At 67.0% G+C, this 57,671-nt stretch carries 16 protein-coding genes (1 of these 16 running past the window's edge); 7 read left to right on the top strand and 9 right to left on the bottom strand.

Annotated elements, in window-relative coordinates:
• Both RTI28_RS06225 and RTI28_RS06220 read left to right on the top strand, forming a co-directional pair.
• Positions 1-169, top strand: the 3' portion of a protein-coding gene (locus RTI28_RS06225; RefSeq protein ID WP_316919636.1) for a cyclic peptide export ABC transporter. Its footprint begins 1,496 nt before the window's first position; the window shows 169 of its 1,665 coding nt (coding positions 1,497-1,665); its start codon lies beyond the left edge, outside the window; the stop codon is at positions 167-169.
• Between the two features lie 647 nt (positions 170-816).
• Complete coding sequence (locus RTI28_RS06220; RefSeq protein WP_316919635.1) at positions 817-3,261, top strand: TonB-dependent siderophore receptor; 2,445 nt, start codon at positions 817-819, stop codon at positions 3,259-3,261.
• Positions 3,262-3,740: 479 nt separating this feature from the next.
• Here RTI28_RS06220 and RTI28_RS06215 read toward each other — a convergent pair whose 3' ends face one another.
• Entirely contained in the window at positions 3,741-3,980 is a 240-nt protein-coding gene (locus tag RTI28_RS06215; RefSeq protein ID WP_316919634.1) for a hypothetical protein, read from the bottom strand.
• A 523-nt stretch (positions 3,981-4,503) separates the two neighbouring features.
• On the opposite strand from RTI28_RS06215, the gene RTI28_RS06210 reads away from it, so the two are divergent.
• From RTI28_RS06210 to RTI28_RS06200, 3 genes are all read left to right on the top strand, one after another.
• The gene (locus RTI28_RS06210; RefSeq protein WP_316919633.1) at positions 4,504-5,994 is read left to right on the top strand and encodes an S-type pyocin domain-containing protein; all 1,491 of its coding nucleotides are present in this window, start codon (positions 4,504-4,506) and stop codon (positions 5,992-5,994) included.
• Positions 5,995-6,477 carry a DUF6392 family protein gene (locus RTI28_RS06205; RefSeq protein ID WP_316919632.1) on the top strand — a complete coding sequence of 161 codons (483 nt, stop codon included), beginning with the start codon at positions 5,995-5,997 and terminating at the stop codon, positions 6,475-6,477.
• A gap of 789 nt (positions 6,478-7,266) precedes the next feature.
• Positions 7,267-8,160, top strand: a complete 894-nt coding sequence (locus tag RTI28_RS06200; protein WP_410478960.1) for an NAD(P)-dependent oxidoreductase — start codon at positions 7,267-7,269, stop codon at positions 8,158-8,160.
• 91 nt (positions 8,161-8,251) lie between these two features.
• Here RTI28_RS06200 and RTI28_RS06195 read toward each other — a convergent pair whose 3' ends face one another.
• The 5 genes from RTI28_RS06195 to RTI28_RS06175 all read right to left on the bottom strand — a co-directional run bounded on the left by RTI28_RS06195 (position 8,252) and on the right by RTI28_RS06175 (position 46,693).
• A complete protein-coding gene (locus RTI28_RS06195; RefSeq protein ID WP_316919630.1) occupies positions 8,252-19,981 on the bottom strand; it encodes a non-ribosomal peptide synthetase in 11,730 nt (3,909 codons plus the stop codon).
• A 15-nt stretch (positions 19,982-19,996) separates the two neighbouring features.
• On the bottom strand, positions 19,997-27,910 hold the full coding sequence (locus RTI28_RS06190; RefSeq protein WP_316919629.1) for a non-ribosomal peptide synthetase: 7,914 nt from the start codon (positions 27,908-27,910) through the stop codon (positions 19,997-19,999).
• A 1-nt stretch (position 27,911) separates the two neighbouring features.
• Positions 27,912-41,933, bottom strand: a complete 14,022-nt coding sequence (locus tag RTI28_RS06185; RefSeq protein ID WP_316919628.1) for a non-ribosomal peptide synthase/polyketide synthase — start codon at positions 41,931-41,933, stop codon at positions 27,912-27,914.
• On the bottom strand, positions 41,930-45,304 hold the full coding sequence (locus tag RTI28_RS06180) for an amino acid adenylation domain-containing protein (protein WP_316919627.1): 3,375 nt from the start codon (positions 45,302-45,304) through the stop codon (positions 41,930-41,932). The genes RTI28_RS06185 and RTI28_RS06180 overlap by 4 nt, the downstream gene beginning before the upstream one ends.
• Positions 45,305-45,712: 408 nt before the next feature.
• Positions 45,713-46,693, bottom strand: coding sequence for a TauD/TfdA family dioxygenase (locus RTI28_RS06175; RefSeq protein WP_316919626.1), 981 nt, complete (start codon positions 46,691-46,693; stop codon positions 45,713-45,715).
• Between the two features lie 829 nt (positions 46,694-47,522).
• On the opposite strand from RTI28_RS06175, the gene RTI28_RS06170 reads away from it, so the two are divergent.
• The gene (locus RTI28_RS06170) at positions 47,523-48,737 is read left to right on the top strand and encodes a PepSY domain-containing protein (protein ID WP_316919625.1); all 1,215 of its coding nucleotides are present in this window, start codon (positions 47,523-47,525) and stop codon (positions 48,735-48,737) included.
• Complete coding sequence (locus tag RTI28_RS06165) at positions 48,734-49,273, top strand: thiamine pyrophosphate-binding protein (protein WP_316919624.1); 540 nt, start codon at positions 48,734-48,736, stop codon at positions 49,271-49,273. The genes RTI28_RS06170 and RTI28_RS06165 overlap by 4 nt, the downstream gene beginning before the upstream one ends.
• 271 nt (positions 49,274-49,544) lie before the next feature.
• On the opposite strand, the gene RTI28_RS06160 is transcribed toward RTI28_RS06165, so the two are convergent.
• From RTI28_RS06160 to RTI28_RS06150, 3 genes are all read right to left on the bottom strand, one after another.
• The gene (locus tag RTI28_RS06160) at positions 49,545-49,766 is read right to left on the bottom strand and encodes an MbtH family protein (RefSeq protein ID WP_316919623.1); all 222 of its coding nucleotides are present in this window, start codon (positions 49,764-49,766) and stop codon (positions 49,545-49,547) included.
• 81 nt (positions 49,767-49,847) lie between these two features.
• Positions 49,848-51,242: an aspartate aminotransferase family protein gene (locus RTI28_RS06155; protein WP_316919622.1), complete on the bottom strand. Its 1,395-nt coding sequence runs from the start codon at positions 51,240-51,242 to the stop codon at positions 49,848-49,850.
• Between the two features lie 154 nt (positions 51,243-51,396).
• The coding region (locus tag RTI28_RS06150; protein WP_410478959.1) for an amino acid adenylation domain-containing protein at positions 51,397-57,671 on the bottom strand (6,275 nt) is incomplete at its 5' end.

The raw sequence follows: 57,671 nt of genomic DNA, 5'->3' as shown, positions 1-57,671 counted from the left end.
CCGCCGGGTGTTCTACACCGAACTGCTGCCGGAGCTGAAGCAGCAGGGCAAGACCATCATCGTGATCTCCCACGACGACCGCTATTTCCCCGTCGCTGATCAGCTGGTGCGCATGGAGGGTGGGCGTATCAGTGTCGAGCAGGTGGGTTCGGAGCAGGCGATTGCCTGAGGTGCAAGGCGACAGCCTTCCAGCGCCCTCCAGATCGAGCGCCGCCCGCGCGGCGCATCGCGGATGAATCCGCTCCCACATTTGTTGCAACGTACCTATGCCTGACAGGCCATAGTTGTCCGCCTTGTCGGCACGACGCGATACCGAGCCGAACCCAACAGCCTCCCCGCGATTCATCGCCGCAAGACAAAGGCTGACAACTCAACTCTCACAGGCCATGGCACGTTGCAATAGATGTGGGAGCGGATTCATCCGCGATGCGCCGCGCGGGCGGCGCTCGATCTTGAGGACGCTGCAACACTCAAGACAAGCACCTGGCGGCCCTGACGCAATTCCCCGACAAGCCATCAACGATGTGTAGCCCCCACCCCAGCGTCAACCCACAGGCGCCATAAAAACGACGGAAACCCCAACAAATCCGGGCCTTTCACCCATTTCCGCAAAAAACGGTGAAATGTGAAAAATTGGTTAAATAACTTCAATTCCCATTCGTACAGCTAGAGACGAATGACCGCCACGTCCGGTTCTTCGCCAGAGGTTCCCGGGGAGATTCCGGCCGGCCGCGAGGCCCGCCGACTGCATTGGGCGCAGCCTGCAACGGGAACGCTTCATCCACTGTCGATACCTACTAGAAGAGTTTTCCGCCAATGCACACCCCTTCCCGTCTCAACCCGCTCAGCAAGGCACTGCTGATGCGTCATGCGCTGCGCAAACCGGTGTTCGCCGCCATGGGCATGGCCTGCATGCTGCCGCTGTCGGCCCAGGTCCAGGCTCAGGAAATCGAGTTCAACATTCCGGCGCAGTCCCTGGCCAGCGCCCTGAATGAGTGGGGCCGGCAGAGCAACCTGCAACTGTTGTTCAGCCCGGAAGACGTGCAAGGCAAGACCAGCACCGCGGTACGCGGCAAATACACCCCGTCCCAGGCCGCCGGCCAGCTGCTCAAGGGCACCGGCATCGGCTACAGCCTGCAGGGCGACACCCTGACCCTGAGCATGAGCGGCCCGGCTTCGGCGGTGAACCTGAGCCCGACCACCATCGGCGCGCAACAACTGGGCACCACCACCGATGGCACCCACTCCTATGCCACCAACTCGGTGACCATCGGCAAGTCCACCCAGACCCTGCGCGAGACCCCGCAGTCGGTGACGGTGATGACCCGCCAGCTGCTCGACGACAAGAACCTCAACAGCCTCGACAAGGTCATGGCCAAGACCCCCGGCATCACCTTCGGCCAGCGCAACTTCGGCGCCCACGTGTTCCAGTCGCGCGGCTTCGTGCTCGGCGAAGAAAGCTATCTGATGGACGGCGTGCCAGGCCAGGCCTACACCGTGACCGGCTGGCTGCCACCGGACATGGCCGTGTATGACCGCGTCGAAGTGCTGCGCGGCGCCACCGGCCTGCTGGTCGGCGCGGGCAACCCGGGCGGCGCGGTCAACCTGGTGCGCAAGCGCCCGACCGCCGAGCCTCGGTTTTCCGTCACCGCCCGTGCCGGCAGCTGGGACAACTACCGCATGGACCTGGACGGCAGCGGCAAGCTGAACGACGCCGGCACCGTGCGCGGACGCTTCGTCGCCGCCTATGAAGACCGCAACTCCTACCTCGACCTGTACGAGTCGCGCACCCCGCTGCTGTACGGCATCGTCGAGGCCGACCTGAGCGAAGACACCACCTTCACCACCAGCTTTCGTCACCAGACCGGCGACATAAACGGCTATTCGATCTTCGGCCTGCCACGCTACAGCAACGGCCAGTCCCTCGGCCTGTCGCGTTCCACCGCCCTGGTACAGGACTGGAACAGCCACGAAACGAAGATGGACGAAGTCTTCGCCGAGGTCGCCCACCGCTTCAACGACAACTGGACCAGCACCACCTCCTTCACCCATTCCGAAGGTCAGGTCGACCAGGCCCTGGCCTATGCGCGCGGCGCCATCAACCCGGTGACCAACACCGGCTCGACCTTTCGCGGCATCGAATTCCGCAAGGTCGACATCGACAGCAATGGCGTCGACAGCCACGTCGACGGCAGCTTCGACGCATTCGGCCTGACCCACCAGCTGACCGTGGGCGCGAACTGGTCGAAACAGAAGATCAACGACAAATCGGCGGACATCTTCCTCGACCCGCGGGTCCCGGTGAATGTGTTCGACCCCGACCACCACTCCATCCCCAAGCCGCTGCGTCCCGACTGGACCTCGGTCAACAACCTGACCGACGAGCGCTACGGCCTGTACGCCAACACCCGGCTGAAACTCGCCGAACCGCTGACCCTGGTGCTGGGTGCGCGGGTCAGCTGGTACAACTACGACTTCGAGTACAAGCTCGACGACGCGCCAGACTACAACGCCAAGGAATCCGGCCAGGTGACGCCCTTCGCCGGCCTGATCTACGACTTCAGCCAGAACTGGTCGTGGTACGCCAGCTACGCCGACATCTTCATGCCGCAGAGCAGCTACGTCAGCTTCGGTGGTTCGCCACTGAAACCGGCGATCGGCACCAACTATGAAACCGGGATCAAGGGCGAGCTGTTCGACAAGCAGATGAACGTGTCCATGGCACTGTTCTACATCAAGCAGAAAGACGCCTTCTACGAAGACCCGGATCCGGATCACAGCTGCCCGCAGAACATGAACGACGTCTGCTACCTCGCCGGCGTGGTGCAGCGCAGCAAGGGTATCGACCTGGAAGCCAGCGGCGAAGTGCTGCCGGGCCTGCAGGTGATGGCCGGCTACACCTACAACATGACCTACAGCAGCGGCGCCGAGCGTCTGTCCAGCGAAACGCCGAAGCACCTGGCGAAGATCTCCACCAGCTACACCCTGCCGGGTGCCTGGAACCGCGTGACCGTCGGCGCTGGCGTACAGGCGCAGTCCGATTACGAGAACGAGACCTGGGACGGCTACAAGTACGGCGCTGCCGGCCGTGCCATCTGGGATGCGCGGGTGGCCTACAAGCTGGACGAGCACTGGACCGTCAGCCTGGTCGGGGAAAACCTCGCCGACCGCAAGTACTACTCCTCGGCGGACGGCACCGACCGGGTGAACCTGTACGGCGAGCCACGCAACTACATGCTGACCCTGCGCGGCGATTTCTGATCCTCGGGTGATGCAGACAGAAGCCCCCGGCCGTGAGGTCGGGGGCTTTTTTTTGGTCTGACGGGGAATCGCATCAAGAGTGCCAGGTGCCTGTCTCGAGCCTTGCAGCGCCCTCAAGATCGAGCGCCGCCCGCGCGGCGCATCGCGGATGAATCCGCTCCCACATTTGTTGCAACGCGCCATGGCCTGTTGGATTTGAGTTGTCAGCCTTTGTTTTTTCGGCGATGCATCGCGGGGAGGCTGTTTGCTCGGCTCGGTACCGCGTCGAACCAACAAGGCGGTCAACCATGGCCTGTCAGGCATAGGTACGTTGCAACAAATGTGGGAGCGGATTCATCCGCGATGCGCCGCGCGGGCGGCGCTCGATCTGGAGGGCGCTACAAGGCTCAAGACAGGCACCTGGCGGCCTTGATGCGGTCCCCCGACAAGCCTTCGAAGATAATCAGTGACCTGTTTTTCCACGAAAGCCTGGCATCACCTCACACCGGCACGCTCACCGTCGACCGCGACAACGCCACCGTCAGCAACGCCTTGCAGATCCTCATGTCCAGCAGCGCATCATTGAGCATTCGCTGATGCTTCACACTGGCGTGGGCGGGCAGATAGGACGTAAGGGCGATTGCCTTCTTCAGATGATCCTTGGCACGGAGGATCGCGTCTTCATGGGACAGACCGGGACCGACGCAGAGGACGGGTGGATCGGGGACCAACTTCTTCATGACTAGCTCCTATTCCGGATTGGGGCTGCCACGAACTCGCTGTCAAACGATGGGTGGCAGCTGTGCGCGGGTTGACAGACCAGGGGAATAGAAGAAAACCTGGCGCACCCGAAGGTGCCCACACGCACAGCCGCCATAGCGACAGCCAGCGCTTCAATTCCCAGCGGCCTGTCAAAGCCGATCGTTGAATTTGCAACGACCGGCGAAGACTAGGCAGCGATGTCCGGGAGCGCAACAGCTGGCAAAGGCGAAGAAGTATGCTTGGGAAATTGCCTACAAGAAAGTCGGAGATCGGTGAATTTTCCGAGCCTTATGCGACATTTTGTGCCTGATTTTCCTTCCCGAAAGATGCCCCGTCCTGGACGACGGCTCGGCTGGCCGAGAACCTACAAGGCATTCAGCCCTTTCTAACGAAAATTCCGAAGCGCTGCTGAGATTTCCTATAGATCGCGGGGAAATGCCCTGCTGACTGCATTCACCTTCACATCAATGATTCCGCCCCTCACACGACTATGGAGGGGTTATGGGAAGACCATTGGCATGCCTGGGCGACAAGACCACCTACGGTCAGGTCGTCTCGGCCACGGCAATCTGGTGCGAGGGGGATAAACCCATCGTGCAGTCGGGCGACCTGGCCCACTGCGAAAAATGCAACGGCACCTTTCCCATCATCGGCACCGCCTTCGAGTGGTCGGAGAAACAGCCCTATGCCGCCACCGGCGACCGGGTTGCCTGCCGCTGTCCGGATCATGTGGTGTACGGCTCGACCCGGATGATCAGCACGACTCTGCCGCCGGAGCAGTCTGCTGCCGCCCAATCGGCGAATTTCCGTGCGATGCCCACCGCAGCCAACGTGGCGCCAGGCCCGAGCACTGCTTCCGAGACTGCTGCAGCGCTGCAAGACCGGGTGTTCGCCAGATCCTGTCTCGGCACTACCAAATCCACCTGCACCCAAGAGCCGATCGAGAATTTCGGACGGGTCGCGGTCATCGGGCCGACCGCGCGGGAAACCGCTGCCGGTACCGCCCTTGGCGGCGTGGCGATTGGCCGTGTCGCTGGCAGCGGCTTGCTGGAGGGGCTGGGAACCTGGGCGGTACGCGGAGCAGGCGCGGCGGCGTCTTCATTCGCCAGTGCTGCCAGCCCGCTGCTACTGGCCCTGTGGCCGTCCGATCTGGCCGACGGCACGCTCTACACCGAGGAACAACTGCGGCAGATGAGCGAAGCGCTGACCCGCGTGCGCTTCCAGTTCCGCCGCGATGCCCAGGGTGTGGTGCAGATCCATGGCTTCCATACCTTCAGCCACTACGGCGGTGAGGACCGGGTAGCGGTCAGGCAGGCCAACTGGAATGCCGACAAAAGCGCGATGGAGGCGCGCCTCGGCGGCCTGACCATCACCTGGACGCCCAACAACGGCCCGCTGGTGACGGCGCCGACCACCTACCCCGGCGCGCGACCGGATGTGCTGGACAACATCCTGGTTCACCCCATCCCCACGGGGCGGAACAGTCAGATCACCACCTACCCCGGGCACGATGCCGAGGACATCACCTGGCAGGACGTGATCCTCACGTTCCCGGCGGATTCGGGGGTGCCACCGCTGTATCTGGTGTTTGCCAAGCCGGCGGTTGAAGCGTTGGAGATCGATGTCTACGGGGCGTTCAAAGGCCGGCCGCGTAACGGGCTTCACTTGGATCATATGCCTTCCAAAGCCGCAGTCCGGCGCTATTTAGAAAGTGTCATGGGCGACCTGCGTAACGGTGAAAAAAACAGATTACTGGACGAAGTTGCTTGCATTGCAATACCCGCTGACGTTCATCAGCGATTTAGCGAAACCTTTGGTGGGAGGAATAGCTTTGAAAAGCAACTCATCGACTCTCGCGATCTGCGCGCGGCTCTTGATAGCAACTTCTACGCTATCAAGCCAATGATGACTGAAAGGGGGTTCACTGAATCAGATCTTGAAGAGGCACGTTTGAAAATGCATGCAATCAATGAGAGCAGAGGCTGGTACTAAATGAGCGCAAACTTGATAACTCGTTGGACACTCAGCTTAGGACGTACATTCCAAGGACTGGTTCGTGAAGGGTTGCTGGTCGACGGACCACTGTTTCCATCCTCAGCGGAAGGTGTCAATGAAGAGATGATCTGTGAGCCCGTAGCAGGAGTCGAATTCTGGTTCTGGCAAGAAACGATGAGACTGGATCGGATAGTGATCACGCTCACCGCTCGAATATCAGGAATTTCAGTTTACAAGGGTGAATTACCAGAACCCTTTGCTCACGGAATGAATCAAGCCGAGGTACGCGAAAAACTCGGACAGCCATACCGATCCATGGGGGAAGTAAAGCTCCCCCTGCCCATTGGTTTGACTGGTGGCTGGGATGCATATCGATTGGCAAGTTCAACTCATCCCAATGCTGAGGTCGTAATTCAATATCTCTCGGACAAGTCGGTTTGCGGCCTGGCGTTTCGCCTGATCGACAAAGGACACGATTGAACTCAACAGACGCTGTGGGACACCAACTGACTTGTTCACACAGGACGCAACCCCATCGCCTGTACGGTGAACCACGCAACTACATGCTGACCCTGCGCGGCGATTTCTGATCCTCGGCTGATGCAGACAGAAGCCCCCGGCCGTGAGGTCGGTTTTTTTTGTCTGAAGGGAAATCGCATCAAGAGTGTGCCAGGTGCCTGTCTCAAGCCTTGCAGCGCTCTGGAGATCGAGCGCCGCCCGCGCGGCGCATCGCGGATGAGTCCGCTCCCACATTGGTTGCAACGCGCCATGGCCTGTTGGATTTGAGTTGTCAGCCTTTGTTTTTTCGGCGATGCATCGCGGGGAGGCTGTTGGGCTCGGCTCGGTACCGCGTCGAACCAACAAGGCGGTCAACCATGGCCTGTCAGGCATAGGTACGTTGCAACAAATGTTGGAGCGGATTCATCCGCGATGCGCCGCGCGGGCGGCGCTCGATCTCAAGAGCGCTGCAAGACTCAAGACAGGCACCTGGCGGCCTTGATGCGGCATCACTTCACGCCTCCAGCCCTCTCCAACGCCACCACCCCCTAATGCCAACACCTGTTTCGTAAATACCCGCATCGCGCCCCCCCGGGAAACACCCCGGCGCAAGCGCTGGGTACACAAGTACCAGCTCGCCTGCCCCGGAAAAGACGCCTCCCGGCTGCGCCCAGCCTTGCCGCAGTGTGTCGGAATTGGCGCATGATTTGCTTTCAATCATTCGACTTGTTCAATTGACCAAGTCCAATGAACAAAGAGAGGATCCGTATCTTGCACGACAACGACTGCCGTTCCAGCTTCGACGTATCCGTCCTGGGTCTTGGGTCCATGGGGACGATCATGGTGCACGCCCTGCTCAAGCAAGGTAAACGTGTGGCGATCTGGAACCGATCCCCTGGCAAGGCAGACGCACTGGTCGCCGCCGGCGCCCACCTCTGCGAATCCCCGCAGGCAGCCCTGGCGGCAAGCCCTGTGGCGATCCTCGTGCTGCTGGACGACGCCGCGGCGCAGCAGGTGCTGGCCGCAGACGGCGTGACCGCAGCACTGGCCGGGCGCACCATCGTCAACTTCACCACCAACTCGGAAGAACAGAGCGCGGCGCAGCAAGCGCTGGTCAACCGCGCGGGCGGCCGTTACGTCAAAGGGATGATCATCGCCTATCCGCGCAATGTCGGCCGCGCCGAAAGCTATTGCCTGTATACCGGCGAACAGGACGCCTTCGAACAGCATCAGCCCCTGCTGCAGGCGCTCGCCGGGCAAACGCTGTTCCTGCCCTGGGGCGAGGCCCTTGCCTTCGCGGCCATGCTCCACGCCCACATGTTCACGGCGATGGTGACCTTCTACGAATCGGTCGGGGCCAGCCGCCACTTCGGTATGTCCCTGCCGAAGACGGCGCGGCTGCTGGTCGACGCTTCACGCTTCTTCGTCGCCGATGCGCTCGAGGATGCCGCGCGTCGGTTCGAGACGGAAGACTTCACCGGCGACCAGGCAACGATCGATGTGCATGCCTATGCCTTCGAGGAGATCGCCTACGCCATGAAGGCGGTCGGTGCCAGCAGCCCGGTTTTCGATGCGGCATGCCAGGTGATCCAGCGCGCGCAGGCGATGGGGTTTGGTGAGCAGGATATTTCGGCTGCCAGCCGGGTATTCGGGCCAGCCAGTTAGCGTCTTGGGGCCGCTTTGCGGCCCTTCGCGACGGTTGGCGCGAAGGGCTGCGAAGCAGCCCCAAAAAGGCTAACTGACCGAAATCAGACCACTACAACGCCTTCAACCGCCCCAACACCTGCCCCAGCAGCGCATCACCAAGAATGATGCCGTCATGGTTCTCGCCCTCCAGGGTCGAAGACACCAGCCCATTGACCGCGGACTTGGCCTTGAGCACCGCATCCGCCGCCGCGATCTCCTCGAGCGTCTTGCTCGCCCCCGCCCACCAGCAATGCGGCGCGACCCGCAGCGGCTTGAGGGTGAAGGCCTGGCTCAGGCGGATGTTGGCGCTGAGCAGCTTGTAGCCACTCTCGATCTCGTCCTGCACGGCAATATCGCGGTACACCGCACGCAGGCCCTCCACCGCCACACCGCTGCGCTGCGCCACCTCGACGATCACCCAGTCGGCGATCTGGTCCTGCTCGACAAAACGCTCGCGCCCCTCGGCCACCAGGTCGAGCACCACCCGCTCGCCGATCCCCGGGACGAACGCCAGCAGGCTGCGCACCAGATCCTCCATCAGCCCCAACGGCGCCTCGCCCTCTGCCGGCGGCGCATCCGGGGCAAAGACGTTGTCCTCCACCGGCAGGCTGGTATCCACCAGGCCAAGGAAAGCCACCTCCTGCCCGGCCTGCTCCAGGGCATGGGCGACATCCATCGCCAGCGCCCCACCCAGCGACCAGCCGAGCAGGTGATACGGCCCCTGCGCCTGGGTCGCGCGGATCTGCTCGACGTAGTAGCCGATCATCCCCTCCCAGCTTTCGTCGAACCAGCCCGGCACCACGTAGTTGCGGTTGACCACCCCGACCACCCGCCGCGCCGCGCCGAGGTAGCCGGCCAGCGGGTAGTAGGAATACACCGCGCCACCGCCCGGTGGCAGGCAGAACAGCGGCGGCTCGGCGCCGTCGTGGGCGTTCATCGTCACCACCGGGCGCTTCACCCGGCGCTCGTCGGCGCGCAGCAGCTCGGCCAGGTCCTCGAAGGTTTCCAGCAGGAGGAAATCGTTGAGGCTGAGGCTGATCTCGAAGGCCTCGCGGATCTTGCCCACCGCGGCGATCACCAGCAGCGAATGACCGCCGAGGGCGAAGAAGTTGTCGCGCAGGCCGACCCGCTCGACACCCAGCACCTCGCTCCAGATCGCCGCCAGACGCCGCTCCTGCTCGGTGCGCGGGGCCTGGTAGTCGCCCTGGGCCAGGCTCGCGTCGGGCTTGGGCAGGGCCTTGCGGTCCAGCTTGCCGTTGGGCGTCAGCGGCATGCGCGGCAGCCACTGCAGATGGCCCGGCACCATGTAGTCCGGCAGGCCGACCTTGAGGTGCGCGCGCAGTTCGTCACGCAGTGCTTCAGGGTCGGCCACGCCTTCGCCGGCCACCAGATACGCGGCCAGCTGCTTGTTGCCGGCCACCTCGATATCGATCACCACCGCCTGGTGCACCGCGCCGTGCTCCAGCAGGCGCGCCTCGATCTCGCCCAGCTCGATGCGGAAGCCGCGGATCTTCACCTGATGGTCGAGACGCCCGACATATTCCAGCACCCCGTCGGCGTGATAGCGCGCCAGGTCGCCGGTGCGATACAGGCGCCCGCCCTGGCCGCCGAACGGATCGGGGACGAAGCGCTGCGCAGTCAGCGACGGCCGCTGGTGATAACCGCGGGCCAGGCCGTCGCCACCGATCAGCAGTTCGCCGCGCGCGCCCACCGGCAGCACCGCGAAATCGTCGCTGAGCACATGCAGGTTGGTATTGCCCAGCGGCTTGCCCAGCCAGACATCGTCGCTGCGGGTCAGGTAGTGGCGCGCCGACCAGATGGTGGTCTCGGTCGGGCCGTAGACGTTCCACACATGCCCGGCCTGGTCGATCAGGCGCTGGGCCAGTTCGGCGCTGAGCGCTTCGCCGCCGCAGAGCACGGTCTTGCCGGCCAGGGCGCCGGCCGGCGCCGCGTCGAGGAGCATGCGCCAGCTCGACGGCGTGGCCTGGATCAGGCTCACTCGCTGGCGCTCGATCACCTCCAGCAGCGCCTGCGGATCCTTGTTCTGCCCGCTGCGCAGCACCACCACCGCGGCACCGCGGATCAGCGGCAGGTAGAGCTCCAGCCCGGCAATGTCGAAGGACAGCGAGGTCAGCGACAGCACCCGGTCGCCGGCCGCCATGCCCGGCTGCTCGCCCATGCTGACGAGGAAGTTGACCAGCGCCTGGTGGGCGATGGTCACGCCCTTGGGCAGGCCGGTGGAGCCGGAGGTGTAGATGGCGTAGGCAAGGTTCTGCGGCGCCGCCAGGGCCGGCAGGTTGTCCTGGCTGTAGCCGTCCAGCCAGTCGCTGTCCTGGTCCAGGCAGAGGTTCTGCACGCCGGCGGGGATGCTCAACTGGCCGAGCAGCGACGACTGGGTCAGCAGCAGCTTCAGGCCGCTGTCCTGCATCATGTAGCTCAGGCGATCGGCCGGGAAATCCGGGTCCAGCGGCACGTAGGCGCCACCGGCCTTGAGGATCGCCAGCAGGCCGACGACCATCTGCGGCCCGCGCTCCAGGGCCACACCCACCAGCGCATCGGCGCCGACCCCCAGCTCGCGCAGCTTGTGCGCCAGCGCGTTGGCCTGGGCGTTCAGTTGGGCATAGCTCAGCGACGTCTCGCCATCGAGCAACGCCACGGCCTGCGGCGTGGCCCGCACCTGCGCCTCGAACAGCGCCGGCAGGCACTGCTCGCGCGGGTAGTCCAGCTGGCTGCGGTTCCAGTCGACGAGCATGCGTTCGCGCTCGGCGTCAGCCACCAGCGGCAGTTGCCCCAGGCACGCCGCCGGGTCTTCGATCAGCGCCAGCAGCAGCGTAGCGAACTGCGCGGCCAGTTGCGTCACCGTGTCCGCGGCGACGCGCTGACGATCGTAGGCGTACTGCATGAGCAGGGTCTGGCCGACGCCCACCAGCAGGGTCAGCGCATAGTGGGTCTGCTCCTGGGTCTGCGAGGCGCTGAACACCAGGTCGTCCGGCGCCGCCTGCTGCAGCGCCTCGGCCACCGGGTAGTTCTCGAACACGAGGATATTGTCGAACAGCGCCTCGCCGCTCCAGCCGGCCCAGCGCTGGATCTCGTACAGCGGCGTGTGCTCGTGCTCGCGCAGGGCCAGGTTGTGCGCCTGGACCTGCTGCACCCACTCGGCCACGCGCTGCTCGCCACGCGGGCTGGCGACCACCGGCAGGGTGTTGATGAACAGCCCGAGCTGCTCCTCGGCCCCCGGCAACTGCGCCGGACGCCCGGCCACGGTGGCGCCGAAGGTCACGCAGGCCTGCCCGCTGTGACGCTGCAGGACCAGCAGCCAGGCCGCCTGCACCAGGGTGTTGACGGTGACCCGCTGCTCGCGGGCGAAGTCGTTCAGGCGGCGGGTCTGCTCGCGGTCGAAGACATGCACATGCTCGCCCTGCCCCGCGCCTTCGCGCGGCGCATCGAAGGTCTGCAGCAGGCGGGTCGGCTCGTCGAGGGCCGACAGCTGCTCGCGCCAGAAACGCTCGCTGACCCCGCGGTCCTGGCGTTGCAGCCATTCGATGTAGTCGCGGTAACGCCCGCCGGAACCGGACACCGCCTGGCCGCGATAGCGTTGCAGCACTTCGCCGAGCAACTGCGAATTGCTCCAGCCGTCCATGAGGATGTGGTGGCTGGTGTACACCAGGTGATGACGATCGTCGGCCACCCGCAGCAGGGCGATGCGCAGCAGCGGCGCACGCTCCAGGTCGAAGCCGCGCTGGCGGTCGGCCTGCGCCCATTCATCGAGGAACGCCGGCAGGTCGCGCTGGCCACGGGCGTCCAGCTCGATGCAGTGCGCGTCGAGCTGCTTGTGGATCACCTGCAACGGCTGCTCGAAATCGCTGTGGAAACTGGCGCGGAGCATGTCATGGCGGTCGCTGGCGGCCTGCCAGGCGGCCTGGAAGCGCGCCACGTCGAGACCCTGCACGTCGATGCGCATCTGGTTGATGTAGTTGCCCGCCTCCCGCGCCGACAGGCTGTGGAACAGCATGCCCTGCTGCATCGGCGACAACGGATAGACATCGGCGATGTCTGCCGCCGCCACCGGGAAGCGGTCCAACTGGGCCTGGCTCAGGCCGGCCAGGGGGAAGTCCGACGGCGTCATGCCGCCCACGCCGGCCTCCAGGCAATGGCCGATCAGCTGTGTCAGCTCGCGGGCGTAGTCGTCGGCCAGGCGCTGCACGGTGGCCTTGTCGAACACCTCGGCGCTGAAGGTCCAGCCCAGTGCCAGTTCGCCGCCATAGACCTGGCCGTTGATGCTCAGCAGGCTGCCCAGCGGCGCATCGAGGCTCTGCCCGTCGCCGGCGGATTCCGCCGCCGGGACGAACAGCGCGTCGTCGTCGGCGAAGCTGGCATCGAACTGACCCAGGTAGTTGAAGACGATCGCGCCTTCGGCCAGGCCGGCCAGGCTGCGCCGGGCCGCCTCGCTGCCGAGATGGCGCAGCAGGCCATAGCCGATGCCCTTGTCCGGCACCGCGCGCAGTTGTTCCTTGACGGTCTTGATCGCGTCGCCGGCGTCGCTCCGGGCGCTCAACTTCACCGGGTACATGCTGGTGAACCAACCGACGGTGCGGGTGATGTCGAGGCCTTCGAACAGATCCTCGCGGCCATGGCCCTCCAGGCGCACCAGGGTGTCGGCGCGCCCGGTCCAGCGGCTGATGGTGCGCGCCAGGGCGCTGAGCAGCAGGTCGTTGATCTGCGTGCGATAGGCCGCCGGAGCGTCCTGCAGCAGTTGGCGGGTCAGCTCGCGGTCGAGGCGGCTGTGCACCGTCAGGGCATGGCGCTGGGCCAGGCTGCCGTCGGCACGGTCGCGCGGCAGTTCATCGCTGACGCCGTGCAGCTGCGCCTGCCACCAGGCCAGCTCGGCCTCGCGCTCGGCGCTGCCGGCGTAGCGTTGCAGGTGCTCGGCCCAGTCCTTGAAGGCGCTGGTCTTGCCCGGCAGCAGCGGCGCCTTGCCGGCGGCCAGGGCGTTGCAGGCGCTCTGCAGGTCTTCCAGGAGGATGCGCCAGGACACCCCGTCCACCACCAGGTGATGGATCGCCAGCAGCAGGCGCTGCTCGCCCCCGGGCAGCTCGACCAGCAGCGCCCGCAGCAGATCGCCCTGCTCCAGCGACAGGCTGCGCTGCGCCTCATTGGCCAGTGCCTCGAGGTCATCGAGCTGACCGAGCTGGCGCACCCACAGGCGCTGGCGCGGCTCGCTGTCGAGGAATTCCTGATGCGACCCGGCGAAACGCGCGCGCAGGGCATCGTGGTGCGCGGCGAGCAGGTCCAGGGCCTGGCGCAGATGCTCGGGGTCCAGTGGCCGCGCAGGCCGCAGCAGCACCGACTGGTTCCAGTGGTCGCGGGCAGGGATCGGGCTGTCGAAGAACCATTGCTGGATCGGCGTCAGCGGTGCTTCGCCAGTCACCGGGCCCTGGTCGATGCTCAGCGCGCCGGCGCGCCGGGCGACCTGGGCGATGCCCTGCACGGTCTGGCGCTGGAACAGGTCTTTCGGGGTGAACAGAATGCCGGCCTGACGCGCGCGGCTGACCACCTGGATGGAGATGATCGAGTCGCCGCCCAGTTCGAAGAAGTTGTCGGTGGCACCGACCCGCGGCAGCTTCAGCACGTCCTGCCAGATCGCGGCGATGCGCTGCTCCAGTTCGCCTTGCGGCGCCACATGCTCGCCCCGGGCCTGGCCGGCATCCGGCGTCGGCAGGGCCTTGCGGTCGAGCTTGCCGTTGGCGGTCAGCGGCAGGCGCTCGAGGAACAGCCAGTGACCCGGCAGCATGTGCGCCGGCAGTTCGCGGGCCAGCGCCGCCTTGAGGCGGGCGGCCAGGTCGGCCTCCTGCGCGGCGACCACATAGGCCACCAGTTGCGTGGCGTTGCCGCTCTGCCACGGCAGCACCACTGCTTCGCGCACGGCGTCGTCGGCGACGATCCGTGCCTCGATCTCGCCCAGCTCGATGCGCAGGCCGTGGATCTTCACCTGATGGTCGATGCGCCCGAGGTAGTCGATCACCCCGTCGGCGCGCTGGCGCACCAGGTCGCCGCTGCGGTACAGGCGCGCGCCCGGGGTGAACGGATCCGGGACGAAGCGCTCGGCGCTGAGGTCCGGGCGCCGGTGATAACCGCGGGCCAGGGACACCCCGCCGATATACAGCTCGCCGGCACTGCCCGGGGCGCAGAGCTGCAGGTTGGCATCCAGCACATAGGTGCGCACGTTGCTGATCGGCCGGCCGATGGCGGCGATGGCGCCGGGCTGCGCACCTTCCAGCAGCAGGCTGCTGGTGTCGATGGTGGCTTCGGTCGGGCCGTACAGGTTGCACACCTGGCCGCCCCACTGGCGACCCAGTTGCTCGACCAGCGCGCTGCTCAGCGCCTCGCCGCCAAAGGCCAGCAGGCGCAGCGAGTCCAGCTGGCCCGCGCGCGCTTCCGGCAGCAGCGCCTGGAGTACCGACGGCGCCAGCTGCAGGATGCTGATGCGCTGCGCGGCCACTTCGTCCCAGAGCAGCGACAGGTCATCGCTCAACGCCGGGCTTGCCAGCACCAGCTGCGCGCCGTTGAGCAGCGGCAGCCAGAACTCCCAGACCGAGGCGTCGAAGCTGAAGGCGGTCTTCTGCAACACGCGGTCGTGGCTGGCCAGCTTCAGTTCGCCCTGCATCCACAGCATGTGGTTGGTCAGGGCGCCATGGCGGATTTCCACGCCCTTGGGCCGGCCGGTGGAGCCGGAGGTGTAGATCACGTAGGCCAGGTGCTCGGGGCTCAGGTCGAGCGTAGGGGCGACGGCCTCGCGGGTGTCGTCCCAGTCGATGGCTGCATCGAGGCTGAGGGTTTCCAGGCCTGGGTGGATTGGCAGCTGTTCCAGCAGCGTCGAATGGGTCAGCAGCAGGCGCACGCCGCTGTCGCGCAGCATGAAGTCCAGGCGCTCGCGGGGATAGGCCGGGTCCAGCGGCACATAGGCGCCGCCGGCCTTGAGGATCGCCAGCAGGCCGACGACCATCTCCAGGCTGCGCTCCAGGGCGATGCCCACCAGCACGTCCGGGCCGACGCCCTGCTCGCGCAGGCGCCCGGCCAGGCGGTTGGCCTGGCGCTCCAGTTCGGCATAACCCAGCTGGCGCTGGCCAAGGATCAGCGCCGTCGCATCGGGGGTACGTTGCGCCTGCGCCGCGATCAGTTCGTGCACCGGGCGGTCGGAGAAGGCCACCGCGGTGGCGTTCCACTCACCGGCGATGCGCTGCTGCTCGGCCGCATCCAGCAGCGGCAGCTCGCTGATCCGCTGGCGCGGGTCGCCGCCCAGGGCGCGCAGCAGGTTGCGCCAGTGCGCGGCCATGCGCTGGATGGTCGCCAGGTCGAACAGGGCGCTGGCGAAGGTGAACGAGGCGCCAACGCCATGGGCATGCTCCACGGTGTTCAGCGACAGGTCGAACTGCGAGGCCTGGCTGTCGGATTCCAGGCCCTCGACGCTCAGCCCCGGCAGTTTCTGCCCGGCATGGCCGGCCTCGACCTGGTGGTTGTACATCACCTGGAACAGCGGCGTGCGGCTCAGGTCGCGGCCCGGCTGCAGGGCCTCGACCAGTTGCTCGAACGGCAGGTCCTGATGGGCCTGGGCCTGCAGCGCGTGCTGGCGCACCTGCTGCAGCAGTTCGGCGACGGTGGTGTGGGTATCGAACCCGGCCTTGAGCACCTGGGTGTTGACGAAGAAGCCGATCAGGCCCTCGGTCTCGGCACGGTTGCGGTTGGCGATGGGCACGCCGACGCGGATGTCGGACTGCCCGGAGTAGCGGTGCAGCAGGGTCTGGAACGAGGCCAGCAAGAGCATGAACAGGGTCACGCCCTGCTCCCGCGCGACGTCCTTGAGGCGCTCCACCAGCACAGGTTCCAGCGGGATCGCCAGCCAGCCACCGGCACGGCTCTGGATCGCCGGGCGCGGGCGATCGCTAGGCAGTTCCAGCACCGGTTGCTCGCCGCCCAGTTGCGCGGTCCAGTAGGCCAGTTGCCGCGCCTGTTCGCCGGCGTCCATCCAGTTGCGCTGCCACTGGGCGTAGTCGGCGTACTGGAAGGCCAGCGCCGGCAGTTCCAGGGCCTGGCCCTGGCGGAAGGCGGCGTAGTGGCGGACCAGCTCGTCGACCATGATCGGCATCGACCAGCCATCGGAAACGATATGGTGCTGGGTCAGCACCAGCACATGCTCGTCGGCGGCCAGGCGCAGCAGGCGGATGCGCAGCAGCGGGCCGTGCTCCAGGTCGAACGGACGCTGCACTTCGTGCTGGACGAAGTTCTCCAGCGTCTCGCCCGCAGCCAGGGTCTCGACCTGCACGGTGAACGGCGCCGCGGCATGGATGATCTGCACGGCCTGCTCGCCGTCCTGGCGGAAGGTGGTGCGCAGGGTTTCGTGACGCGCCACCAGGGCTTCGAAGCTGCGGCGCAAGGCCTCGATATCCAGGTCGCCGCGCAGACGCAGGGCCACCGGGATGTTGTAGGCGGCGCTGTGCGGCTCCAGTTGCCAGAGGAACCACTGGCGCTGCTGGGCATAGGACAGCGCCAGCGGCTGCGCGCGATCGACCCTGGCGAAGGCCGGCGCCTGGCCGGCCTGGCCCTGCGCGGCGGCACGGGCGAAGGCGGCAAGGTCCTGGGCCTCGAACAGGTTGCGCAGGGACAGCTCCAGGTCCAGTTGCTTGCGCACCCGCGAAATCACCTGGGTCGCCAGCAGCGAGTGGCCGCCCAGTTCGAAGAAGTTGTCGGTAAGACCGACCTGCTCGACCTTGAGGATCTCCGCCCAGATCGCCGCCAGTTGCTGTTCCAGCTCGCTTACCGGGGCGACATAGGCGTTCTGCAACTGGCTGGCATCCGGCTTGGGCAGGGCCTTGCGGTCCAGCTTGCCGTTGGCCGTCAGCGGCATGGCCTCCAGCGCGATCAGGTGGGTCGGCACCATGTAGTCCGGCAGATTGGCCTTAAGATGCGCCTTGAGGCTGTCGCGCAGGTCCGTCTGGGCCGGGTCGCGCGGCACGAACCAGCCGGCCAGCTGCTGGCCAGCCGCACCGTCCACCGCCAGGACAATGGCTTCGCGCACCGCCGGATGCTCCTGCAGGCGCGCTTCGATCTCGCCCAGTTCGATACGGAAACCGCGAATCTTCACCTGATGGTCGATACGCCCGGCGTACTCGATCACCCCCTCGGCGCGATAGCGCGCGAGGTCGCCGGTGCGGTACAGGCGACCGCCGTCGGTGGAGAACGGATCCGGCACGAAGCGCTCGGCGGTCAGCGCCGCACGGTTGTGGTAGCCACGAGCGAGGCCGGCGTGGCCGACATGCAGCTCGCCGTTGCAGCCCAGGGCCACCGGGTTGAAATCGGCATCCAGCACGTACCAGGACAGGTCCGGGATCGCCTCGCCGATCGGGCTGACTTCTGACTGGGCCAGGTCCAATTTGCTGATCGGGCGGTAGGTCACATGCACCGTGGTTTCGGTGATGCCATACATGTTGATCAGCTGCGGTTGTGCGTCGCCGAAGCGTTCGAACCAGGGCTTGAGGCTGCCGACGTCCAGCGCTTCGCCGCCGAACACCACGTAGCGCAGGGCCAGGTCGGCGGAGGACTCGCAGGCGACCCGCGCCAGCTGCTTGAACGCCGACGGGGTCTGGTTGAGCACGGTGACGTTTTCATCCACCAGCAACTGGTGGAAATCTTCCGGCGAACGGGTCGTTTCACGCGGCACGATCACCAGGCGACCACCGTAAAGCAGTGCACCGAAGATCTCCCACACCGAGAAGTCGAAGGCATAGGAGTGGAACAGGGTCCAGACATCCTTGTCGTCGAAGCCGAACCACTTGTCCGTCGCCGTGAACAGGCGCAGCAGGTTGTGATGGGGCAGCAAGGCGCCCTTCGGCTTGCCGGTGGAGCCGGAGGTGTAGATGACGTAGGCCAGGTTGTCCGGCGAGGTCAGGTTGACCGGGTTTTCGCGGCTGTAGCCGCCGAGCGACGAATCCAGCAGATCGGCACGGGTCAGCAGCAGCTTGATGCCGCTGTCCGCCTGCATGTAGTCGAGACGGTCCTGTGGATAATCCGGGTCCAGCGGCACGTAGGCGCCGCCGGCCTTGAGGATACCGAGCACGCCGACCAGCATCTCCAGGCTGCGCTCGGTCGAAAGCCCGACCAGCACGTCCGGCCCCACGCCCTGCTCGCGCAACTTGTGCGCCAGCTGGTTGGCCCGGGCATTGAGCTGTGCATAAGTCAGCTGCTCGGCACCGAAACTCAAGGCCACGGCATGCGGAACACGGGCCGCCTGGGCCTCGATCAGTTGATGGGTGCACAGCTCGCTGGGGAATACCGTCAGCTGGCGATTCCAGTCACGCAAGGTGCGCTCGCGCTCGGCGCCGCTGTGCAGCGGCAGCTCGGCGATGCGCTCGGCGCTATTGGCGCACATGCCACGCAGCAGGTTGCGCCAGTGCCCGGCCATGCGCTCGACGGTGCCTGCATCGAACAGGTCGCTGGCGAACACCAGCGAGGCACCGACGCCCGCCTCGCTTTCGAAGGTGTTCAGGGCCAGGTCGAACTGTGCGGTGTGCTTGTCCGATTCCAGCCCCTCGACCTGCAGCCCGGCCAGTTGCCGCGCCTCGCCACGCACTTCGGTCTGGTGGTTGAAGATCACCTGGAACAGCGGGCTGCGGCTCATGCTGCGCTCGGGCTGCAGGGCCTCCACCAGTTGCTCGAACGGCAGGTCCTGGTGGGCCTGGGCGCCGACCACGGTCTGCTTGACCTGCTGCAGCAGGCTGGCCACGGTGCTGCGCCCGTCGAACTCGGCCTTGAGCACCTGGGTGTTGACGAAGAAGCCGATCAGCCCTTCGGTCTCGGCGCGGTTGCGGTTGGCCACCGGCACGCCGATGCGGATATCGGCCTGCCCGGAGTAGCGATGCAGCAGGGTCTGCAACGAGGCGAGCAGGAGCATGAACAGGGTCACGCCCTGCTGCCGGGCCAGGTGCTTGAGGTCCTGGCCCAGGCTCTGGCCCAGCTCGATCTGCACTCGCCCGCCGCGCCACGACGGCTGCGACGGCCGCGGGCGATCGGTGGGCAGTTCCAGCACCGGCTGCTCGCCACCCAGTTGTTCTTTCCAGTAGGCCAGCTGGCGCTCCTGCTCGCCGGCCTCCATCCAGTTGCGCTGCCAGATCGCGTAGTCGGCGTACTGGATCGGCAGACCCGGCAGATGCACCTCGCGGCCCTGGCTGTAGCCTTCGTAGCAACGCACCAGCTCGTCGATCATGATCGGCATCGACCAGCCATCGGAAACGATATGGTGCTGGGTCAGCACCAGCACATGCCGGTCCTCACCCAGCGCAAACAGGCGCACCCGCAGCAGCGGGCCGTGGCGCAGGTCGAACGGACGCTGGATCTCCTCCTCCACCGTGGCGTGCAGCAGGTCGGCGGCCAGCGGCTCGGCCTCCAGCACGAACGGCTGCGCCGCGTGGATCACCTGCAGCGCCTCGTCGCCGTCCTCGCGGAAGGTGGTGCGCAGGGTTTCGTGACGTGCCACCAGCGCGCTGAAGCTGCGGCGCAGGGCGTCGATATCCAGCGCGCCGTTCAGGCGCAGCGCCACCGGCATGTTGTAGGCGGCGCTGTGCGGCTCCAGTTGCCAGAGGAACCACTGGCGCCGCTGCGCGTAGGACAGCGCGGCGCTGTCCTCGGCCTCGCGCCTGAAGATCGGCGTGACTCCATACAGGTTCACACCCTGGCGTTTGAGCAAGGCCGCCAACGCCTTGCGTTCCCGGGCGGACAGCGATTTAACGGAGTCGAGCAGCGCTTGCACTTGGGGTTTCTCCTGCTATGCGATCAAGTTATCGATTTCCTCTGCACTTAGACGTTTGAGGGCCTCCAGGGATTTAGCCAATTCGTCCTGAACCTGCTCGCCCTGGCCGTTTTTCTTTTCCACGGCACGGGCGAAGTCGCCCAGCTCCGGGTGTTCGAACAGCTCGTTGAGGGACATCTCGATGCGCAGGCGCTCGCGCACCCGCACCATCACCTGCACCACCAGCAGCGAGTGGCCGCCCAGTTCGAAGAAGTTGTCGCCGAGCCCGACCCGCTCGACCTTGAGCACATCGGCCCAGATCGCCGCCAGTTGCTGTTCCGTCTCGCTGACCGGCGGCACATGGTGCTGCTGCAGCTCGCTGGCCTGCGGCGCCGGCAGGGCCTTGCGGTCGAGCTTGCCGTTGGCCGTCAGGGGCATGCCGTCGAGCAGGATCAGGTGCGCCGGGACCATGTAGTCCGGCAGGTGCGCCTTGAGGTGCGCCTTGACCTGGCTGCGCAGGGCATTGCGTTCGTCGGCCGTGGCCGGCGCTGCACCGGCAGGCACCAGGTAGGCGGCCAGCTGCTTGCCGCCAGGGCCGTCGATGTCCACCACCACCGCTTCGCGCACGTCCGGGTGCTCCAGCAGGCGCACCTCGATCTCGCCCAGTTCGATGCGGTAGCCGGGGATCTTCACCTGGTAGTCGGTCCGCCCGACGTACTCCAGCACGCCGTCGGCGGCACGCTGGCGCACCAGGTCGCCGGTGCGATAGAGACGCTCGCCCGGCACCGCGGCATAGGGGTTGGGCACGAAGGCCAGGGCGGTGCGCTTCGGATCGGCGAGGTAACCGCGACCAACCCCCACGCCGGCGATATGCAGCTCACCGGTGGCGCGCAGCGGCATCGGTTCGAGCAGGTCGTTGAGTACATGCAGGCGGTTGTGCGCGGTGGCCGTGCCGATCGGCAGGCAGATGCCCTGGCCGTCGCTGGCCACCACCGGGTGCAGGGCGACGTCGTCGGAGCACTCGGCCGGGCCGTAGGCGTTGATCAGCGGGATCTGCGGGTACTGGCGCAGCCAGCGCTCGGCCAGGGCCGGCGGCATGGCCTCGCCGGTGGTCATCAGGTAGCGCAGGCTCGGCAGCTCGGCCTGCGGCAGGTCGAGAATGCCCTGGACCAGCGCCGGGACGATCTCCAGCACGGTGATGCCGGTGTCCTGCACATGGCGGATCAGCGCCCGCGGATCCTGCACCACGGCGCTCGGCACGATCTCCACCACGGCGCCGCACAGCGCCGCGGTGAGCAGTTGCCAGACCGAGATATCGAAGCTCTGCGAGGCGGTCTGGGCGATCACGTCATGCTCGTCCAGCTTCAGGTACGGCAGCTTGCTCAGCTGGTTGTTGAGCATGCCGGCCTGCTGCACCATCACCCCTTTCGGCGTGCCGGTGGAGCCGGAAGTGAAGATCACGTAGGCCAGGTGCTGGCTGGCGTCCGCCGACCGTTCGGCGAGGTCCGCCAGGGGCGCCGCCTGCTGCTGGATCTGCTCCCACACCAGCAGCTGCGGACGCAGCGCCTCGGGGATGCGCTCCAGCAACTGGCGGGCCTGGCCCAGGCTCGATTCGCCCGCCACCAGCAGCCGCGCGGCGCTGGACTGGAGGATGCCGGCCAGGCGCTCCAGCGGCAGGTTCGGGTCGAGGCCGAGGTAGCCGGCGCCAGCCTTGAAGCTGCCGACCACCATGCCCAGCAGCGGCAGGCCGCGCTCGCCGAGCACCGCCACCAGGTCGTCGGCCTGCGCGCCATGGCCCTGCAGGGCCTGCGCCAGGCGATGGGCCTGCTGGTCGAGCTGGGTGTAGTTCCACTGCTGCTGCAGATGACGGGCTGCGGTGCGCTCGGCGAAGCGCGCCGCACTGCGGTCGAACAGGCGCGCATAGCCCTGACTGAATTCAGCCGGCACAGGCTCCTGCGCCAGCGTGGCGACTTCGCCACCGAGGCAACTCAACTGGTGGAAGTTCTGCTCCATGCCGTCGGCGAAGCTCAGCAGGATGGCGCGGAAATCCTCCAGCAGGGTGTCCACCGTGCCCCTGGCGAAGAAGCGCTTGTCGTAGGACAGGTGCAGGCCCAGCACCGCGCCCGGGTAGATCACCACGGTGAGCGGGTAGTTGGTGTGGGTGCGCGACGAGTCACCCTGGATCTTCATGTCGTCGGCCTGTTCGTAGACGCTGTCCTCCACCGGCGCGTTCTCGAACACGAAGAGGCTGTCGAACAGCGCCTGGCCCTTGCCGATCTCGCTGTACTGCTGGATGTTCACCAGCGGCACGTGCTCGTGCTCGCGCAAGGCCACGTTGTTGGCCAGCAGGTCCTGCAGCCAGGCCTTGAGGCTCAGCTTCGACTCGGCGCCGGGGACGCGCACCCGCAGCGGGATGCTGTTGATGAACAGGCCCACGGTGGTCTGCATTTCCGGGATGTCCGCCGGACGCCCGGCCACGGTCACGCCGAACAGCACGTCGCGCTCGCCGCTGTAGCGGTGCAGGAGGATCGCCCAGGCGGCCTGGACCAGGGTGTTGAGGGTCAGTTGCGCGCCCTGGGCGGCCTGCGCCAGGCGCTGGCTCTGCTCAAGCGTCAGGCGCACCAGGCAGTCGCCCACCGCCGACTCGCTGTCGCGCTGGCCGGTGTGGTCGAACGGCAGCGCGGTCGGCCGCTCGAAGCCGGCCAGCTGCGCCTGCCAGAAGGCTTTCGAGACCTGCTGGTCGCGGCTCTGCAGCCAGGCGATGAAGTCGCGGTAGCTGGTCGCGGCGGCCAGGGTCGATGGCCGGCCTTCCAGCTGCGCGCTGTACAGCTCGAAGAACTCCGCCACCAGGCCCATGCGGCACCAGGCGTCGAGAAGGATATGGTGGTTGCTGAGGACAAAGCCGTAGCGCTGCTCGCCCAGCTTGATCAGGCGCAGGCGGAAGGCCACCTCGTTGGCCAGGTCGAAGCCCTGCTGCAGCTCGGCCGCCAGCTCGGCTTCCAGCAGCGCCTCGTACTGGTCCGGCGCTACGTGCTGCCAGTCGAGCAGACGGATATCCGGACGCGGCTCGCGACGGACGATCTGCACCATCTGCTCGGCGACATCCCAGCAGAACGAGGTGCGCAGCACTTCGTGGCGCTCGACCACGGTGCGCCAGGCCTGCTCGAAAGCGTTCAGGTCGATGGCGTGCTCGATCAGGTAGCAGTACTGCATCAGGTAGATGCCCGAACCCGGCTCGCGCAGGGTGTGCAGCAGCAGGCCTTCCTGCATCGGCGACAGCGGGTAGACATCCTGGATGTCCGCCGCCGGCAGCGGCAGGCGCTGCAGTTGGTCCTGGGTCAGCCGCGCCAGGGGGAAGTCCGATGGCGTCACACCGCGCGCGCCGCTGTCGGCGCAATGGCGGATCAGCTCGGCCAGGGCACGGGTGAAGTCATCGGCCAGGCGCTGCACGGTGTCGCGGCGGAACACTTCGCTGCTGAAGCTCCAGTTCAGCGCCAGCTCGCCGCCATACACCTGGCCGTCGATGCTCAGCAGCGCGGCCAGCGGCGCCGCGGCGCTCTGCCCGGCGCCGCTGCTCTCGCCGGACGGCACGAACAGCGCGTCCTGCTCGGCGAAGCTGCCGTCGAACTGGCCGAGGTAGTTGAACACGATATTGCCCTGGGCCAGCTGCCCCAGGGACTGGCGCGCGGCGTCCGAACCGAGGTGGCGCAGCACGCCGTAGCCGATGCCCTTGTCGGGAATCGCGCGCAGCTGCTCCTTGATGCCCATGATCGATTCGCCGAGGTCGGCGCGCGGGGTCAGGCGTACCGGGAACAGGCTGCTGAACCAGCCGACCGTGCGGCTCAGGTCGAGGTCGTCGAACAGGTCCTCGCGGCCATGGCCTTCCAGGCGGATCAGCACGTCCGGCTGCCCGCTCCAGCGGCTGATCACGCCGGCCAGGGCGGTCAGCAGCAGGTCGTTGATCTGCGTGCGGTAGGCCGCCGGGGCTTCCTGCAGCAGCTTGCGGGTCAGTTCGGTGTCGAGGCGGCTGCTCACCGACACGGCGTGGCGGTTCTGCTGGGCGCCGGCCGGGTTGTCGCACGGCAGGCGGTCATCGACGCCCTGCAACTGCGCCTGCCACCAGCCCAGTTCCTGCTCCAGCGCGGCACTGCCGGCGTAGCCGTGCAGGCGCTCGGCCCAGGCCTTGAGCGAACTGCTGCGCGGCGGCAGGTTGAGCGCCTGGCCGGCGTGCAGGGCGCGGCAGGCCTGCTGCAGGTCTTCCAGCAGCACGCGCCAGGACACGCCGTCCACCACCAGGTGATGGATCACCAGCAGCAGGCGCTGTTCGCCCTGCGGCAGCTCCACCAGCACCGCGCGCAGCAGCGGGCCGTTGGCCAGGTCGAGGCTGCGCTGGGCTTCGTCGGCCAGTTCGCCGAGCTGGGCGCTGTCGCCGAGCTCGCGGGTCCACAGCACCTCGCGGTTGTAGTGGGCGGCGTAGGCGGCCTGCCAGCCGGATGGCTGGCGCACGAAGGTCAGGCGCAGGGCATCGTGCTGGTCGATCAGCGCGTGCAAGGCCGCCGTCAGGTGCCCGGCATCGAGGCGGATCGCCGGCTTGAGCAGCACCGACTGGTTCCAGTGATGACGCTCGGGAATCTCGCTGTCGAAGAAGCGCGCCTGGATCGGCAGCAACGGCAGGGTGCCGCTGACCTGCTCGAGCACGGGCGCCGCGGCCTTCTTCTCGATCAGTTTCGCCACCGTGGCCAGCTGGCCGATGGTCTGTTTCTCGAACAGCTGCTTGGGATTGAGCTTGATCCCCTGGCGCTTGGCCCGGGCGATGATCTGCAGGCTGAGGATCGAGTCGCCGCCCAGTTCGAAGAAGTTGTCGGTGGTGCCGACCTGCGGCAGCTTGAGCACGTCGGCCCAGACCGCGGCGAGCTTTTCCTCGATCTCCCCCACCGGCGCCACGTAGCGCTGCTTGACCGCGCCCGGCTTGGGCAGGGCGCGCTTGTCCAGCTTGCCGTTGGCGGTCAGCGGCAGGCGGTCGAGCAGGAGGATCTGCGCCGGCACCAGGTATTCCGGCAGGCTCGCCGCCAGTTGCTGGCGCAGGGCTTCGGCCTGCAGGCTGGCGCCGCCGGCGGCGACGCAGTAGCCCACCAGTTGCAGGCGACTTTCATCGCTGTCCAGCGGCAGTGCCAGGACCACGGCCTCGGCCACCCCCGGCAGGGCCCGCAGGATCTGCCCGACCTCCCCTGGCTCGACCCGATAGCCGCGGATCTTCACCTGGTCGTCGGCACGTCCGAGGTATTCCAGGCGGCCGTCCACCTGGCGCGCCCGGTCGCCGGCGCGATAGCGGCGCTGGCCGCCGGCGGCCGGGACGAAACGCTCGGCGGTCAGTGCCGGCTGGCCCAGATAACCCTGGGCCAGGCCCTGCCCGCCCAGGTACAGCTCGCCGGCGACACGCTCGGCCAGCGGGTTGAGCCAGGCGTCCAGCACCTCGGCCTCGGCGTTGGCCAGCGGCGTACCCACCGGCACCGTGCGGCAGCCCGGCAAAACGTCCTGCACTTCATGGGTGAGGATGCCCACGGTGGTTTCCGTCGGGCCGTAGTGGTTGAGGATGCGGCAACCCGGCTTGAGGGCGCGGATCTGCTCGACCAGGCTCCAGCTGCTGGCCTCGCCACCGAGGATCAGCAGCTCGCCGGGCAGCACGTCGGCGGCTCGCGCGGCCTGCAGCAGGCCCTGCAGGTGGCTCGGGACGATCTTCAGCACCTCGATGCGGTGTTCGGCCATGTAGGCGGCGAAGCGGTCCGGATCGAAGGCGTGCTCGTGGGACAGCAGGTGCAGCTGACGACCCGCGGCCAGGGCACCGAACAGCAGGGTGTGGCCGAGGTCGGCGGCGATGGTCGAGACCATGGCCATGCTCGCCCCGTCGCTCAGTTGCAGACGCTGCGCCACGCCCTGCACGTAGCTGGCCAGGGCGCCGTGGCTGATCACCACGCCCTTGGGCTGCCCGGTGGAGCCGGAGGTGTAGATGATGTAGGCCGGCTGCTGCGCCAGCAGGTCGAGGGCCGGGGCGTCGCTGCGCTCTCCCGCCCACAGCGCGGCATCCCAGGCCAGCGCCGGGCACACGCCCAGGGCCGCGGCCTTGTCGTCGGCGGCGGCGTGGATCAGCAGGGCCGCGGCGCTGTCGCGCAGCAGTTGCTGCAGGCGCTCGGCAGGCTGCCGGGTATCCAGCGGCAGGTACACCGCGCCGAGCTTGAGCACCGCCAGCAGGCCGGTCACCCACTCGATGCTGCGTTCCTGGCACAGCGCCACGGTCATGCCGGCGCCGATGCCCTGGGCCTTGAGGTAGTGGGCCAACTGGTTGGACTGACGCTCCAGGTCGTCGTAGTCGAGTACTTCGTCGCCGGCGCGCAGGGCCGGCTTGCCGCGACCGGCGGCAAGCCCCTGGCGCCACAGGGCGAGGAAATCACTGGCGGGGAAGCTTGCGGCCGGGGTCTCGACCCTGGCCACGGTCCCTTGCGGATGATCCAGCAGGCGCGCGTCGGTGTGCGCCGCCAGCGCCTCCAGCACCTCACGCAGCGACGCGGCGATACGCTCGATGGTGCTCGCCTCGAACAGGTCGGTGGCGTAGGTGAAGTAGCCGCGCACGCCATTCGGCGTGTCGCTGAAGTCGAAGGCCAGGTCGAAACGCGCATCGGCGCCGCCCAGCGGGTAGTCGGCCAGGGTCAGGCCGGCGAGGTCCTGGCTGGCGTCTTCGCTGTCGTCGTTGACGTGCTGGTTGATCTTGAACTGGAACAGCGGGTTGTGCCCCAGGCTGCGCTCCGGCGCCAGGGCTTCCACCAGGTGCTCGAAGGGCAGTTCCTGGTGCGACTGGGCCCCGGCCACCACCTGTTTGACCTGCTGCAGCAACTCGGCGAAGGTTTGCCGCTCGTCCACCTGGATGCGCAGCACCTGGGTGTTGATGAAGAAGCCGATCAGCCCTTCCAGCTCGGCGCGGGTGCGCCCGGCGTTGGGCGCGCCGATGCGGATATCGGCCTGGCCGCTGTAGCGCGACAGCACCACCGCCAGCGCTGCCAGGGTCAGCATGAACAGGGTCTGGCCGTTGTTGCGCGCCAGGCGCTTGAGGCTGACGGACAGCTCCGCCGGCAGGTCGGCGCGGACCACGGCGCCGCGCTGGCTCGCCTGCGGCGGCCGCTCATGGTCCAGCGGCAGGGCCAACAGCGGCTGCTCCTCGCCCAGTTGTTCCTTCCAGTAGGCCAGCTGGCGCTCGGCCTCGCCGGCTTCCAGCCAGCTGCGCTGCCAGATCGCATAATCGGCGTACTGGATCGGCAGGCCCGGCAGTTGCGCCGCCTGGCCGGCCACCGCCGCCTGGTAGAACTGGACGAACTCGCCGACCAGCACCTGGCCGGACCAGCCATCGGAAACGATATGGTGCATGCACAGGGTCAGCACGTGCTCCTGCTCGCCGAGGCGGAACAGGCGCACCCGCAGCAGGGCGCCGTCCAGCAGGTCGAAGGGCGCGCGCAGCTCCGCTTCCACCTGCTCGCGCAGCCGCGCTTCGGCATCGCTGCCCGGGGCGATCTCGCTGACCTGCAGGGCAACCGGCGCCTGTTCGAGGATTTCCTGGTGGAATTCACCCTCCTCGGAGACGAAGCGCGTGCGCAGCGCCTCGTGCCGTTGCACCAGGCGTTCCAGGGCCGTGGCCAGCGCGGCCTGGTCGAGGTGGCCGCTCAGGCGCACCGCCATCGGCACGTTGTAGGCACTGTCCAGCGGCTCCAGCTGCCAGAGGAAGAGCATGCGCTGCTGTGCGTAGGACAACGGGATGCGCTTGACCTCGTGACGGGTCACGGCGATGGGCAGCAAGCGGAAGCTCTGCCCGGTCTCGGCCATCTTGGCGAGGATCTGCCGGCGCTGCTCCACGGGCAGGCCGACGAAGCGCTTGGCGATGCGTTCTGCTGTCGTCTTGTCCATCTCAGACCTCCGCCATGTCGTTCATCATTTGCTCGATATCGAACAGGCCGTCTTCGGTCAGTGACAGACTGGTGCTTTCGAATGCCTGGATAAATTCGTTCAATTGCGGTTTCTCGAAAATGAGGCGCAGCGGTACGTCGATACCGAGGCCGGATTGGATTCTGGAAACGAGCTGGGCCGCGAGCAGGGAATGCCCGCCCAGTTCGAAGAAGTCGTCGTTGAGCCCGACCCGCTCGACCTTGAGCACCTCGGCCCAGATCGCCGCCAGCTGCACCTCGCGCTCGCCGACCGGAGCGACGTAGAGCGCCTGGGACTGGCTCGGGTCCGGCTGTGGCAGGGCCTTGCGGTCGAGCTTGCCGTTGGCGGTCAGCGGCATGGCGTCGAGCACGATGAAGTGGGTCGGCACCATGTAGTCCGGCAGCTGGGCCTTGAGCGCGGCCTTGAGGGTGTCGCGCAGGGTCGTGGCGTCGCTCTGCGGATCGACCGGCACCAGCCAGGCGGCCAGTTGCTTGCCATGGGCGCCGTCGATATCCAGCACCACCGCTTCGCGCAGCGCCGGGTGTTCCTGCAGGCGGGTCTCGATCTCGCCCAGCTCGATGCGGTAGCCGCGGATCTTCACCTGGTGGTCGGCGCGGCCGACGTATTCCAGCACCCCATCGGCGCGGCGGCGGGCCAGGTCGCCGGTGCGGTACAGGCGCTCGCCCGGAGCGCCGAACGGATTCGGCACGAACACCGGCACGGTGCGGCGGGTGTCGCTCACATAGCCGCGACCCACGCCGGTACCGGCGACGCACAGTTCGCCCACGGCGCCCAATGGCACCAGCTCAAGGGCATCGTCCAGCAGGTAGATCAGGTTGTTGTCGGTCGGCGTGCCGATCGGCAGGTAGGTACTCTCGGTCGCTTGCAGATCGACACGGAAGAACGCCACGTCGTCCGAGCATTCCGCCGGACCGTAGGCGTTCACCAGGCCGATCTGTGGATAACGCAGCAGCCATTGCTTCGCTAGCTCAGGCGGCATGGCTTCGCCGGTCGGCAGCATCCAGCGCAGGCCGTCGAGGTTGACCCGCTCTTCGGCCAGCAGGCCCTGGATCAGCGATGGCACGCTTTCCAGCACAGTGATCCCTTGCTGGGTGACATGCGCCAGCAGCGCCTGCGGATCGCGGGCAATGTCGTTCGGCACGATATCCACCCGGGCACCGAACAGCGGCGCGGCGAGGAACTGCCAGACGGAAATGTCGAAGCTCTGCGAGGCGGTCTGGGCGATCACATCTTTCTCGCTCAGGTCCAGGTACGGCACCTTGCTCAGCTGGTTGTTGAGCATGCCGCGCTGTTCCACCATCACGCCTTTCGGCAGGCCGGTGGAGCCGGAGGTGAAGATCACGTAGGCGAGGTTGTCCGGGCCGCTGTAGCGACCTGGGTTGGCCACAGAATGCGACGCTTGCTGGACCTGTTCCCAGACCAGCAGTTGCACACCTTCAAGCCCGGCCAGCAATTCGCGAGCCTGAGCTTCGCACGCGGCGCTGCACACCAGCACCGGCGCCCCGCTCTGCCCGATCACGCCGCTCAGGCGTTGATTCGGCAGCGCCGGGTCCAGCGGCAGATAACCCGCGCCGGCCTTGAAGCTGCCGACGATCATGCCCAGCAGATCAGGACCACGCTCGGCCAGCAGCGCGATCGGCTGGTCGAAGCCGACACCCGCCGCGATCAGGGCATGGCCCAGGCGGTTGGCGGCGCTGTTCAGTTCCTCGTAGCTGTGTTCGCGCGCCAGGCAGGTGACCGCGATACGCTGCGGATGCGCCGCCACCTGCTCTTCAAACAGCGCCACATAGCCACGCTCCAGCGGATACCCGCGGGCACTCTGGTTGCAGCCTTCGGTAAGGAACCCGCGCTCGTCGTCGCCCAGCAACGGCAATCCGGCGATCGCGCCACCGACATCGGCGCAGACGCCGTGCAGCAGGTTGAGCCAGTGCGCGGCCAGACGCTCCACCGTGCCCTGGTCGAACAGCGCGGTGGCATACACCAGGCCGGCGCTGATGCCGCCGGCATGCTCGGCAGTGTTCAGGGTCAGGTCGAACTGCGCGCGATGGCTGTCCAGGTCCAGGCCCTCCAGGCTCAGACCCGGCAGGGCATGACTGACCGCCTGGACATCCACCTGGTGGTTGTACATCACCTGGAACAGCGGGCTGTGGCTGAGGCTGCGCTGCGGTTGCAGGGCTTCCACCAGTTGCTCGAACGGCAGTTCCTGATGGGCCTGGGCCTGCAGCGCGGCCTGCTTCACCTGTTGCAGCAGGGCGGCGAAGGTCAGGCCCGGGGCGAAGCCGGCCTTGAGCACCTGGGTGTTGACGAAGAAGCCGATCAGGCCCTCGGTCTCGGCCCGGGTACGGTTGGCCACGGGCACGCCGACACGGATGTCGTCCTGCCCGGAATGGCGGTGCAGCAGGGTCTGGAACGAGGCCAGGAGGAGCATGAACAGGGTCACGCCCTGCTCCCGCGCCACCGCCTTCAGGCGCTCCACCAGGGCCCCGTCCAGTTCCAGGCCCAGGCGCGCGCCGGCTTCCTGCTGGATCGCCGGACGCGCACGGTCCATCGGCAGTTCCAGCACCGGCTGCTCGCCGCCCAGTTGCGCGGTCCAGTAGGCCAGCTGGCGTTCCTGCTCGCCGGCGGCCATCCACTGGCGCTGCCAGTGGGCGTAGTCGGCGTACTGGATCGGCAGTTCGCCGAGCTGGATGTCCTGCCCCTGGCTGAGGCCGCCGTACAGGCGCACCAGCTCGTCCACCAGCACTGGCAGCGACCAGCCATCGGCCACCACATGGTGCAGGGTCAGGACCAGCACATGTTCCTGCGGCGCCAGGCGCAGCAGGCGCACGCGCAGCAGCGGCCCCTGCTGCAGGTCGAACGGCCGCTCGATTTCCTCCAGCACGCGCTGCTGCGCCTGCGCCGCATCGACCTCCTCCACTGCCAGCAACAACGGCGTGGCCGGCTGGATGATCTGCACGGCCTGCTCGCCGTCCTGGCGGAAGGTGGTGCGCAGGGTTTCGTGGCGGGCGATCAGGCTGGTGAAGCTGGCCTCCAGGGCATCGATATCCAGCGCGCCCTTCAGGCGCAGGGCCAAGGGGATGTTGTAGGCGGTGCTCTCGGCATCCAGCTGCCAGAGGAACCACTGGCGCTGCTGGGCATAGGACAGCGCCAGCGGCTGCTCGCGTCCGACCCGGACCAGCGCCGGTGTGCCACTCGCCGCGCCCTGCGCCACCGTGTGGGCGAAGGCAGCAAGGTCGGCGGCTTCGAACAGGGTCCGCAGGGACAGTTCCACACCCAGTTGCTTGCGGATCCGCGATACGACCTGGGTCGCCAGCAGCGAGTGGCCGCCCAGTTCGAAGAAGTTGTCGGAGAGACCGACCTGCTCGACCTTGAGGATCTCCGCCCAGATCGCCGCCAACTGCTGTTCCAGCTCGCTTACCGGGGCGACATAGGCATTCTGCAGTTGGCTGGCATCCGGCTTGGGCAGGGCCTTGCGGTCCAGCTTGCCGTTGGCCGTCAGCGGCATGGCCTCCAGCGCGATCAGGTGGGTCGGCACCATGTAGTCCGGCAGGTTGGCCTTCAGGTGTGCCTTGAGGCTGTCGCGCAGGTCTGTCCGGGCCGGGTCGCGCGGGACGAACCAGGCCGCCAGTTGCTGACCGGCCGCGCCGTCGATGGCCAGCACCACCACTTCGCGCACGCCTTCATGTTCCTGCAAGCGCGCTTCGATCTCGCCCAGTTCGATACGGAAGCCGCGGATCTTCACCTGGTGGTCGATACGCCCGGCGTACTCGATCACCCCCTCGGCGCGATAACGCGCCAGGTCACCGGTGCGGTACAGACGGCTGCCGTCGGTGGCGAACGGGTTGGGCACGAAGCGCTCGGCGGTCAGCGCCGCACGGTTGTGATAGCCACGGGCAAGACCGGCGTGGCCGACATGGAGCTCGCCGTTGCAGCCCAGGGCCACCGGGTTGAAATCGGCATCCAGCACGTACCAGGAGAGGTCGGGGATCGCCTCGCCGATCGGGCTGACTTCAGACTGGGCCAGGTCCAATTTGCTGATCGGACGGTAGGTCACGTGCACCGTGGTTTCGGTGATGCCGTACATGTTGATCAGTTGCGGCTGCGCGTCGCCGAAGCGTTCGAACCAGGGCTTGAGGCTGCCGACGTCCAGCGCTTCGCCGCCGAACACCACATAGCGCAGGGCCAGGTCGGCGGCGGATTCGCAGGCGACCCGCGCCAGCTGCTTGAACGCCGACGGGGTCTGGTTGAGCACGGTGACGTTTTCGTCCACCAGCAGCTGGTGGAAATCTTCCGGCGAGCGGGTCACGTCACGCGGCACCAGCACCAGACGACCGCCATAGAGCAGCGCACCGAAGATCTCCCAGACCGAGAAGTCGAAGGCATAGGAGTGGAACAGCGTCCACACATCGTTCTCGTCGAAGCCGAACCAGTGGTTCGTCGCCGTGAACAGGCGCAGCAGGTTGCGGTGTGGCAGCAGCGCGCCCTTCGGCTTGCCGGTGGAGCCGGAGGTGTAGATGACGTAGGCCAGGTTGTCCGGCGAGGTCAGGTTGAGCGGGTTCGCTGCGCTGTAGCCTTGCAGCGCCGACGCCACCAGGTCGGTCCCGGTGAGCAGCAGCCTGATGCCGCTGTCCGCCTGCATGTAGTCGAGACGGTCCTGTGGATAATCCGGGTCCAGCGGCACGTAGGCGCCACCGGCCTTGAGGATGCCCAGCACGCCGACCAGCATTTCCAGGCTGCGCTCGACCGACAGGCCGACCAGCACGTCCGGGCCCACACCCTGCTCGCGCAGCTTGTGCGCCAACTGGTTGGCCCGAGTATTGAGCTGTGCATAAGTCAGCTGCTCGGCGCCGAAACTCAGCGCCACGGCTTCCGGCAAGCGCGCCGCCTGGACTTCGAACAGCTGGTGAGCACACAGCTCGCCGGGGAATACGCGGAGCTGGCGGTTCCAGTCGCCCAGGGTACGGCGGGTTTCCTCGGCGCTCTGCAGCGGCAGGTCGGCGATGCGCTGGCTCGCGTCCGCGGCCATCGCCCGCAGCAGGTTGCGCCAGTGCGCGGCCATGCGCTCGACGGTCTGCGCATCGAACAGGTCAGTGGCATAGATCAGCGCGGCGCCCAGGCCTTGTTCACCTTCATAGGTGTCGAGGGTCAGGTCGAACTGCACCCTGTCCTTGCTCGCCGCGAACGCCTCCAGGCGCAGCCCCGGCAACTGGCGCAGCTCGCTCGCCGCCTGGGTCTGGTGGTTGTAGGCCACCTGGAACAGCGGGCTGCGGCTGAGATCGCGCTGCGGCTGCAAGGCTTCCACCAGTTGCTCGAACGGCAGGTCCTGATGGGCCTGGGCGCCGGCCACGGTGGCCTTGAGCTGTTGCAGCAACGCGGCAACGGTGGTGTCGGCGGCGAACTCGGCCTTGAGCACCTGGGTGTTGACGAAGAAGCCGATCAGGCCCTCGGTTTCACTGCGATTGCGGTTGGCCACCGGCACGCCGACACGGATGTCCGCCTGGCCGGAATAACGCTGCAGCAGGGTCTGCCAGGCCGCCAGCAGGAGCATGAACAGGGTCACGCCCTGGGCCCGCGCCGCTGCCTTGAGGCCTTGCAGCTGCACGGCATCCAGTTCGAATTCGACCCGCGCGCCGCGCTCGCTGCGCTGCGCCGGACGCGGCCGGTCAGTGGGCAGTTGCAGCACCGGCTGCTCGCCGCCCAGCTGTTCCTTCCAGTAGTCCAGCTGGCGGGCCTGCTCGCCGGCGGCCATCCAGTCGCGCTGCCACTGCGCGTAGTCGGCGTACTGCACGGCCAGGGCCGGCAGTTCCAGGGCCTGGCCCTGGCTGAAGGCGTCGTACAGGCGCGCCAGCTCGTCGACCATGATCGGCATCGACCAGCCATCGGAGACGATATGGTGCTGGGTCAGCACCAGCACATGCTCATCCGCGCCGAGTTGCAACAGACGCACGCGCAGCAGCGGTCCGTGTTCCAGGTCGAACGGACGGCGTACCTCGGCATCGACGATGGCCTGCAGCTGCTGCGCCGCGACCGCCTCGACCGGCAGCGCGAAGTCGCCGGCGGGATGAACGATCTGCACGGCCTGCTCGCCGTCCTCGCGGAAGGTGGTGCGCAGGGTTTCATGGCGCGCGATCAGCGCGGCGAAGCTGCGGCGCAAGGCATCCACATCCAGCGCACCGGACAGGCGCAGGGCCGCCGGAATGTTGTACGCGGCACTCTGCGGGTCCAGCTGCCAGAGAATCCACTGGCGCTGCTGGGCATGGGACAGGGCCAGCGGCCGGTCGCGTTCGACCGCGACGATCGCCGGCGCCTCGACCGCCGCACCCTGCCCGGCCGCCGCGGCGAAGGCAGCCAGGTCGGCGGCCTCGAACAGCGCGCGCAGGGACAGTTCCAGGTCCAGCTGCTGGCGCACCCGCGAAATCACCTGGGTGGCCAGCAGCGAGTGGCCGCCCAGCTCGAAGAAGTTGTCGGAAAGACCGACCTGTTCCACCTCCAGGACCTCGGCCCAGATTGTCGCCAGGCGCTGCTCCAGCACGCTGACCGGGGCCACGTAGGCGCCTTGCGCGGCGGCGGCGTCCGGTTTCGGCAGGGCCTTGCGGTCCAGCTTGCCGTTGGCGGTGAGCGGCATGGCATCGAGCAGGATCAGGTGCGCGGGCACCATGTAGTCCGGCAGGTTGGCTTTCAGATGGGCCTTGAGGCGCTCGCGCAGATCGCCGTTCGTCTCGCTCGGCACCAGGTAGGCCGCCAGTTGCTGGCCGGCGGGGCCGTCCACGGCGAGCACGACGACTTCACGCACGCCGGCATGTTCCTGCAGACGCGCCTCGATTTCGCCCAGTTCGATACGGAAACCGCGGATCTTCACCTGGTGGTCGATACGCCCGGCGTACTCGATCACGCCCTCGGCGCGATAGCGCGCCAGGTCGCCGGTGCGGTACAGACGGCTGCCGTCGGCGGCGAACGGGTTGGGCACGAAGCGCTCGGCGGTCAGTGCGGCGCGGTGGTGGTAGCCACGGGCAAGACCGGCGTGACCGACATGCAGCTCGCCGCAGACCCCGGCGACCACCGGGTTGAAGTCACTGTCCAGCACCTGCAGCGACAGGTCCGGGATCGCCGCGCCGATCGGGCTGACCTCGGCCTGGGCCAGGTCCGACTGGCTGATCGGCCGGTAGGTCACGTGCACCGTGGTTTCGGTGATGCCGTACATGTTGATCAGTTGTGGCTGCGCGTCGCCGAAGCGTTCGAACCAGGGTTGCAGGCTGCCGACATCCAGCGCTTCACCACCGAACACCACATAGCGCAGTGCCAGGTCGGCGGTGGACTCGTAGGCGACCCGCGCCAGTTGCTTGAACGCCGACGGGGTCTGGTTGAGCACGGTGACCTTTTCGTCCACCAGCAGCTGGTGGAAGTCGTCCGGCGAGCGGGTGACTGCACGCGGCACGATCACCAGGCGCCCGCCGTAAAGCAGCGCGCCGAAGATCTCCCACACCGAGAAGTCGAAGGCATAGGAGTGGAACAGGCTCCACACGTCGTTTTCATCGAAGCCGAACCACTGGTCGGTGGCGGTGAACAGACGCAGGACATTGTGGTGCGGCAGCAGCGCGCCTTTCGGCTTGCCGGTGGAGCCGGAGGTGTAGATGACGTAGGCCAGGTTGTCCGGCGAGGTCAGGTTGAGCGGGTTCGCTGCGCTGTAGCCTTGCAGCGCCGACGCCACCAGATCGGCTCCGGTCAGCAGCAGCTTGATGCCGCTGTCCGCCTGCAGATAGTCGAGACGGTCCTGTGGATACTCCGGGTCCAGCGGCACGTAGGCACCGCCGGCCTTGAGGATGCCGAGCACGCCCACCAGCATCTCCAGGCCGCGCTCGACCGACAGGCCGACCAGCACATCCGGGCCCACGCCCTGCTCGCGCAGCTTGTGCGCCAGCTGGTTGGCCCGGCTGTTGAGCTGTGCATAAGTCAGCTGCTGCGCGCCGAAGCTCAGCGCCACGGCATCCGGCCGCCGCGCCGCCTGGACCTCGATCAGCTGATGGATGCACTGCGCGCTGGAGTGATCGGCCAGCGCCTGGGGCACATCCGCCGGCAACGCCAGGGACCCCAGCGGCGCCTCGGCATCGACGATCAGCGCCGCCAGCAGATGATTGAAATGCGCCGCCAGCTGCACCACCGCCTGCGCGCCGAACTGGCGGCGGTCATGGCTGATGCGCAGCGACAGGCGCTCGCCGGTGTTGACCACCAGGGTCAGCGGGTAATGGGTCTGTTCGCGGGTGCGCACCTCGCCGAACACCAGCCCGTCCGACGCCGCCTGTTGCAGGGCCTCTGACACCGGGTAGTTCTCGAACACCAGGATATTGTCGAACAGCGCCTCGCCGCTCCAGCCGGCCCAGCGCTGCACCTCGTACAGCGGGGTGTGCTCGAACTCGCGCAGGGCGATGTTCTGCGCCTGCAACTGCTGCACGAAGGCGGCGACGCTCTGCTCGGAGCGCGGGCTGGTGACCACCGGCAGGGTGTTGATGAACAGGCCCAGCTGTTCCTCGATCCCGGCCAGTTCAGTCGGCCGACCGGCGACGGTGGCGCCGAAGGTCACGCTGCTCTGCCCGGTATAGCGCTGCAGCAGCAACAGCCAGGCGGCCTGGACCAGGGTATTGAGGGTGACTCGCTGCTCGCGGGCGAAATCGCCAAGGCGGCGGGACAGCTCGGCATCCAGGTCCTCGACGAAGTCGGCATAGCCCTCGCCGTCCGCCGCGCCCTTGAAGGCCAGGGCCAGGCGGGTCGGCTCGTCGAAGGCCTGCAGTTGCTCGCCCCAGAAGCGCCGGGCGACCTCGCCATCCTGGGCCTGCAGCCAGCGGATGTAGTCGCCGTAGGGCATGCCCTGGCGCGCCGGGGCCTGCCCGGCATAGCGCTGCAGGACCTCGCCGAGCATGCGCGAGCTGCTCCAGCCGTCCATGAGGATATGGTGGCTGGTGTAGATCAACTCGAAGCGCTGCTCGTCGGTGCGGATCAGCGCCACCCGCAGCAGCGGGCCCTGGGCCAGGTCGAAGCCGGGCTCGCGCTCCAGGCGGGCGCGCTCGTCGAGCCAGCTGTCGAGGTCGGCGCGACCGCGGGCATCGATTTCCACGAACGGCAGCTCGACCCGCCGCTGCACCACCTGCACCGGGTGCTCGGCGGCGCTGACGAAGCCGCTGCGCAGCACCGGGTGCTGGTCCAGCAGGGCCTGCCAGGCAGCGCGCAGGCGCGCGGTATCAAGGCCTTCGACGCTGACCCGCAGCTGGTTGATGTAGTTGCCGGCCTCCTTCGCATAGAGGCTGTGGAACAGCATGCCCTGCTGCATCGGCGACAACGGGTAGATGTCCTCGATGCTGGCGGCGGCCAGCGGCAGGCGGTCGAGTTGTTCCTGGTCCAGGCCGGCCAGGGGGAAGTCCGAGGGCGTGACGCCCTGGTTGTCGGCCACGCAGTGCTCGATCAGCCCGCGCAGCACGCGCTCGTAGTCACGGGCCAGGGCCTCGATGGTTTCGGCGCGGAACATCTCGCGGCTGAACGCCCATTCCAGGCGCAGCTGGCCGTCGAACACCTGGCCGTTGACACTCAGCCAGTTGCCCAGCGGGCCCTCCAGGCACAGCGGCTGGCCGCTGCCTTCACTGGCCAGGCTGAAGGCGGCCTGCGCCTGGTCGAAGCTGCCGTCGAACTGGCCGAGGTAGTTGAAGGTCACCCGCGGCTGCGGTAGCGCCGCCAGCCCATGGGCGAAATCGCCGTCGCCGAGGTAGCGCAGCACGCCGAAGCCGATGCCCTTGGCCGGTACCGCGCGCAGCTGCTCCTTGATCGTGCGGATCGACGCCGCCGGGCTCGCGCCCGGGGTCAGGCGCACCGGGAACAGGCTGCTGAACCAGCCGACGGTGCGGCTCAGGTCGATGTCCTCGAACAGGTCCTCGCGGCCATGGCCTTCCAGTTGCACCAGCACCGAGGGCTGCCCGCTCCACTGGCAGAGCACCTCGGCCAGGGCGGTCAGCAGCAGGTCGTTGACCTGGGTGCGATAGGCCGCCGGGGCGACCTTGAGCAGTTGCGTGGTCAGGGTCTCGTCGAGGCGCGAGGTGGCATGGGCGGCATCACGGATACGCAGGCTGCCTTGCGGGTTGTCCTGCGGCAGGTCGGGCGCGGCGCCGTCGAGCACGGCGCGCCAGTAGTCGCGTTCGGCTTCCAGGGCCGGGCTGTTGGCGTAGCCGTGGAGTTTTTCTGCCCAGGCCTTGTACGAGCTGGTCTTGGCCGGCAGGGCCGCGGCGCGACCGGCGACGATGGCGGCATAGGCCTGCTGCAGGTCTTCCAGCAGCACGCGCCAGGACACCCCGTCCACCACCAGGTGATGGACCACCAGCAGCAGGCGCTGCGAGCCGTCGGCCAGTTCGGCGAGTACCGCGCGCAGCAGCGGACCGCTCTTCAGGTCGAGGCTGCGCTGGGCTTCGTCGGCCAGGGCGTCGAGGTCGTCGGTGCTGCGGGTCCACAGCACTGCGGCGCTGTCCAGCGGAGCGAACACCGCCTGCCAGCCGGCGTACTGGCGGACGAAGTTGAGGCGCAGGGCGTCATGCTGCTCCAGCAGCGCGTGCAGCGCCGCCTGGAGGTGGGCGACGTCGACCTGATGCGCCGGCTTGAGCAGCAGCGACTGGTTCCAGTGCTGACGCTGCGGGATGTCCATTTCGAAGAAGCGCGCCTGGATCGGCAGCAGCGGCAGGTTGCCAGTGATCTGCTCGACCACCGGCGCCGCGGCTTTCTTCTCGATCAGTTTCGCCACCGTGGCCAGCTGGCCGATGGTCTGTTTCTCGAACAGTTGCTTGGGATTGAGCTTGATCCCCTGGCGCTTGGCCCGGGCGATGATCTGCAGGCTGAGGATCGAGTCGCCGCCCAGCTCGAAGAAGTTGTCGGTGCTGCCGACCTGCTCCAGCTTGAGCACGTCGCGCCAGATCGCCGCGAGTTTCTCCTCGATCTCGCCTGCGGGCGCCACGTAGCGCTGCTGCACCGCGCCCGGTTTGGGCAGGGCGCGCTTGTCGAGCTTGCCGTTGGCGGTCAACGGCAGCTGGTCGAGCAGGACGATCTGCGCCGGCACCATGTAGTCCGGCAGCCGTTGCGCCAGTTGCTGACGCAGGGCCTCGGCGCTCGCGCCCTCGGCGACGCACCAGGCCAGCAGTTGCAGGCGCGTGGCATCGTCGTCCTGGGGCAGGGCCAGGACCGCAGCCTGACGCACCGTCGCCAGGCCCTGCAGGACCCGCGCGACTTCCGCCGGCTCGACCCGATAACCGCGAATCTTCACCTGGTCGTCGGCGCGGCCGATGAATTCCAGCTGGCCGTCGCGGTTGCGCCGCACCCGGTCGCCACTGCGGTACAGGCGCGTGCCCGCCGCCCCATGGGGATCCGGCACGAAGCGCTCGGCGGTCAGTGCCGCCTGGCCGAGATAACCCAGGGCCAGGCTGTCGCCGCCGATATACAGCTCGCCCGGCACCTGCGCCGCCACGCCGTTGAAGACATCGTCGAGCACCCGCAGCACCGCGCCCGGCAAGGCGCTGCCCAGCGGCACGACTTCAGGCAGCGGCGCAGCGGCCGGCACTTCGTGGGTCAGCACGCCGACCGTGGTTTCGCTGGGGCCGTAGTGGTTGATGAAGCGGCACTCCGGGCGCAGTTCGCGGACCCGCTGCAGCAAACCGACCGGGCAGGCTTCGCCACCGACGATCAGCGCATGCCGCGGCAGCACGTCGGCCGCGCGGGAGGCCTGGAGCAGCGCGGCGAGATGGCCGGGCACGATCTTCAGCACACCGACCTGATGGGTCGCCATGTAGTCGGCGAAGCCATCCGGATCGAAGCCCAGCGCCTCGGGCAGCACATGCAGGGTACGGCCGTCGCACAACGCACCGAACAGCACGGTGTGGCCGAGGTCGGCAGCGATGGTCGAGGCCAGCGCCATGCTTGCCTGCGGCGCCAGTTGCAGGCGCCCGAGCAGGCCGCGCACGTAGCTGGCCAGGGCGCCATGGCTGACCAGCACGCCCTTGGGCTGGCCGGTGGAGCCGGAGGTGTGGATCACGTAGGCCGGGGCTTCGCCGGCCAGGCTCACGGCCGGCGCGCTGGCCGGCTGGTCCTGCCACTGCAGCGGGTCGAAGGCCAGGTTGGCGCAACCGGCGACCTGCAAGGTGCTCAGCCGCGCATCGCCGGCGGCACACAGCAGCGCGGCGGCCTTGGCCCGCTCCAGCATCTGCTGCAGACGCTCCTGCGGCGCCTTGACGTCCAGCGGCATGTACACCGCCCCGGCCTTGAAGATTGCCAGCAAGGCGGTCAGCCACGGCAGCGAACGCTCCATCAGCACCGCCACCGGCTGGCCCTGGGCGACGCCCTGTTGCAGCAGGTGGTGGGCCAGACGGTTGGCCGCCTCGTCCAGCTCGCGGAAGGTCAGGCTTTCATTCAGGCAGCGCGCGGCGATGGCGTCCGGCTGGCGCGCGACATTGGCCTGCCACTGCGCCAGCACCGACGGCGCCTCGGCCAAGGCCTCTTCGGCGGCCGGCTGGGCGATGGCGGCGAGGCTGTACAGCGGCGCCCGCGGGGCCGCCAGGAGTTCTTCGAACAGCCCCAGCAGCGCCGGAATGAACGCCTCGACGGTGTCGCGGCGGTACAGGTCGCTGGCGTAGGTCATGTCGCCGTGGATCAGCTGGCCGTCATCGGTGATGTCCAGGGCCAGGTCGAAGTGCGCGCCCTCGCGGTGCAGCGGGTACTCGCTGACCTCCAGGCCCGGCAGCTTCAGCGAGAGTGCCTGCTTGAGCACCACGTTCTGGTTGAACTTGGCCTGGAACAGCGGGTTGTGGCCCAGGCTGCGTTCCGCCGCCAGCTGGTCCACCAGCTGTTCGAACGGCACGTCCTGGTGGGCCTGGGCATCCAGCGAGGTGTCGCGGATCGCGGCCAGCAGGTCGAGGTAGCTCAGGCGTTCGTCGACCTGGCAGCGCAGCACCTGGGTGTTGATGAAGAAGCCGATCAGCCCTTCGGTTTCGGCGCGACCGCGGTTGGCGTTGGGCACGCCGATACGGATATCGCGCTGGCCGGACTGGCGCGAAAGGAACAGCGAGAAGCCGGCCAGGACCAGCATGAACAGGCTCATGCCCTGGCCACGGGCGAAGGCGTTGAGGCGCCCGGAGAGGGCCGCGCCGAAATCGAAGCGCAGGCGCTCGCCACGGAAACTCTGGGTCAGCGGCCGCGGGAAGTCCTGGGCGGCTTCCAGCAGCGGCTGCTCGTCACCCAGTTGCTGGCGCCAGTAGTCGAGCTGGCGCTCGCCCTCCCCGGCGTCCAGCCACTGGCGCTGCCAGATGGCGTAGTCGGCGTACTGCAGCGCCAGCGCCGGCAGGCTGGGCGCGGCGCCCTGGCTGAAGGCCTGATAGCTCTGGGCGAACTCGCGGACCATGATGTCCATCGACCAGCCGTCGGAGACGATATGGTGCATGCACACCACCAGCACGTGTTCCTCGGCGCCCAGGCGGAACAGCGCGGCGCGCAGCAGCGGGCCATTGATCAGGTCGAACGGCCGGGCGTTGAACGCGGCGACCTGGCGCGCCAGTTCGGCGTCGCTGTCCGCGCCGAGGTCGACCCGCTCCAGGGCCAGCGACAGCTGCGGCAGGATCACCTGGCGCGGCTGCTCACCGTCGGTGGCGAACACCGTGCGCAGCACTTCATGACGCTGCAGCAGGTGATCGAAGGAGCGTTGCAGGGCGCTGTCGTCCAGCTGCCCGTGCAGGCGCAGGCCGGTGCTCATCTTGTAGGCGTCGCTGCTCGGGTCCAGTTGCCAGAGGAACAGCAGGCGCTGCTGGGCAAAGGACAGCGGGATCGTCTCGACGTCGTGGCGGCTCTCCGGCATCGGCAGCAGGCTGAAGTCCTTGCCGTCCTCGCGCAGCTTGGCGAGGAACTGGCGGCGCTGCTCGAGGGACAGACCGACAAACCGTTTCGCGATACGTGCAGCTGTGGTCCCGCTCATGCTCCAAGTTCCTCCAGTGAATCCATGAACTGGTCCATGTCGTCCCAGTCATCGTCAGTCGTGGTATCCGCCAGCGCCGCCACTTCGGCGGCCAGCTCGCTCAGCAGCGGCTTTTCGAACAGCGTGCGCAGGGGCAGGCTGATGCTCAGGTGTTTCTTGATCCGCGCGATCATCTGCGCGGCCAGCAGGGAGTGCCCGCCCAGCTCGAAGAAGCTGTCGTTGAGGCCGACCCGCTCGATCTTCAGGACCTCGGCCCAGATGGCGGCGAGCTGTTGTTCCAGTTCGCTGACCGGGGCGACGTAGGCGGTTTGCGATTGCGTGGCGTCCGGTTGCGGCAGGGCCTTGCGGTCGAGCTTGCCGTTGGCGGTCAGCGGCATGGCCGGCAACTGGACGAAGTAGGTCGGCACCATGTAGTCCGGCAGGCTGGCCTTCAGGGAGGCCTTGAGCTGATCGACATCGATCGCGCTGCGGGCTACCAGATAGGCGGCGAGTTGCTTGCCTTGCGGACCATCGATATCCAGGACCACGGTTTCGCGCACCGCTGGATGCTCCAGCAGGCGGGTCTCGATCTCGCCCAGTTCGATGCGGTAGCCGCGGATCTTCACCTGGTGGTCGGCGCGGCCGACGTATTCCAGCACGCCATCGGTGCGACGGCGGGCCAGGTCGCCGGTGCGGTACAGGCGCTCGCCCGGGGCACCGAACGGATTCGGCACGAACACCGGCACGGTGCGGCGGGTGTCGCTCACATAGCCGCGACCCACGCCGGTGCCAGCGACGCACAGTTCGCCCACGGCGCCCAATGGCACCAGCTCAAGGGCATCGTCCAGCAGGTAGATCAGGTTGTTGTCGGTCGGCGTGCCGATCGGCAGGTAGGTGCTTTCGGTGGATTGCTGGTCGACACGGAAGAACGCCACGTCGTCCGAGCATTCGGCCGGGCCGTAGGCATTGACCAGTCCGATCTGTGGATAACGCAGCAGCCATTGCTTGGCCAGCTCAGGCGGCATGGCTTCGCCGGTCGGCAGCATCCACCGCAGGCCGTCGAGGTTGACCCGCTCTTCGGCCAGCAGGCCCTGGATCAGCGATGGCACGCTTTCCAGCACGGTGATCCCTTGCTGGGTGACATGGGCCAGCAGCGCCTGCGGATCGCGGGCAATGTCGTTCGGCACGATATCCACCCGGGCACCGAACAGCGGCGCGGCGAGGAACTGCCAGACCGAGATGTCGAAACTCTGCGAGGCGGTCTGGGCGATCACATCTTTCTCGCTCAGATCGAGGTACGGCACCTTGCTCAGCTGGTTGTTGAGCATGCCGCGCTGTTCCACCATCACGCCTTTCGGCAGGCCGGTGGAGCCGGAGGTGAAGATCACGTAGGCGAGGTTGTCCGGGCCGCTGTAGCGGCCTGGGTTGGCTACCGGGTGATCGCCTTGCTGGACCTGTTCCCAAACCAGCAGTTGCACACCTTCAAGCCCGGCCAGCAGTTCGCGAGCTTGAACTTCGCACTCGGCACTGCACACCAGCACCGGCGCCCCGCTCTGCCCGATCACGCCGCTCAGGCGCTGATTCGGCAGCGCCGGGTCCAGCGGCAGATAACCCGCGCCGGCCTTGAAGCTGCCGACGATCATGCCCAGCAGGTCCGGGCCACGCTCGGCCAGCAGCGCGATCGGTTGGTCGAAGCCGACACCTGCCGCGATCAAGGCATGGCCCAGGCGGTTGGCGGCGGTATTGAGGGCTGCGTAGCTGTCCTGACGCTCCAGGCAGGTGACGGCGATGCGCTCGGGATGCGCGGCCACCTGCTCCTCGAACAGCGCCACATAACCACGCTCCAGCGGATACGCGCGGGCACTCTGGTTGCAGCCTTCGCTGAGGAACGCACGCTCGTCGGCGCCCAGCAGCGGCAACTCGCCAATCCGCGCCTCGGCATCCGCGCACAGGGCGCGCAGCAGATTGCGCCAGTAGCCGGCCAGGCGCTCGATGCTCGGGCGCTCGAACAGATCGGTGGCATAGGTGAAGGACGCGCTCAATTGCTCGCCCTCGCCGCTGGTTTCCAGCATCAGGTCGCAGGCGATGGCCTGGTCGCGCTGGTCCTCGGCCAGTTGCTCGGCGCTCAGGCCCTCGACCCGCAGCCCGCAGGCCAGCTGGGTGCCGCCCAGCCCGGCGACCTGCGGACGGTGGTTGAACATGGCCTGGAACAGCGGGTTGCGGCTTTGCCCGCGGGCCACCTGCAGGCCATCGGCCAGGGCATCGAACGGCAGCTCCTGGTGCGCCTGGGCGCCCAGTGCGGCCTGCTTGACCTGTTGCAGCAGTTCGCTGAAACGGCTGTCGCCCTGCACCTGGCTGCGCAGCACCTGGGTGTTGACGAAGAAGCCGATCAGGCCTTCGGTTTCACTGCGGGTGCGGTTGGCGATCAGGCCGCCGACGCGGATATCGCGCTGCCCGCTGCAGCGTTGCAGGAGCACCTTGAACGACGCCAGGAGGACCACGAACAGGGTGACGCCCTGGCGCTGGGCCAGGCCTTGCAGGTTTTTCAGCAGCTCGCGGTCGAGGTCGATCTCCAGGCGCCGGCCTTTCTGGCTCGGCACCGGCGGGTGCGGACGGTCGGCCGGCAGTTCCAGCACCGGGTGCTCATCGCCCAGGTGCTCGCGCCACCAGGCCAGTTGCCGCGCCTGCTCGCCGGCTTGCAGCCAGGCGCGTTGCCACAGCGCGTAGTCGCGGTACTGCACCGGCAGCGGCGCCACCTGCGGGGTGCGGCCCTGGGCCAGGCTGTCGTAGTAGCCCAGGCATTCGTCGAGCAGCACGCCCATGGACCAGCCGTCGGTGATGATGTGGTGCAGGGTCAGCAGGAGGATGTGCTGCTCGGCCGCCATGCGCAGCAGTTGCACGCGCAGCAGCGGGCCCTTTTCCAGATCGAAGGGGCGCGTGGCCTCCTCGGCCATGGCATCGCGGGCACTGGCCCAGCGCGCGGTTTCCGGGATCGCGGACAGGTCGTGCAGCACCAGCGCGACCGGCGCCGGCGGCGCGACGCGCTGGCCGGCCTGCTCGTCGTCCTGGAAGAAGGTGGTGCGCAGGCTTTCGTGACGGTCCACCAGCAGAGCGAAGGCCTGCTCCAGGGCGGGGATGTCCAGCGCGCCGTTCAGGCACACCGAGACCGGCAGGTTGTAGCCGGCGCCCTGGGGATCGAGCTGCCAGAGGAACCACATGCGCTGCTGGGCGTAGGAGAGCCCGTCACGCCCGGCGACGCCTTCGCAGGAGGGGATCGGAAACTGGGCGAAGTCCACCTTTTCCCGACGCAGCGCGTCGAGGAACAGGCTGCGTTTCTCGGCAGGCAACTCGACGAAACGGCGGGCGAGTGTCCGGGCTTGTTCGGCATTCATGCAGTGGGTCCTTGCTGATCGGCGTGACCGTGGTCTGGTCGTATCAACAAGAACGAATAGGAATGGAAATATTTAGCAAGGAATGGGGGGAGGTCTGACGAGAGACCTGTTGCGCTGCCGAGATCGAGCGCCGCCCGCGCGGCGCATCGCGGGCAATGCCCGCTCCCACATTTGTTGCAACGTGCCTATGCCTGACAGGCCATGGTTGTTCGCCTTGTTTGCACGACGCGGTATCGCGTCGGCCCGAAGGGCTTCCCCGCGATAGATCGCCAAGCGACAAAGGCTGGCGACGCCTATCCCACAGGCAATGGCACGTTGCGACAAATGTGGGAGCGGGCATTGCCCGCGATGCGCCGCGCGGGCGGCGCTCGATCTCAAGGACACAAGAAATCCATCGACCAGCCCCAGCTACCGCTCCGAATACCCCTGCGCCATCGCCACCACCACCTTGCGCTTGCCGGTGAACGGCGAGCGCGCATGGGCGGCGAGCATGTTGTCGAGCATCATCACGTCGTTCTCCAGCCAGGGGAACTTGATGGTGCATTCGTCCAGCACGCCGCGCACTTCGTCGAGCAGGTCCACTTCGATGGGCGAACCGTCGCCGTAGTAGACATTGCGCGGCAGGTCCATTTCCTCGTCCACCACGTCCAGCAGGCTCTCGCGCACCTCCGCCGGCAGGTTGGAGACATGGAACAGATGCGCCTGGTTGAACCAGACCATGTCCTGGGTGACCGGGTGGCGCGCCACCGACTGGCAGATCTGCCGGGTCCGCAGCTCGCCGTCGTCCTTCCACTCGCACTGGATCGAGTGCGCGCGGCAATAGGCCTCGACCACGCTTTCGTCCTCGGTGTTGAACACCTGGCTCCACTCCACGTCGAGGCCGTTGCCGTAGTTGCGCACGTACATCAGCTTCTTCTCGACGAAGCGCTCGCGAATCCGCGCCGGAATCCGCCGGTAGATCTCGCGGCTGTCGGCGATCGGCGTCTCGCCGCCGGTTTCGGCGGCGATCATGCTGTAGAACCAGATGCGCATCGGCCAGTCGAGGGTGTAGGCCTGCTCGTTGTGCAGCGGAATGCTCTGGTGCGCCGGGTATTCGGTGGAGGTGTAGACACCCTTGGTCACGTTGCTGCGCGGGGTCGAGCCGAATTCGTAGCTGAGCAGCGGATCGCCGAAAGCCGCGGCGAACTCGCGGAAGCGCTCGGCCCCGCCGACATCGAAACCGCGGAACAGAATGCCTCCGGCGCGATACAGGTGCTCGGCCACCAGCGGCTTGAACTCGCCCAGCGCTTCCATCAGGTCCAGGCCCGGCTCCGGCGCCTCGATCAACATGGGCAAGGTGCCCGCCCCGGCCAGCAACGGCCGGATGTCCAAACTCAACGCATGACTCATGAAAATTCTCCCTGGGAAGTTGCGCTCGCCCGAGCCCCAGCGGTCAGGCACGCACCCTGTGCAGAGGGGACGTTTGGCCATGGCGGAAAATTAAGGCTCTTCACGGAACGTGGGGTTGAGTGTCGGTGTCGGTGTCGCGAGCTTATCCAGTGCAGGTGGTGACGCCACCGGCCCCTTCCGCCGTCACGGCGGGTCCATTTTGAAAGGCTTGTCAGGGGACCGCATCAAGGCCGCCAGGTGCCTGTCTTGAGTCTTGCAGTGCCTGTGAGATCGAGCGCCGCCCGCGCGGCGCATCGCGGGCCACGCCCGCTCCCACATTTGTTGCAACGTGCCATGGCCTGTTGGATTTGAGTTGTCAGCCTTTGTTTTTTCGGCGATGCATCGCGGGGAGGCTGTTGGGTTCGACTCGGTATCGCGTCGAACCGACAAGGCGGTCAACCATGGCCTGTCAGACATAGGTACGTTGCAACAAATGTGGGAGCGGGCGTGGCCCGCGATGCGCCGCGCGGGCGGCGCTCGATCTGGAGGGCGCTGCAAGACTCAAGACAGGCACCTGGCGGCCTTGATGCGGTCCCCCGACAAGCCTTTCAAAATGGACCCGCCGTAGAGGCGGAAAGGGCCAGCGGCGTCACCGCCCGCAATGGATCAGCCCGCGATGCCGATGCCGATTCCCACCCACCCCACGCCCCTGAAACATTTACTTGCATCTACCCCCTAAAGTACCCACACCCTCGTTCGTTCAGAAACAGATGCACGGTGCTCGCCACCGTTTCCATGGACAGCGAATACCCGACCAAAACCGTCGGCCTTGCAGCGAGAGCGTTACCCCATGTCGAAGAAGTCCCGTTCGAAAATCTGGTTCCTGGTGCACAGCTGGCTGGCCCTGCCGATCTGGTTCTTCGTGCTGATCGTCTGCGTGACCGGCACCCTGGCGGTGGTGGCCAAGGAAATCATGTGGCTCGCCTACCCGGAAATGCGCGCCACCCAGCCGGACGACACGGCGCAGCGACTGAGCTACGACGAGATCATGCGGCGCCTGCACAAGGAGCACCCGGAGCTGGACGTCAACACCATCCTCCAGCCCGACGGCGAGTACTTCGCCCTCAATGTCAGCGGCACCCTTTCCGGTGGACGCAGCGTCACCGCCTACGTCAACCCCTACAGCGCCGAACTGCAGGGCTACGCCCCGGACTTCAACTTCCGCAACTTCACCCGCGCCCTGCATGGCTGGTGGCTGGTGCCCTACACCAACGGCTACCCCTGGGGCTGGTACCTGGTGTCGCTGCTCGGCCTGCCGATGCTCGCCTCGCTGATCACCGGACTGGTGGTCTACAAGCGCTTCTGGAAAGGCTTCTTCAAGCCGGTGCTGCGCCTGCGCCATGGCGCGCGGATCTTCTGGGGCGACTTCCATCGCCTCAGCGGCATCTGGTCGATCTGGTTCATCGCGGTGATCTCGGTGACCGGTGTCTGGTTCCTGATCCAGGCGATCCTCTCCGACAACCAGATCAGCCTGAGCACCTACTCCGCCGCCACCGAAGTGCTGGCCCACGACAGCGTGCCGCTCACCGCCGATGGCAGCCCGGCGCCGATCATCGGCCTGGACAAGGCCCTGCTCATCGCCCAGGCGCAAGTGCCGGGGCTCGACCCCAGCGGGATCATCCTGCCGAGCAACACCTACGGCACGATGCAGGCGTTCGGCCGCAGCTGGTACCCGCTGATGTACCAACTGGTGAACATCCACCCCTACACCGGTGAAGTGACGTCGACCTACCTGCTCTCGGACCGGAGCAACCTGGAGCTGGTCACCGAATCGATGCGCCCGCTGCACACCGGCGACTTCGGCGGGATCTGGATCAAGCTGATCTGGGCCTTCTTCGGCCTGGTGCTGTCGATGATGGTGCTCAGCGGCCTGCTGATCTGGAGCAAACGCACCGCCCTGGCCACCGTCGCCGCGCTCAAGCGCGAGGCCAAGGCCGGGAACAAAGCCAGCCGCACGGCCCCGCGCGAGCAGGACGCCAGCGAACCCGTGGAGAACTCCCTGTGAGCAAGGACATCGCCGCCCGGCCCGAATCGAACCTGTCGCGCCTGTGGCACAAGTGGCGCTTTCACCTGAACATCCTCATGGTCCTGATCCCGCTGGGTTTCATGCCCAAGTACTTCGCCGACACCGCGTTATTTCGCGGTGATGACGGCCTCGGGCAGCGCCTGGTCGGCGATGTCCAGGTCGGCCCGTGGAGCCTGAAGCTGGCCGAGCTGAAGGACAAGGAACCGGAGCTGGACGGGGTTTCCGGGTACATGAAGAGCTTCAATGCCGAACTCTGCGAAGCCTGCGGCGAGCGGGTCAAGGCCACCTACCTGCGCATCGGCAAGCCACGCAGCCTGCGCGCGGCCGGGGTGATCTTCTTCGGCTCGCCGCATCGGCTCGGGGCCTATATCCAGATCCCGCCGAACACGCCGGCGGATGCGCAGCTGTGGATCACCATGGAAGGCTGGGATGGGTCGATGCACCAGGCGGCCATACCGTTGGCGCAGGCTTCGCCGAAGACGGTGGAGTGGTTGGGGAGGCAGGTGAAGAAGTAGGTTTGGCAGGACGGCCCAACCCCCTGTGGGAGCGGATTCATCCGCGATTGGCCGCGAAGCGGCCATAAAACCTGTATCCGAGGTGTGTCAGAAAACCTCGGGACTTAGGGTTTACGGCCGCTTCGCGGCCGATCGCGGATGAATCCGCTCCTACAGGGTTTTGTGTCAGGCCCGGATACAGCATTTCAATCCTGCCCGACCTCCCGCCAGCAGAAACAAAAACGCCCCGGCATCCACCGGGGCGTTTTCCAGACAGGCACAACGGCCACAATCACTGCGCCGCCTGCGCCTCCATCTTCTGCCGCAGGCTCAACGGCCGCATATCGGTCCACACTTCCTCGATATACGCCAGGCACTCCTGCTTGAACCCGCTCTTGCCCACGGTACGCCAGCCCGCCGGCACTTCCTTGTAGTCCGGCCAGATCGAATACTGCTCCTCGTGGTTGACCACTACCTGAAACAGGATGTCGTCGCGGTCAAATACTGAAGTCATTGCTGCTCTCCGTGATTATCCAGACGGGCCGCGCAGCCACGCGGCCCTCTTGTGTAAGTAACGTTGCGCCAGGCAGAAAAATTACAGGCTGGCCACCGCAGCGGCCAGGGCGCGACCGAAAATCGCCGACACTTCGTCGACCTGTTCGGCCGTGATCACCAGCGGCGGCAGGAAGCGCACCACGCTGCCATGCCGGCCACCCAGTTCGAGGATCAGGCCACGCTTGAGGCACTCGCGCTGAACCAGCGGCGCCAGACGCGGGAAGTACGGCGCATGACCCAACGCATCGACTTCGCCACTCGGGTCCACCAGCTCGACCCCAAGCATCAGGCCACGGCCGCGGATGTCGCCCAGTTGCGGGTAGTCGCGCTGCAGGTCGCGCAGGTGCTCGGACAGGCGCTCACCCATGGCGGCGGCGTGCTCGCAGACGTTGTGCTCCTTGAGGTAGCGGATCACCGCCGAACCGGCCGCCATGGCCATCTGGTTGCCGCGGAAAGTGCCCGCGTGTGCACCCGGGGCCCAGCTGTCGAGCCACTGGCGATAGACCATGACCGCCAGCGGCAGGCTGCCACCAATGGCCTTGGACATCACCACCACGTCCGGGATGATGCCGGCGTGTTCGAAGGCGAACATCTTGCCGGTACGGGCAAAGCCGCTCTGGATCTCGTCGACGATCAGCGCCACGCCGGCCTTTTCGGTGATGGCGCGCACACCGCGCAGCCAGTCCAGGTCCGCCGGGATCACCCCGCCCTCGCCCTGCACCACCTCGACGATCACCGCCGCCGGCAGTTGCACGCCGGCCTCCGGATCGCTGAGCAGGTTCTGCAGGTAATTCAGGTTGGCCTTGACCCCCGCCGCGCCACCCAGGCCGAACGGGCAACGGTAGTCGTAGGGGTACGGCATGAACTGCACGCCGCTGGTGAGCATGGCGCCCAGCGGGCGTTTCGGCCCGAGGCTGCCCATCAGGCTCAGGGCGCCCTGGCTCATGCCGTGGTAGCCGCCCTGGAACGACAGCACGGTGCTGCGCCCGGTGGCGGTACGCACCAGCTTCAGCGCCGCTTCCACGGCGTCGGTGCCGGTCGGGCCGCAGAACTGGATCTTCGCTTCCGCCGCCAGCTGCTCCGGGAGAATGCTGAACAGGTCCTGGACGAACTGGTCCTTGACCGGGGTGGTCAGGTCGAGGGTGTGCAGCGGCAGCTCGTCGCTGAGCACCTGCTGGATGGCCTCGATCACCACCGGGTGGTTGTGGCCCAGGGCCAGGGTGCCGGCACCGGCCAGGCAGTCGATGAAACGACGCCCTTCGACGTCCTCGACATGCAGGCCCTTCGCGCGCTTCAGCGCCAGCGGAATACGCCGCGGGTAGCTGCGCGCGTTGGATTCCTGGCGGCTTTGCCGGGCCAGCAGCGGCGACTCGTCGAACTGGTAGAGCGTCTCGCCGGCCTCCTGGCCTTCGGTAAACCTGATAGCGACTGACATCTGTGCAACCCTCAAGAAAGATGGATGAGGTGAACCGTGGTTGACCCGTCGCGAACCCTCGCGACAGGCATTCATTCCTTGTTTGAAAAACGCACCAGCGCGCTGCGGATTTACCTGCTGAAACAGTTTTTTTCCGCAGCGCCGCTGCGCCGATCTACAGCGCCTCCAGCTCGGCCATCAGGTCGGACAGACGGTCGGCCTTGGCCTCGTCGATCCGCGTGTCCTGCTGCCCGACGAGGTACTCCGCCAGGGCCTGCAGGGTGTTGAGTTCGAACATGGCGCGCAGCGGTACGTGGTAGCCCAGCTCCTTCTGCAGCCGGCTGACGATCTGCGTGGCCAGCAGCGAATGACCGCCGAGGGCGAAGAAGTCGTCGCTCATGCCGATCTGCTCGACCTGCAGGACCTCGGACCAGATCGCCGCCAGTTGCCGCTCCAGCTCGCTGGCCGGAGCGACATAGGCAGCCTGCGCCACCTCCGGCTTCGGCAGTGCACGGCGATCCAGCTTGCCGTTGGCACTGAGCGGCATCTTCTCCAGCAGGACGAAGTGGCTTGGCACCATGAACTCCGGCAGGTGCACCTTGAGGTGAGCCTTCAGTTCGTTCACATCCAGGCTCGCATCCTGCGGCACCAGATAGGCCGCCAGTTGCTTGCCGCTCGGGCCGTCGATATCGATCACGCTGGCTTCCCATACCGCCGGGTGTTCCTGCAGACGCGCCTCGATTTCGCCCAGCTCGATACGCAGGCCGCGGATCTTCACCTGGTGGTCGATACGTCCGGCGTACTCGATGATCCCTTCGCCGCGATAGCGGGCCAGGTCACCGGTGCGGTACAGACGACCGCCCTCGGACGAGAACGGATCCGGCACGAAGCGCTCGGCGGTCAGCGATGGACGCTTGTGGTAACCGCGGGCCAGACCCACGCCGCCCAGGTACAGCTCGGCGGCGCAACCTGGCGCGGCTGGCAGCAGGCCGTCTTCGAGGATATGGGTCTTGAGGTTGTCGATCGGTTGGCCGATCGGCACGCTCAGGTGGTCGTCAACGGTGCAGGTCCAGTGGGTGACGTCGATCGCCGCTTCGGTCGGGCCGTACAGGTTGTACAGGCCGGCCTGTGGCAGACGCTTGAGCACCTGCGCAGCCAGCTCGGCCGGCAGCGCTTCACCACTGCACACCACGCGCTTCAGGCTGTGGCAGCTCTCGACCTGCTCGCTGGTCATGAACGCCTGCAGCATCGACGGCACGAAGTGCAGCGTGCTGACGCCGTACTGGTTGATGGTCGCCACCAGACGCTCCGGATCACGGTGATCACCCGGCAGGGCAACGGCCAGACGGGCACCGGTCAGCAGCGGCCAGAAGAACTCCCACACCGACACGTCGAAGCTGAATGGCGTTTTCTGCAGCACAGTGTCGCTGCCATCGAGGCCATAGGCCTTCTGCATCCAGTGCAGACGGTTGACCAAAGCACGGTGGCTGTTGCCGGCGCCTTTCGGCTTGCCGGTGGAGCCCGAGGTGTAGATCACGTAGGCCAGGTTTTCCGGCACGGTGTGCAGCGAAGGATTGGTTTCGCTGTATTCGCTCAGGTCCAGTCGATCCAGGCACAGTGCTTCCACGCCCGCCGGGATCGGCAGTTGTTGCAGCAGCGAACCCTGAGTCAGCAGCAGACCAATGCCACTGTCCTCGATCATGTAGGCCAGACGGTCCTGTGGATAATCCGGGTCCAGCGGCACGTAGGCACCGCCCGCCTTGATGATCGCCACCAGGCCGATGACCATTTCCAGGCTGCGTTCTACCGAGATGCCGACCAGCGAATCCGGCCCGACACCCTGCTCGCGCAGCTTGTGCGCCAGCTGGTTGGCACGGCGGTTCACTTCGGCGTAGCTCAGTTCTTCCCCGGCGAAGATCAGCGCCGGCGCATCCGGCGTTGCCGCCACTTGCGCTTCGATCAGACTCTGGATGCACGCCTCGCTCGGGAACTCGGCAGCCGTGGCGTTCCAGTCGCGCAGGATATGCTGCTGTTCGGCAGCCTCCAGCATCGACAGCTCGCCCAGCGCAGTCTGCCCGCTCAGCACCAGCGCATCGAGCAGTTGCCCCAGGTGCGCCGCCAGTTGCGCCACGGTTTCGCCCGCCAGTTGGCCACGGTCGTAGCTCATACGCACGCTCAGTTGCTCGCCCGCCTCGATCACCAGGGTCAGCGGATAGTGGGTCTGTTCCTGGCTCACCACCTTGTCGAACACCAGCGATTGCGGTGCAGCCTGTTGCAGGGCATCGGCGATCGGGTAGTTCTCGAAGACCATGATCGAATCGAACAGCGCCTCGCCACTCCAGCCGGCCCAGCGCTGCACGTCATACAGCGGGGTGTGCTCGTGCTCGCGCAACGCCAGGTTGCGTGCCTGCACCTGCTGCACGAACTCGGCGACACGCTGCTCGGCACGTGGGCTGCCCACCACCGGCAGGGTGTTGATGAACAGACCGAGCTGTTCCTCGACACCCGCCAGGTCGGCCGGACGACCAGCCACGGTGGCACCGAAGGTCACGCCCGACTGCCCGGTGTAGCGCTGCAACAGCAGCATCCACGCGGCCTGCAGCAGGGTGTTGGCGGTAACGCGCTGGTCGCGGGCGAAGTCGTTGAGACGACGGGTACGCGCTGCATCCAGGGTCAGCAGTTGGTCGGCGAAGCCTTCACCCTCCGCCGGCGCCTTGAACACCGGCACCAGACGGGTCGGCTCGCTCAGGTCGATCAGTTGCTCGCTCCAGAAACGCTCGCTGACCTGGGCATCACGGCCTTGCAGCCAGTGGATGTAGTCGCCGTAGCGACCCCGTGGCGCCGCCACCGCTTCGCCGCGGTAGTGCTGCAGCACCTCGCCGAGCAGACGCGAACTGCTCCAGCCGTCGAGAAGGATATGGTGGCTGGTGTACACCAGTTGCCAGCGATCCTCGCCGGTGCGCAGCAGGGTCAGACGCAACAGGGCATCGTGCTGCAGATCGAAGCCGCGCTGCTGGTCCGCCTCGGCGAACGCCTCCAGCGCCGCCTCCAGGTCGGCACGCCCACGCCAGTCCTGAACCTCGAACGGCAGCGACAGGTGCTTGCGGATCACCTGCAGTGGCTGGCCGAAGCTGCTGACGAAGTTGGCGCGCAGCACCTCATGGCTGTCCACCACCGCCTGCCAGGCCGCGCGGAAGCGCTCGACCTGCAGGCCGCGCACCTCGGCGCGCAGCTGGTTGACGTAGCTGCCGCCCTCCTGCTCGAACAGGCTGTGGAACAGCATGCCCTGCTGCATCGGCGACAGCGGGTAGAGATCGGCGATTTCGCGAGCAGCCAGCGGGAACTGGTCCAGTTGCACCTGGCTGAGACCGGCCAGCGGGAAGTCCGATGGCGTCACGGCACCTGGCGCCTTCAGGCAATGCGCGATCAGCGCGGCCAGTTCGGCGGCATAGTCGTCGGCCAGGTGCTGCACCGTGGCTTCGTCGAACACCTCGGCACTGAAGGTCCAGTCCAGCGCCAGTTCACCACCGGCCACCTGGCCGTCGATGCTCAGCAGGCTGCCCAGGCTGGCCTGCGGGCTGACGCCCTGGCCACGGTTTTCGCTGGCCGGCGCGAACAGGCTGTCTTCGAAGCCGGCATCGAGCTGACCCAGGTAGTTGAAGACGATGGAACCCTGGGCCAGCCCAGCCAGGCTGTCACGCGCCGCCTGGTTGCCGAGGTAGCGCAGCAGGCCGTAGCCGAGGCCCTTGTCCGGTACCGCGCGCAGCTGTTCCTTGACGGTCTTGATCGCCACGTCCAGCTCCGCCGCGGCGCTGAGCTTCACCGGGTACATCGCGGTGAACCAGCCGACGGTGCGGGTGATATCCAGCTCGGCGAACAGCTCCTCGCGACCATGACCTTCCAGACGCACCAGGGTCTCGGCGCGACCGGTCCAGCGACCGATCACCCGCGCCAGGGCGGTGAGCAGCAGGTCGTTGATCTGCGTGCGGTAGGCCGCCGGGGCCTCCTGCAGCAGCTGGCGAGTCAGCTCGCGGTCGAGGCGGCTGCTGACCGAACGGGCATGGCGCTGTTCCAGGCTGCCGTCGGCACGGTCGCACGGCAGTTCATCGCTGACGCCTTGCAACTGCGCCTGCCACCAGCCCAGCTGCGCATCCACTGCGGCGCTCTGTGCATGCTGCTGCAGACGCTCGGCCCAGTGTTTGAACGAGCTGGTCTTGCGTGGCAGCGCGGCGCCGTTGCAGGCCGCCTGCAGGTCTTCGAGGAGGATGCGCCAGGACACGCCGTCCACCACCAGGTGATGGATCACCAGCAGCAGGCGCTGTTCGCCTTGCGGCAGGTTGACCAGCAGCGCGCGCAGCAGCGGACCGTCGTGCAGATCGAGGCTGCGTTGCGCCTCATCGGCCAGCGCCTCCAGTTGCTCGATGGCGGCCAGTTCGCGGACCCACAGCACAGCGTGCGCTTCGTCGCGCAGGTGCGCCTGCCCATTGCGGAAGCTGGCGCGCAGCATATCGTGCTGAACCAGCAACGCCTGCAGCGCGGCGTCGAGGACGTCGGCACGCAGCGGCTCGCGTGGCGTCAGCAGGACGGCCTGGTTCCATTGTTGCGGCTCGGCGATCTCGCGCTCGAAGAACCACTGCTGGATCGGCGTCAGCGGCGCCTCACCCACCACCATGCCCTGCTCCGCCTGCACCGCCGAGGCACGGCTCGCCACCTGGGCGACACCCTGCACGGTCTGGCGCTGGAACAGGTCTTTCGGGGTGAACACGATGCCGGCCTGACGGGCGCGGCTGACCACCTGGATGGAGATGATCGAGTCGCCGCCCAGTTCGAAGAAGTTGTCGGTGACACCGACCTTCTCCAGTTTCAGCACTTCGGCCCAGATCGTCGCCAGTTGGCTTTCCAGCGCGCTGGTTGGCGCGACATAGGCGGCCTGGGTCACTTCCGGCTTCGGCAGTGCACGGCGATCCAGCTTGCCGTTGGCGCTCAGCGGCATCTTCTCCAGCAGGACGAAGTGGCTTGGCACCATGAACTCCGGCAGGTGCACCTTGAGGTGAGCCTTCAGTTCGTCGATGTCCAGGCTCGCATCCTGCGGCACCAGATAGGCCGCCAACTGCTTGCCGCTCGGACCGTCGATATCGATCACGCTGGCTTCCCATACCGCCGGGTGTTCCTGCAGACGCGCCTCGATTTCGCCCAGCTCGATACGCAGGCCGCGGATCTTCACCTGGTGGTCGATACGCCCGGCGTACTCGATGATGCCTTCGCCGCGATAGCGGGCCAGGTCACCGGTGCGGTACAGACGGCCGCCATTGTCCGAGAACGGATCCGGCACGAAGCGCTCGGCGGTCAGCGATGGACGCTTGTGATAACCGCGGGCCAGACCGACGCCGCCCAGGTACAGTTCGGCGGCGCAGCCTGGCGCGGCTGGCAGCAGGCCGTCTTCGAGGATATGGGTCTTGAGGTTGTCGATCGGTTGGCCGATCGGCACGCTCAAATGATCTTCAGTCGTGCAAGTCCAGTGAGTGACGTCGATCGCCGCTTCGGTCGGGCCGTACAGGTTGTACAGGCCGGCCTGTGGCAGACGCTTGAGCACTTGCGCAGCCAGTTCCGCCGGCAGCGCTTCACCACTGCACACCACGCGCTTCAGGCTGTTGCAGCTTTCCACCTGCTCGCTGGTCATGAACGCCTGCAGCATCGACGGCACGAAGTGCAGCGTGCTGACGCCGTACTGGTTGATGGTCGCCACCAGACGCTCCGGATCACGGTGATCGCCCGGCAGGGCAACGGCCAGACGCGCACCGGTCAGCAGCGGCCAGAAGAACTCCCACACCGATACGTCGAAGCTGAACGGCGTTTTCTGCAGCACGGTATCGCTGCCGTCCAGGCCGTAGGCCTTCTGCATCCAGTGCAGACGGTTGACCAGCGCGCGATGGCTGTTGCCGGCACCTTTCGGCTTGCCGGTGGAGCCGGAGGTGTAGATCACGTAGGCCAGGTTTTCCGGCACGGTGTGCAGCGAAGGATTGGCTTCGCTGTAACCGTTCAGGTCCAGTTGATCCAGGCACAAGGACTGCACAGCATCCGGAACCGGCAGTTGCGCCAGCAGCGAGCCTTGGGTCAGGTCCAGCGGCACGTAGGCACCGCCGGCCTTGATGATCGCCACCAGGCCGATGACCATTTCCAGGCTGCGTTCTACCGAGATACCGACCAGCGAATCCGGCCCGACACCCTGCTCGCGCAGCTTGTGCGCCAACTGGTTGGCACGGCGGTTGACTTCGGCGTAGCTCAGTTCTTCGCCGGCGAAGATCAGCGCCGGCGCATCCGGCGTTGCCGCCACTTGCGCCTCGATCAGGCTCTGGATGCACACCTCGCTCGGGAACTCGGCAGCCGTGGCGTTCCAGTCGCGCAGGATATGCTGCTGTTCGGCAGCCTCCAGCATCGACAGCTCGCCCA

This window comes from Pseudomonas sp. zfem002 (assembly GCF_032621685.1).
Lineage (GTDB): Bacteria > Pseudomonadota > Gammaproteobacteria > Pseudomonadales > Pseudomonadaceae > Aquipseudomonas > Aquipseudomonas japonica.
The sequence above is the reverse complement of the archived record's forward strand: the minus strand, read 5'-3'. Positions and strand labels throughout refer to the sequence as shown.

Excerpts from the sequence above, each read along its gene's own strand:
- RTI28_RS06220 (WP_316919635.1), top strand. The coding sequence starts at position 817 with ATGCACACCCCTTCCCGTCTCAACCCGCTCAGCAAGGCACTGCTGATG.
- RTI28_RS06215 (WP_316919634.1), bottom strand. The coding sequence starts at position 3,980 with ATGAAGAAGTTGGTCCCCGATCCACCCGTCCTCTGCGTCGGTCCCGGT.
- RTI28_RS06210 (WP_316919633.1), top strand. The coding sequence starts at position 4,504 with ATGGGAAGACCATTGGCATGCCTGGGCGACAAGACCACCTACGGTCAG.
- RTI28_RS06205 (WP_316919632.1), top strand. The coding sequence starts at position 5,995 with ATGAGCGCAAACTTGATAACTCGTTGGACACTCAGCTTAGGACGTACA.
- RTI28_RS06190 (WP_316919629.1), bottom strand. The coding sequence starts at position 27,910 with ATGGACAAGACGACAGCAGAACGCATCGCCAAGCGCTTCGTCGGCCTG.
- RTI28_RS06185 (WP_316919628.1), bottom strand. The coding sequence starts at position 41,933 with ATGAGCGGGACCACAGCTGCACGTATCGCGAAACGGTTTGTCGGTCTG.
- RTI28_RS06180 (WP_316919627.1), bottom strand. The coding sequence starts at position 45,304 with ATGAATGCCGAACAAGCCCGGACACTCGCCCGCCGTTTCGTCGAGTTG.
- RTI28_RS06175 (WP_316919626.1), bottom strand. The coding sequence starts at position 46,693 with ATGAGTCATGCGTTGAGTTTGGACATCCGGCCGTTGCTGGCCGGGGCG.
- RTI28_RS06170 (WP_316919625.1), top strand. The coding sequence starts at position 47,523 with ATGTCGAAGAAGTCCCGTTCGAAAATCTGGTTCCTGGTGCACAGCTGG.
- RTI28_RS06160 (WP_316919623.1), bottom strand. The coding sequence starts at position 49,766 with ATGACTTCAGTATTTGACCGCGACGACATCCTGTTTCAGGTAGTGGTC.
- RTI28_RS06155 (WP_316919622.1), bottom strand. The coding sequence starts at position 51,242 with ATGTCAGTCGCTATCAGGTTTACCGAAGGCCAGGAGGCCGGCGAGACG.